This is a genomic window from Micromonospora sp. NPDC004704, from assembly GCF_053601675.1.
The window spans coordinates 228,339-286,009 of sequence record NZ_JBSGCD010000001.1; the positions used below are offsets into that span (position 1 = coordinate 228,339).

A 57,671-nucleotide genomic window follows, 5' to 3' on the forward strand; every position below is an offset into this window, starting at 1 on the left:
AGTCCTCGATGCGGTGAAGCTTGTCGTTCTCCACCCGGAACCCCTGGACGGCGCCGGCGCCGCCGGCGTTGAGGACGTAGACCAGGTCCTCGTGTACGGCGATGCTGACCGGCAGGAGGCCGCCCGACCAGCTCACGTCGAGAAGTTCGAGCTTGTCGCCGTCGACGAGGAAGACGCTGACGGTGTTGCTGCCGGCGTTGACGGCGAACAGCCGGCCGTCGGAGTAGATCAGCGATCCCTGCGAGGCGAGCGCGTCGACCGGCGGGCCGATGGTGGCGCCGCCGAGGCCGCCGGTCTGGTACTCGCCGGCCATGGTGAGTACGCCGTCGTCGCCACGGTCGTACACCTGGATCGTGTTGCCGAGGGGCTTGTTCGTCTGGACGAAGACCGCGCCGTCCACGCCGTCTTTCCCGTGGTGGCCGGCGCCGTCCCAGCGCGAGCCGTCCCAGGCCGGGCCGTCGTCGCGGGCGGAGTACGCGGGCGCGGAAGCGGCGAGACCACCGGCCAGCGCGCTGAGTACGACCGCAGCAAGAATCCGCTTTCGGAGCATGAGTCATCCCTCTAACGCTCGAAACGTGAATAGGAAGGTTTTTCCCGTTTAGAGGCTATAGCGGGTTATGGGCCCCTCAGCGCGGCTTCCCCGAAAGGGTGAAGAACGCGTTGTATCGACGCCTTGTGCCTGGAGTACTGCTTCCGCGTCTCCGGCGGGCTCGTCCACGTTCCCGCCCGAGGGTTCGGCGCGGCGGTACGGCGGTGGTCCGTCGTTCCGCCGCCCGAGTCTCCTGGCAGACGGCGGCCATACTGGAACCACACCCGACGCGCAGCGTCGCCTCCTCTCATCGGGGTTCCGGATGCCACGTGACGACGCACAGGAAAAGTCCGACGCCGAGAAGACTCCCGCCAAGGCCACCAAGGCCACCAAGTCGGAGAAGGAGGACGAGCGGAAGTCCGCGCCCGACGACAGGTGGTGGGTGATGACCCGGGAACGCGATGAGTGATCAGGGCAAGGCGTACGCCGCGTTCGTGGAGAGCGAGCTCAAGTGCGAGCGTGACCGGCGGGTCCACCTCGACAACCGGGGAGCGGCGCTCGTCACCACCTCGTCGAGCCTGGTCGCGCTTCTCGCCGCGGTTGTCGCGTTCTTCCGGGTCGGCACCAACCTGACCTTTCCGAACTCGGCGCTGCCCACCCTGATCGTCGCGATCGCCGCGCTGGCGCTCGTCGCCGCCTCCGGCATCATCGCGAGTTGGAACCACACCTACCACGCGCCGAGCGTCGGCAGTCTCGGCGCCGCGGTGAAGGAGCGATGGGCGACCGACGAGGAGACCGACGCCCGCAACTACGTGGCACAGATGCAGATCGAGATCATCTCGAGTCTGCGGCGCAGCAACGCGTCGAAGGCGGGATGGATCAGGCGGGGCCTCGTCGGGCAGACGATCGCCCTGCTGGGGCTGGGGATCGTGGTGTGCCAGATGCTCATCGCCACGGTGTAGACCGGGCCGCCGGATCGGCCGGCGCGCCCGGTCATGACGAGGCGCCCCGCCGGAGCAGGGGCCCTACCCGCCCACGTGGATGAACGGCATCCAGCTGCTGGGATACCCGGGCGCGTCGTCGCGCATGGAGCGAACCGCCCGGTGCAGCGCCCGGGGCGCATCGTCGGCGTTGCCGTCGCCCAGCGAGGGATAGAAACGACGGGTCAGTTCGCCGGAAGCGGCATCACCGACCGACCAGAGGGCCCCGATGACATGACGCCACCCGTTGTGGTGCATGGCCGACGCCAGTGTGATCGCCTCGTCCAGGTGGCCGACACCGCCGGTGGCCGTCTTGCAGGCGGCAAGAAAGGCAAGATCCCCGGCGTGATCTCCCGTACTCATGTCCGGGACCGACACCCGACCGTTCTCCTGCCAGTCGTACGGCACCAGCCCGCCGGCCAGCGGCTCGCGCAGATCCTGGGTGCCGTGGCAACTGGCGTGGAACCACCGATGCTCCTCGAGACCGGCCAGGATCGCCGCCCGTGTCGCTGCCCCGCCCGAGAGGACGGTGAGGTCGTCGGCGTCGAACAGGTCACGCAGGAAGTCCGCCTCGATCTCGGCACTCGACAACTCCCCGCGGCCCGGGGTGCGGGGAAGCGAGACCGCCAGTAGCTGACGGTCGGCACCCCTCGCCCGTGACGTACGGTGCGACGCCCGCAGGGTGGGCGCATAGGAGGAGACGACCCGGTCCAGCACGCTGTCGTCGCCACTGCGGTGGTGGCCTGCGGCGTGTAACGGCAACAGGGTGAGCGCGCCGGTGGGGGACCACCACACCCGGGGCAGTCCGACATCGGACGCGGTATCGCCGGTTCCCGTGCCCCGTTCCGCCGTTGGCGCAGGCGGGTCGCCGACGCAGGCATCCAACACCGGCTTTGCGATCGTGTCCCAGAGCCAGGCCAGGGTCCCGGTGATCGCGGCATCCAGCGCCTGCTGGTCGCGGTCCGCCGCGTACCGTTGCAGCGCGGTGAGGTAGTCGTCGGCCGACCGGGTGACCTCCGCCGAGGTCAATGACGGGAGCGCGACCAGCTCGACGCCATGTCGGGAGACAACCAGCGCGTCACAGCGCCACTCGCAGACGTTCACGATCACTATTCGGTCCGTCGCGCCGGCCGGCAGTAGGGACGCGAGCGTTGGTCGACGCAGGAAGGTGCTCGCCCCGGGAAGCGAAGCCAGGCCCCGTACCCGCGAGGTCAGGTCTTCGAAGCGCAGAGCGGCCCGCATCCGCTCGTCGCGGTCCCGGCTCCGGGCCGTTGACTCGCTGCCCGCCGGCGGGGATTCCGTGCGCTCGGCGGCCGCGGGACGGTCGAGGACCGCACGGCACTCGAGGAGATCGTCGGCGAGGTCGGGTGCGGCGGCCCGGAGTTCCCCGAGGTCACCTCGCAGCTCGAGCAGCCGCGACCAGTAGATGCCGCGTCCCGCTTCGAGCAGGGTGACCGCCTCGTCCAGGCTCCCCGCCGCGATGGCACTCGCACACGCCTCCCGGCCGAGGGCCGAGCCGTGCGCCCGCACCATCTTCAGCTGGTCGCGCCGCCCGAGGCCCGGCCACGCGAGCAACGGAAGGATCGCGATCGCCTTCGCGTAGGCGTCGAGGGCGGCCGCAACCCCGTCGACCTGGGCCACCGCCCGCGCCCACTGGCGGGCGGCCGAGAGTTTGACCAGCGAGTCCGCGTTGGGTGAGTCGGCGGCGGCGGACCAGGCAGCGACCGCGTCCACGAAATCCGACCGATTCCGGGTACGGCCGAAGCCGACCCATTTCGTCTGCGCGAGATTGGCCTGGTGGACTGCGTGGTCGGGGTGGTCCCCGGTGGTGGTGCCGACAGCCGCCAGGCCGAGCCGCAGAGCCTCGCGGAGATCCTCGTCGTCACCGTGGCGATCGAAACGGGTCCGCAGGATCACGCCGAGATCGGACTGGTGGTTCCCGTGATCAGGGTGGTCTTCGGGGGTTGCGCCGAGGGCGGCCCGGCCGCCCTCCACGGCGGTTTCGAGGTCGACGTCGCTCCCGGTTCGGCCGAACCTGACCAGAGCGATGTTGGCCAGGTTCGCGCCGTGCCTGCCCAACTCCGGTCCTGCCGACGAGGACACCGCCTGACGTGCGGCCGTCAGCGCCGCGCTCAGGTCGTCGGACTCTGCGGGGCCGTCGACGGTACCGAACGCTGCCCCGCGATTCTCCGCGTGGAGATCGGCCCGGGCACGATGCGCGAGCGCGAGGTTGCTGAGCCGTCTGCCCATGTCGGGGCTGTCGGCGGCGGTCAGAGCCACCGCTCGCGCAGCCGTCCGGACCGCGTCGTCGATGTCCTCTCTCGCGCCGTGGCGGTCGAAGCGTTCGCGCAACGCGAGGCTCAGATTCGACAGGTACATGGGGCGCCGGGAATGTTCCGGACCCACACCTTCGACCGCGGCACGACCCAGCGTGACCGCCCCGTGGAGGTCGTCGGGCGTGCCACGGATCTCGAACCGGGTGCGCAGCCGGTTGCCCAGATGGGATGAGTACATCGCCCGCGACGAGTTGCCGAGAGGCTCGGCGGCCAGCGCGTCGTTACCCAGGCTGATCGCCCTCTCCAGGTCTGCGACCCGGCCCTCGTGACTGAATCGCGTCCAGAGGACGTATCCGAGGTTGGAGAAGACGACATGCCGCGAAACATCACCGGGGTTGACGGCGGCCACCGCCTGCTCGCCGAGGTCGACGGCCTTCGTCAGGTCCCGGGCCGAGTGTTCCTTCTCGAATCGGGCACAGAGTAGGGCGCTGTGGTTGGAGAGGAGCCGGGACAGGTCGCTGTCGTCCCGTCGTTCCCTGATCGCACCCTCCGCGAGCAGGATGGCCTCGCCGCGGTCCTGGAACCGCCCGGTCCAGTCGTGTCTGGTACGCAGGCTCACGCTGAGGTTGAACATCGCGGACGACAGTGCCTCGGCAGGTACGTCCAGCGCGTCCCGTCCGACGTCGATCGAACGGTCGAGGGCATCGCGGTCACCGGTCATCTCGGCCAGGGTGCGCAACGCGACGCCGAGGTAGTTGAGGCAGAGGGCATGGATCGGCTCGCCTTCCGGCAATGCCGCGACCATCGCCTCGAAGAGGGCGACCGCGCCGTCCACCTCCGGTCTCACCTCACTCCGCACGCCCCGCTGCAGCAGGGTGGTCGCCATGCTCATGTACTTCGAAAGGTCGCCCAGTACGAGCTGCGGCCGCAGCCCGATCGGTACCAGGGACGGGTGAATGTCGAACAGTTGGGCGAAGATGCTCATCGCCAGCTCATGCTCGGCCGTTCCCTGGCCCGGGGGCAGCGCCAGGGAACGGTAGTGGCAGACGAGTGCGATCACCTGTGCCGCATCCATCGGCAGGCCGCCATCCGCCCCCGAGACGGCGCTTTGCAGAGCGTCCATCTCGTCCACGACTTCGGCACCGAGAACCGCGGTCCGCTCACCGCCTTCAAATGCCCTTACCCGCCGACCGAGTGAACTGATCAACTTTTGCGGAGAGGACATGATTCCTCCGTCGCCTTGAAGAAGGGACTCGGGTGGGACCGCCAAGAGTACCCGCAGTGAGGCGCCCGAGCAGCAGCGAATTGCTCCGGGTCGATCGGGCACGAAGTGCTGGTCAGCCCCTGCCGCAGGCCTTGTCCACCGCGACCTTGGTGTCGACAAGCGCGTTCGCGCCCCCGCTCGTGCCCTCCTGCGCGGCCAGGCTCTGCAGCGAGTCGGCGTACGCCTCGATCGCCTGGCGGACCCCACCACCCTCTGCCTGCTCCGCCAGGACCGTGATCTCCCGGTGCCAGCTCTCGAAGTGAAGACGTCGCAGCCGGGGCAGATCGGCGTACGCGACGCGGTCACCGACGTAGGCCGCCTCCATCGCGTCGGAGTACGCCTTCCCCTCGGGCGTCTCGTTGGCAAGGTGGCGATCGTTGGTCGCGGTGAACTCGGTGCAGATCTGTGCCGAGATGTCCGATGCCTCCCTGTTACCCGCCGACTCCCCGCCACAACCCGAGGCGACAAGGACAACCAGCGCAAGCGCCGCGAACCCGACCATCCGTCGCACCGATTCCCCCAACTGTTGCCTGCCCCGTGTCCACCATGGACGCGCGTCAGATCCTATGCGCAACCTGCGACCGAAAGCGCGGGCGTCATCCGAGACGCGGGCCAAACACAGGCGGACTAAGCCGGTCGGTTTCCCTGGTCACCGAGCCGGGTACCAACATGCCAGGGACCGATCAGGGTCTCGGGGCACGGTGATCACCACCGGCTTTCACCGACTGGAAGGGACGGCGAGGAAGATGGCGGCGACCATGGCGCTGACGCTCTCCGGCGACATCCACGCCGCCTCGCACGCCCGTAGCCTCACCGACCTTCTGCTGAGCAGGCTCGGCGTGACCGGACAGTACCGCGCCGACCTCAGCCTCATGGTCAGCGAGGCGTGCACCAACGCCGTCTCGCACGCCCGTCAGCCCGGCGACATCGAGGTGCTCATCTCCGTCCGGCAAGATGAGTGTGTCATCGACGTCGGTAACAGCGACGGCAGCTTCGACGATGTCCAGCTGCACGCCGACCTTCCCGACCCCCGTGCCGAGGGAGGACGTGGCCTGCCCATCATCACCGCTCTGGCCGACGCCGTCCGGACCGTGCACGAACGATCCGGCTGGGTGGTGCTCCGCATGGTCAAGCGCATCGTCCGGAAGCCGGATCAAACCTGAGCCGTCGCGGGGGTACCGAGGTGGTCGGCGGATCGCCCGCACCGTGGCGTGCGGGTGGAGGAGCAGCCGTGGTCCCGCGCCGACGAGCCTGCGCGGGACCACGAGTACGGATGAACGGTCAGCTCGCGCAGACGGCGTACGCGCGTACCTTCCAGTTGCCGCTGAAGCCGTTCTCGTCCTCGACGGCGCGTACGGTCACCGTCGTCGACGAGGTGGGCCGCAGTTCGGTCAGGCGTACCTGGCCCTCGCCACCGACGATCTCACCGCCGACCCCGTGCACCTGCTTGCCCGCCGGGCAGGTGGCGGTGACCGACCGGCTGACGGCCGAGCTGAGAACGCTGTCGACGATCATGCGCTGCTCACCGGCCAACGGGTCGGCGCAGAAGACGGCGACGTCCAGCGACCAGTTGCCGGCGAAGTTGTTGCCGGCCTCGACGCCCGCCACCGTGACGCTGGTCTGGTTGATGCGCACGTCCTCCAGGAGTACGTCGCTCGCCCCGGAGCCGAGCGCGAGGGCGGCGCCACCGCCACCGATCGCGCGCTTGCCCACCGGGCAGGACAACTCCCGGAACTTCGGGTTGACGGAGTCGATCACGGAGTGCCCGGTGACCACCTGAAGGCCCTTGGGCGTCGGGGCGCAGAGCGCGCTGGCGGTGACCGCCCAGTTACCGGGGACGCCGTTCGCGTCCTCGCGGCCGGTCACCGAGTAGAGGTTGGCGTCCACCAGCGGCAGCATGATGTCCATGCCGACCTGACCGAGGCCCGATCCGGTGATCGCGCCGCCGCCGCCGATGACACTGGTGCCCGCCGGGCAGACCGCGTTCTGCGTCTTGGCGACGCTGTTGCTCGGCCCGAAGGTTGTCCTGACCACCAGGCCCGGGACTGCGGCCACCGGCCCGACGAGGGCCACCTGCCCGAGCGTGACGGCGCTCAGCGCGGTCGCACCCACGGCGACCATCCGACGTGCCCACCGGCTGCGGTTCGATCCTTCTCGCATGGTTCTCTCCTCGGTTCGTTCGATTCCTGGAACTGACTGGTTGTTGGTGTTCGCGGGTGAACGGCCCTGCGGTCAGGGCGTGACCTGTTGGATCTCGACCGGTACGGAATCCACGCCGACCAGCCCGGTCGAGTCGAAGACCTCCAGCCACACCGACCACGTGGTGGTGCTGCTCCCGCTGTTCAGCAGGCCCAGCTCCGCGGTGAGGCCCGCGCAGCTCTTCGGCACGACCTTGTCGTCGAGCGGGGCGCCGGTGGGCACCGCACTGCCCTGGCACAGCACCTTCTTGGCACCGCCGTCGCCGTACGCGGTCCACCGGTAGCGGGTCCCGGCGACCGCACCGTCCTCGGCGTCCGTACCGGCTCCGACGAGGGCGACCGACTTCGGCCCGCCGTCGATCGTGGTCAGCTTCAGCGCCGATGCCGGCTGGACGACCGTGGCGGTCGGCCGGGACAGCCCGGCCGGCACGGCCGTGACCGTGAAGGCACGCTGCGCGCTGGCGCCGCCCGCCGTGAACGTCACGGTGTACGCCCCCGGAGTGACCGTGCCCGCCGGCAGCAGATTCTGGTGTCCGGTCTTCTGGAACACCACCGTGTTGCCCCGGCGGACCGTCCAGGACGCCTCCCCGTCGGGGACCGGTCCGAAGGCGTCGGGGTCGACGGAGGTACCGACCAGGCTGATCGACTGGCCGGCGGCGAGCGTCAGCCCCGCCGGCGGCGAGATGATGGCCACCGTCGTCGGGCTGTCCACCACCGTGATGGTGACCGCCGCCGACCCGGTACGCCCCAGGCTGTCGGTGGCGCTCGCCGTGATGACGTGGGTACCCGCCGACAGCGACGGCACGACCGTGATCGAGTCGTCGCCCAGCTCACCGTCGATGCTGCTGGTCCAGGTGAGCGGAATCTCCTTGCCGAGGAAGTCGGTGGCCGTACCCCACAGGTCCACCGTCTGGTTCACGCCGAACTGCTGCTTGGTCTTCGGCGTGCTGATGCTCACCGAGGGCTTACCGACCGTGACATTCAGGGCCTTGGCGACGGCGGCCAGGGCGTCGATCCGGCGCTGGCTCCCGGTCACCTTCGCACCGAGCCCGCCGACGTGGGCGGTGCTGTTGAGAATGTCGCGCACCTCCCCGGCGGTCAGGCTCGGGTCGGCCGCCATCACCAGGGCGGCGACCCCGCCAACGAACGGCGCCGCGACGCTGGTGCCGCAGGTGGACTTCGTCGCATTGTTGGCCGGCTTGCCGGGATCGACGAGGCCCTGGACGCACATCGGGCCGTAGATCTCCACCGAGGTGGTGAGGTCACTGGTGCCGAAATTCGATCCGCCCGACACCGTCGCGTCCGAGTTCATACCGCCCACACAGAGGACATGGGTGCTCTCGCACGGCACCCAGAGCGTGTCGGCGTCGATGTTCGTACCGTTGTTGCCGGCGGCGGCGACGATCAGCGCCCCGGTGTCCCGGACGTGCTCCATCCGCCGGTCGGTCCAGGTACGGGCCCACGCCTTGCCGAGGTGCACATCGCGGGTGAAGCTGAGGTTGACCACGTCCGGGTGGGTGGCCTCGGCGGCCTTCTCCAACCGGCGCAGGACCGTCCAGTAGTCGATGCCGTTGCGGACGGCGACCAGTTCCTCGACCACCGGCCCGGCCGGTCCGGCGGTGCCGTAGTCGTTGTCGACCCGGCCCATTCCGGCGAGCGTCACCTCGGTGCCGTGCCACGGGCAGGGCGTGCCGTTCGTGCAGTCGTTGGTGTTGGTCGCGCCCCACTCGGCCTTGTGCAGGGACACCTTGCTCGGGAAGTCGGCGTTGGACTGGAAACCGCCGTCGAGCACCAGGTACTTGACCTGCTTGGTCAGCTTGCCCTTGGACTCGAGCAGTTGCCAGGCCGGCGCGACCCCGGTGTCCATTGCACCGCCGGCACGCATGAACGACCAGTCGAAGACGTTCTTCCCGATGCCGGGAGCCTCGAACACCTCGCCGTCGACGATCCCGGACGGCTCCACCAGCCAGTCGAGAACCAACTCGGTGCCCGCCCGCCACTCGGCCGCGGCCAGGGCGAGCAGCCGCAGCGCCCGCTCGTCGCCGACCCGGTACGTCCCGGCCTGACGCGGCTCGGCGGCGAGCAGGTCACCGACCAGTCCCGCCGGGTCGGCACGGTCGGCGTCCACCCGTACCAGATGGTCCTGCCCCTGCCCGTCCGGCGCGAACGAGTCGAGCACCTGGCCACCCCAGCGAGTGAGGAAGGCGTCCAGTTCGGCCTGGTCGGCCACCCGCACCATCACCTCGTCGAGCACCAGGCCCGCCGGGGAACCGTCCGGTCCGGCGACCATCCCGATCTCCCGGTCGGTGCCGAGCCGGCCGACCGGGTCGATCGACAGCCGTGGTGCGGACAATCCCTGGTCGACCCGGAATGCCAGTGGTTCCGCACGGGTGGCGGCCGGGCCGTCGGGAGCCGGTGCCGCGGCGGCGTCCACCCCGGTGCCTGTGACGAGCCCGCCGGCGAGTACCGCCACCGCGGCGGTGACCAGGAACCGGCGCGGGCCGGTGACCGGTCGGCGGGTGGAACGGGTCAAAGTCATGAGTGTCTCCTCGGTGTCGGTGGTGCGGTGACACCGGTAGGAGCGCGGGCGGGTCGGCATGCCAACAGAAAGACCCCGGAAAACTTTTCCTTCGTTCTACTGGACCCGTTGACGAGCAGTGGGGGACACAGATGGACACGGCCGTACCGGACGACAGGACGCTCGTCGAGGCGATGAGCCGAGGCGACCGGGCCGGCCTGGAAGGCATGTACCGGCGGTACGCCGACCGGCTCTACACGTACGCCCGGGTGATGGTGCGTGAGCCGGAAACCGCCTCCGACGTTGTCCACGACGCGTTCCTCAAAGCCAGCCAACGCATCGGGCAACTCCGCGACCCCGACCGGCTGCGCCCCTGGCTGTACGCGATCGTCCGCACCGAATGCCTCCGGCAGTTGCGGGAGCGGTCCCGCTCCTCACCGCTGGAGGAGGCGGGTGAGCCGGTGGCCGACACCCTTGACCCGGGCACCGGCGTCAACGCCGAGCAGGTACGCGACCTCGTACACACCGCGGCCGCCGCTCTCAACCCCGGCGACCGCGAGGTGGTCCACCTGGCGATCCGTCACGACCTGTCCGCCGTCGAGATCGGTGCGGCACTCGGGGTACCCGTCAACCACGCGCACGCCCGGCTGTCCCGGGCTCGATCTCAGCTCGAACGGGCACTCGGCGCGCTGCTCGTCGCGCGCAGCGGTGGGCGTGACTGCCCGGAGCTAGCCGACGTACTGGACGGGTGGCAGGGCCGGCTCACCCCGACCCTGCGCAAGCGGGTCTCCCGCCATGTCGACGGCTGCACCGTGTGCGGGATGCTCCGGAGCGAGCAACTCAACCCGGCGGTGTTGCTGTCCGCGTACACGGCACCGGTGTTCCTCGTCGCCGCCGACACGGTGTGGGCAAGACTGGTCGAGGTCGAGGTCGAGGTCGAGGTCGAGGTCGAGGTCGAGGTCGAGGTCGAGGTCGAGGCGACCGATGGCCGGGCCGACGGGCCCGGCGACGATGCGGCCGGCGGCTCGGTCGACGCGACCGACGCCCGAGCCGAGGTGGCCCGCGACGGTGCGACTGACGGCCGACCTGATGTGCCCCGCGACGACGCGACCGGCGGCCGGGCCGAGGTCGAGCCGTCTGCCGATCCGGCACCAGCGTCGTCGGCGTCCCCGGAGCCCGCCGGCCCGGCGGACGGCGGGTCGGCTTCCGGGCCGAGCGCAGCGTCGGGGGACGGGTCGATCGCAGGGTCGGGGGACGGATCCACCGCAGAGGTGGGTGACGGGCCCGCTGCAGGCAGCAGCGGGGCGGTGCCGCGTGCGGCGGCGCATCCCGTCCGTCCGACATCGGCGGCGGCGACCCGTGACCGGCGCCGCCGGCGGTTGGCCGCGACCGCCGGGCTGCTTCTGCTCCTCGTCGTGACCGGCGTCTGGGCCCTGGCGCCCGGTCAACCGGCCCCCGAAGGAGTGGCGGCGACATCCGGCGCATCGGCCGGCGGGCCGGCGGCGCCAGCTCCCACCGCCACCACCACCGGCCCCGTGGGCCGGCTGGTACCGACGACCGGACCGGTCGACGCCGGCGGCTTGTCCGCCGGCCCGGTTACTCCCGGTGATGCGGACCAGGCTGGCCCAACCACTGACCCGGGCGCTGCGGCCACCCCGGGCACTGCCGCCAACCCGGGCTCGGCAGCCGGCCCGCCCCCGGCGGGCGCACCCGGCGCACCGGCCGCGTCGCCGACCGCTCCGCCGCCAACCGCGCCCCGGCCGACCGCCGCACCGCAGTTGGCCATGCCGTTCACGGTGACGGCGAGCGCGCGTGTGCGCTGCGGTTCGGACACCTACAGCCTGGCCGTGCGGGCCACCGGCAGCGCTGCGATCGTCGAGGCGAAGGTGCGTTGGACGCCCGCCGGAGGTGCGACGTCGAGTCGGGACATGTCGGTGGACGGATCGTCCGCGCAGGTGACCGTGGGGGGCCTGCGCGCGTCGGCGCTGACCTGGTCGGTGAGGGTGACCGCCGCCGACGGCCGTACGGCACAGAGTCCGTCGTACCAGGTCACCGACCCGTGCGTCCGGCCGGGCTGAACGGGTCGGCGCCCACAGGCCCGTACGGGCACGTGCCGGGCCTCAGGGTTACGGGCGGAATGGCGTAGTGCGCCGACCGAGACGGACCGCTGGACGGTCACGACCGGCCGAGCCGGACAAGAGCCGCTGCCGTCAGTGCCTCGATCCCGGTGGGCACGGCAAGCGGGGCATACGGCGCGAACCGCGGCGAGTGGTTGCCAGGGATTTGTGCGATCTTGGCAGCGGCGTCGCCGGGGTACTCAGGACGGTTGAGTATTCGTCATCACGTACCGGACTCGCGGGCTCCCTATCGTGGCTGCGTGGTGATGACATTCCTGCGTCGTTGGACGTTGCGGTTCGCAAGCTTCGCGCTGACCTGGCTCTACACGCTGTACCGGATCCATCCGGCGGTGTGGCGGCTCACGGCGCGTCGGTACCGCCCGTACATGGGTCGTTTTGCCCGACTGCACGCGTGGATGACCTGCCAGTTCGCCGCGATCGACGTGCCCGCGTACGGCGACTTCCTGCGCCGTAACCAGTGGCGGTTCCGGTGGTTCGACCTGTCGTCGTACCCGCCGACCGACAAGGAGTCGTACGTGAAGGCGTACCCGGAGGCGCGGCGCTGCCGGAACGGTGAGATCGAGATTGCCGGCAGTGTGGTGGACGAGTCGTCGGGCTCGTCCGGTCAGCCGTTCAACTGGATTCGCAGCCGTCGTGAGTTGCGTTCGGTCCACAAGAACCTGGCGGGCTACGCGACGATGGTGTTTCCCTCGAAACGGCGCTTCGTCATCAACGCGTATTCGATGGGGGCGTGGGCCACCGGCACCAACACCGGCATCGCCATGTCCAGGATCGCGATGGTGAAGAACACCGGGCCGGACCTGCAGAAGATCGTGGACACCCTGCTGTACTTCGGGTCCGGCTTCGACTACGTCGTCACCGCGTACCCGCCGTTTCTGAAGCACCTGCGCGACAAGCTCGACGCCGAGGACTTCCCCTGGGTCGAATACCGGATCAGCGGACTGGTCGGCGGTGAGGGGATGACCGAGGCGCTGCGCGACTACCTGGAGGAGCGCTTCCTCAAGGTGCGTTCCGGTTACGGAGCCAGTGACCTCACCATTGGCATTGCCGGGGAGACCGACTTCAGCGTCTGGGTCCGTCGGCGGCTGCGTACCGACCCTGCCCTGCGGACCAGCCTGCTCGGTGCCGACGAGTACCGCCTGCCGATGGTCTTCCAGTACAACCCGCTCGAGACGTACCTGGAGACCACACCCGAACACGAGGTGCTCTGCACGATCAACTCCACGGCCGTGCTCAATCCCCGGGTCCGGTACAACATCGGCGACGAAGGCCGGCTGGTTTCGTATCCGGACGTGCTCGCCGCGATCGCGGACCCGGACGCGCGGGCCGAGGCCGGGCGCGCCTGGCAGGTCGACCGGATGCGGTTGCCGTTGCTTTTCCTGTTCGGTCGCAGGGACAGCACGATCTCGTACATGGGCGCCAACATCTATCCGCAGGACGTCGAGTACGGCCTCTACCGTGGCAACTCCCGGGCGCACCTGCTGCAGAGCTTCTGCCTGCAGTTGACCGAGCAGGTGAGCCTGGAGAGCCGGCCGGTCATCAACCTGCAACTGCGCGAGCACCTGACGCTCGGCCCCGACGAGCGGCGGGCCCTGGTCGACACCTGCCGCCACGGGGTCCTGCGCCACCTCGCCGAGGTCAGCCGGGACTTCGCGGAATCCCTGGCCGAGGACCCGGCCGCCGCGGACCTGCGGGTGGAGGTCCACGACTACGGCAGCGGCCCGTTCGCCGGCACCGATTCCAAGATCAAGAATGTCTATCTGGTGAAGGGCGGGACCGCATGAGGACCTCCGACTTCTCCGCCGCGCCCCCGGTCGGCCAGGCCACCGCCATGTTCGTCGGCGCCACCCGCTACCGGGGGCCGCGCTCGATCGTCACGCTCACCCGTACCTGGTTCAAGATGGTGCGGCAGCTGAGACGGATGGACGGGTACCGGTGGCACACCGTGTACTACCGGTTCCCGTTCACGCTCGGGACCGTCGCATTCTTCAGCGACCGGGACGCGCTGTTGAAATTCGCCCGCAGCCGCCACCACCGCGAGCTGATGTGCTGGGTGACCGACCACGGCATGACAAACGCGACCGGCGGCTACATCCGCCTGTACAACGCCGAGCCCGAGGGCTACACCAACGGCGTCTGGCGGGCCGAGGCCGACGGCATGGCACACATCCCGACCTTCACCCCGCTGTCGACCGAGAACACCGGTCCGCCGGTGCACCGCGGATGAGACTGATCCCTGTCCGGTCGCGGGCGGAGCTGACGGCGTTCGTGGACTTCCCACTCCGGCTCCACCCGGTCGACCGGTACGTGCCCCTGCTCTCGTCGGTGATCGCGACACACGGCCGAACCGCCCAACTGTTCCTGGTCCGCGACCGACACGGCACGGTGGTCGGACGAACCAGCATGCACCGCAGTGCGACCTTCGACGCCAAGGTGGGTCCACGCCAACTGTTCGGTCACACCGAGTTCGTCGACGACGACTCGGTCTTCACCGCCATCGTCGACGCGGTCGAGGTCAGGGCCGATGGCCGGCCGCTGTTCGGGCCGGTGGCGCTGCTGCCGAACCAGACCGGAGGAGTGATCACGTCCGGCTTCGCCGACCGAGGATTCGTGGACTCCGCGTGGAACCCCGCCTACTACCCCGCCACGTACGAGCGGCACGGGTTCCAGCGCCGGTTCGAGGCCGACACCTGGCTCGTCGACCTCGACCGTCCGGACGCCGGAACAGCCGGCCATGACCACGGGTTCGCCTTCGACGACGACCGGATCGCCACCGAGAAGCTGGTCATCCGGTACGGCTCGCGGCGGCACCTCCGCAGCCAACTGCCGATCCTGCGGCAGCTGCTCAACAGCAGCTTCGCGCGGCTCGGCTACTACACCGACATTTCCGCCGAACAGCTGGCGCAGCAGACCGACGGTCTCGCGTACCTGCTCGACGAGGGTCTGCTGCTCTGGCTGGAGAAGGCCGGCCGGCCGGTCGCGTTTGTCGTGACGGTCCCGGACATCTCCGAGTTCGTCATGGCGGTCGGCGGTCGGCTCGGCGTACTCAACCAGCTTCGTCTGCTGTGTACCCGCAACCGGTACCGGCGCGACGCGGTGCTCATCATCAAGGGCACCGTCCCCGACGAGCAGGGGAGGGGGTACCTGACGCTGCTGTCCCGGGAACTGCACCGCAACCTCGCCCTCGGCCGGTACCGGACGCTGCGCAGCACCTTCGTCGAACGGGAGAACCTCGCCTCGGCCGCCCAGTACCGGCGGGCCGGCGGTCGGCCGCTGCACGGGTACACGTTCTACGAGAGGGGGGTCGCGACGTGACGTGGGTCGAGCGGTTGCGGACACACGAAGCGATCTGTCGCCGGGCGCCGAGCGCCCACAACACCCAGCCGTGGCGGCCGGAATATCACGCCGACGAGATCGTCATCGGGTTCGACCCGGCCCGCTCGCTGCCCGACTCCGACCCGACCGGACGGGACCTCGCCCTCGCCCTGGGCGCGTTCGTCGAGACATGCCTCATCGTCTCCGCGGCACTCGACCTTCCCGTCGTGGCGGCAGCCGGTCCGCGCCTGATCCCCGCCGCACACGTGTACGCGACCCCGTTCACGATCGCCGACATCGAGAGCCGCCGGGTCGCCCGCGGTCCGTACGCGCCCGGTCATCTCGACCCGGTCGTGATCGCCGACCTCGGACCCCGCATCGTCCACGTTCCCACCGGGGATCTCGCGTCCGACCTGGCGGTTGCCGACCGGTGGCTGTTCGGCACCCCCGCCGTCGCGGTCGAGCTGCGCGACTGGCTGCGCCTCGACCCACACCACCCTCGGTACCACCTTGACGGGCTCACCGACCAGGCTCTCGTCCTGTCCCGGTACGAAGCGCGGTTCCTGGGCGCGGCGCTGCGCGCGTACCCGGTCACCCGGCGTCTGGGTCTCCCGGCGCTGCTCGCCGCCACCGGCCGCGGCCTGCTGCGGTACGAGGGCAGCCTCCTGGTCCTCCTCGCGGACGACGACGATCACATCACCGCAGGTCGGCGTCTCCTGCGTACCTGGTTGGCGCTCGCCCGGCACGGTCTGGCGGTCCACCCACTCAGCCAACTCATCGATTGTCCGGCGACCGCGGGCAGGCTCGCCGAACGGGTGGGCGGCAAGCCGCTCGCGGTGTTCCGAGTCGGCCGACCCCTGGCCGAGCCGGTCCGTTCGGCCCGACGTTAGCCACCGCACCGATTCCCCGTGCCGGGTCGGGCCCGCGGTCGCGGGCCTTCGCGGTCACCGCTGTTGCCGGACCAGATCGAGGAAGTCCCGCACCAGGGCCTGCCGCTGGGGACGCCAGGTCGCCCAGTACCGGATCTTCGGCAGGCCGCGGATCGGCACCGCGCACAGGCCGGCGGGTAGCTGTACGCACCCGTTGACGATCGTGGCGCCGATGCCGAGGGTCGACATGTGCACCAGCAGGTCCCAGCCGTCGACCTCGGCGGCGACCTGCCAGGAGACGCCGGCGTCGAGCAGGGCGCGGTCCAGGGCCCGCCGGTGCGGCCGCCCGTCCGGGGGGACGACAAGGTCCAGTCCGTCGAGGTCGGTGAGCCTGATCTGGCTCCGGGCGGCGAGCGGATGCCGTTCGTCGACCACGAGCACCTGCGGGTACGCGGCGATCTGGGTCGCTTCGAGCCGGCGCGGAGGGGCGTCGTGTCCGACGACGGCCAGGTCGGCCCGGCCGGAGGAGACGGCCGCGAGGGCGGTATCCCGGTCGGCGGTGACGACCTGCACGCGGCGGCCCTGCCGAGCGACGCACCGGATCGGCTCGGCGACCACCCAGCGCAGCGCCCCCCGCCCGGCCGCGATGGTCAGTGTGGCCGGGGAATCCTGGTGGAGTTCACGCAGGAACTCGTCGGCCCGCCGACGCGAGTCCAGGGCGAAGGCGGCGAGGCGTTCACCGGCTGCGGTGAGCACCAGACGGCGACCGTCCCGCTCGTAGAGTTCGACGCCGAGCGCGGCGGCCAGCTTCCTGATCTTCACGTGCAGGGAGGGCTGGCTGATGTGCAGCGCCGCCGCCGCGACCGTGAAGTTGCTGTGCTCGGCGAAGACCGCGAACGAACGCAGCGCGTCGGGTTCGAGCAGGTCCCGTCCGGTCATAGTGCAGGACTATAGAGCGGTGCCCGAACAATAGTTCCCCACCGGCCGCCGGGCCCGCACCCTGGCAGCATGAATGAGATCAGGACACAAGCCGAACCCCGGCTCGGCATCGACATCGGCCGCGTCATCATCGACGGAACCGCCCACCCGGGCGGCGGGGACACCGCCTTCTTCAGCGGCGACGAGGCGACCATGCTGGCAACACCGGAGATGCCCGACGCGATCGCGGTCATTGCCCGCCTCGTCATCCGGTTCCACGGCCGGGTGTGGCTGGTCTCCAAATGCGGCCCACGTGTACAGGACCGCACCCTGCGGTGGCTCGCCGGCCACGACTTCTACCGGCGCACCGGGCTGGCACCCGACCGGGTGCGGTTCTGCCGCAGGCGTACGGACAAACGGGTCCACTGCCTCGAACTCGCCCTCACCCATTTTGTCGACGACCATCCCGAGGTACACGCCGCGATCCACGGTGCCGTCGTCCACCAGTACTTCTTCGGGCCCCAGCGTCGGCCGGTGCCCGGCTACGGGCAGCCCACGCCCACCTGGGCCGACGTCGAACGACTTGTCGACCGCTCACTCCAACCGGGACAACCACCCGCTCCTCGGCGTGAGTTGGTGTGACGTCGGCTGGCCGAGCTACACCGCGCACCCCGCGTCGATCGCGCTCGGCGCCGCCGTGCACCGACCGGGGAGATCGACCTGCCGCTCAGTCCGGCAGCTCGGCCAGCAGGAGTCGGAGTGCGCCGGAGGCGTCGGTTTCGTCGTGGGCTCGGCGGTCGCGCATCCGCACCACGTACCGATCGGGGGTGATTGCCGGATCGACCACGGGAAGGTCGTGGTCGAAGGGCCACTCCGGGCTTCTGCTGAAGCACAGGGTCCAATGGCTGGTGTACGGCCTCAGCACGCGCAGCCGCGGCTCGTGGAATGCCAGTGCGAGAAATGCCCGCAGCCGGGTTCCGACGGGGTCCGCACAATGGTTTTCGTACAGCCGCAGCCAGCTCGACTCCCGGTGGTCGCCGCGTTCTCGTGCCTCGGCGAGGGCCACCGAGCCCAGGAACGGCCACGCTGCTGCGACCTGCCCCGGCCGCGCCCCGGACAGCCACAGCGATGCCGCGTCGGCCGCCGTCCCCAGATCTGCGGCGTAGCCCTGTAGGAGAGTGAACCCGCTGATGCGGAGCGCGAGGCGGAACCGTCGCTCCCAGGGGCTCAGTAGCAGGTCCGCGTGCAACTCGCCGTTCTTCACCGTCGCGGTGCGATGGGGGTTTGGGCTCTCCCTCGGACCCACCCGCAACGGTATGTGCTTCCCTTCGAACTCGGTCTGCCAGGCGACGATCGTGTCACCCATCGCGACAACCTCCGGATACCAGCGCGCCGCATCGCCCCAGACAACCCGTGCGTCAGCCATCGCTCCATGATGCATACACACGATCGCGCCAGCCACCGTCACCGACCCATCAGCAGCGTCCAAGGATTCTCCGATCTGCTGGCACGGAGGGGTGGTGTTCGTGGTAGCAGGCCGGTCCCGGGGTGGTCGGTGCGGAACTTGAACAGCGCCGACGTGCTGACGTCGGTGTCGACCAGGTCGAGATGACCGAGGTCGTACCGGTCGAGGACGGGAAGCACGGCGTCGGTGACGGGTGTCCCGCGCAGGCTCAGTGACCTGAGCCCGGCAACGCCGTCGAGCAACTCCACAACTTGCTGGTCATCACCCTCGGTGAGATGGACGCCTAGGCGATCGAGATAAGTGGGCATTCGTGTGGGGCCGGCGATGGTTGAAGCGACGAGGCTTATGTCCCGTGCGTACGGGCCGAAGGTGCCGTCCAACCACAGTGTTTCGTGCGCGGTGAGGCTGATGGAGGTCACGGCCGGAGCCACCTCGGCGATCGCGTCGTGACCCCATGGACGTGGCGCCAGGTTCGTGATCGTCAGATCCGTGAGCGTGTCCAGGTGATCGTCGGTGGTGCTGAGGTGGAACCTGCCGGGGGCTGTCAGGGCCAGGCGCAGTAACCGAAGCGCCGGGAACCGGGCGAGCGCCGACATGGTGCCGAGTGCGCACGCGTGGTGTTCGAAGACCTCGACATGCGGCAGGTCCGGTACGGCGCGCAGTCCATCGCCGTCGAACGCATCGGTGTTCAGCTCGAACGACCACACGTTGCCGGAGACATCTGCCAGATGCGCGAGATCGGTGCTGTCCCAGCACTCCGTACGCGTGTGAATGCTGAACGGGGTCTCGTCGTACGAGGGCGGAAGCGCCGGACCCACGACGTGGAACGGCGGCATCCCCTCCCCGGCGTGGTAGAGCTTTGTGTCGTCGTCTGTGAATCGTCCGCAGCAGACGAGTTCGACAACCGTGTCGGTGCCCGTCTCACCAACCACCGCGACGTTGATCCACTCAGGCACCCAACCGTCACGCCACAGCTCCGCCACGGCGCCCGCTGCGTCGCACCTGCGCAGCGCGGCCGCGCGACCTGCGGCGCTGTCCGCCGGAAACCTCAGGTCGCCGGACAGCGGACCGTCCCCGTCGTAGGACTGGTTGAGCCGTATTCGGAACACCAACCGGGCCGGCAGGTCCTCGGAGATCATCGGGCGCGCGAACGCATACGCCGACTCGGCCGATGCGGCCAACCGCGCGGCGAACAGATCCCGATCCACACGAACAACCTACCGACCGGCGCTGCTGTGAGCTCGACGCCCAATCGCCGACACGACCTTGCCCCGGGCGGCGTACATCACCGGCGCGAACTACCCGGTCGACGGTGGCGCGAGCGCCTGGTAGCAGGTGCGGGCGCCGGGGTTCGGGTCGGTGCGCGGGGCGGAGAGGCTCTGTTACGTTCCGCGCCATGGTTCCCGTGTGGCGGATCGCGAACTACCACCGAGCGGCGGCGCCGGTAACCGAGCTGGTCACCAAGTTCGGCGGTCAGCCCACCTGGCTCGGGGAGCCGCAATGGCCGCTCAGCGCCGCCTGGCGTACGCCGATGCGGTTCGTGTGCCAGATCGTGCTGGAGCCCGCACTCGTCGGCGACGGTCCGGGACGGGTCGCCTACGTCTTCCTCACCCATGGCGACCACGGAAGCGACGGTGAGGAGTACGACCCGGACGTCATCCTCGCCGACGGAGGCGAGAACGCGGTGGTTGTCCAGCCCGGTGCCTTCGTCGGGCCAACCATCCCGCTGACCAGCGGCCCGACGCTCTACCACGAGGACGGGTCGCCGGCGGAGTACACGGTCGACCTGGTCCGCGACGAGGATCCCGAACCCGTCTCGTCCGACGAGTACCTGAAGCTGCCGGCCGAACAACGGGACCGCCACTTCCACGCCGTCGACCACGACAAGATCGGGGGTACGGCGCTGCCGCTCGACCGGCATGACCTGCCCGGGGGTGGTTCCTGGCGGCTTCTGCTGCGCCTGGCGACGAACTGGACGCCGTTCCACCTCAATCTCGGCGCCGCGCCGGTGCTGCTCGCCTTCCTCTCGACCGACGGTCGTGCAGGCCGCCTACTCGTCGAGGACTCGTAGTGTCACCGTGCGCGCCGCCCGGCGTACCCGGAAAAAGCGGGTGGTGGGTCGGCGCCGGGGCCGACCCACCACCCGTCACACGACGGCGCCGGTCACAGCTTCGCGCAGTCGCCGCTCTTCGAACCGTTCACCTTGTTCGGCGCACCGAAGTCCGTCACCGGCGCGCTGTTGCCCGAGCAGCTCACCGAACCGTTGAAGCGGTTGCCGACGAACAGCGGACCGTAGGCTCCGGCGAGCCGGCTGTACCGCTCGTTCGCCGAGACCTGCGTGTTGCCGGAGAACGCGAGCGCGCCGTTGAACGTGGTACCGGCGATGGTCACGTCACGGGTGGTCCCCGTGATCTGGGCCGCGCCGTTCAGGCTGGAGCCGAACATCTGCACCGCCTGGGCGCCCGCAGACACCAGATTTCCGTTGATCGAACTGTCCCGGACGACCAGCGAAGCCCCGGCGCGTACGGTCACCGAGCCGTTCACCTGGGCGTTGGTCAGGCAGGTCACGCCCTGCTCGACCGCCACCCGCGTCTGGCGGCCGGTCAGCGTCGTGGTGCACGTCGGCGAGGATCCCGGCAGTACGGTGGCCCGGTAGCTCTGGGCCGCGCCGATGTTGCCGGCCGGGTCGATCGCCCGGTGCTCCACCAGGTGGGTACCGAAGCCCGGCACGAACCCGCCGCTCGGGTGGTCGTCCGGCAGGGTCTGCTCGAACGTGGCCCGGGACAGGCCACCCGTACCGAGGTTGCCGTAGGTCAGCGCCTTCACGCTCGTACCGGAGTGGCGGAACTGGAACGGCGACTCCGGCATCGGCTGCTCCGGGAACCCGAAGTAGTTGAACCAGCCGTCGTTGTCCAGGCGGAGCTGGCCGACGACGTACCGCTTCTCGTCGTAACCGGTCTGGTCGTCGCGCGGGTCCAGCCGCATGTCCCAGCCGTCGAAGTACACCGGGTGTTCGATCGCGCCGGGCAGCGTGGTCAGCGGGGTCGACAGCGTACGCGGCGCGGTCGGCAACGCGTTGTCGACGGTCCACTCGGCCCGGTCGGAGACGCCCGGGGCGGCCGGGTCGGTCACCGTCGCGACCAGCTTGTGCGTACCGGGCGCCAGCCTCAGCACACCGAGGTCGACGGTCCGGCTGTTGTACGGGTTCGGTACCGCCTTCCCGTCGACCGACCAGGCCACGTCGAGTACCCGGTCGGTCGGGTGGTTCGTCTCCACGAAGACGACCTCGTCACCGGCGACCGGCTGGGTGGCGATCGTCGCGGAGGTGATCTCGGCGGCGGGGGCGGACGGGGTCACCGTCTCCTCGCCCAGCACCCACTGACGGGTCTGCACGAACCGAGGCCCGTTGTAGCCCGAGTCGGAGGCGGTGTTGTTGGTCGACGGGTTGCGTACCCAGTCGGTTCCGTCCGGTCCCACCGGGTCGCGTACCTCGACGTGCACGACCGTGCCCGTGGGCAGGTTCAGGTTGCCCAGGTCGAGGCTGCGGCTGTTGTGGGTGTCGAGCACGGTGCCGTTCGGGCCGCCGACGCGCCAGGTCACCTGAAGCTCGTGGTAGCGCGGCTGTCCGGTCTCGACCCACAGCACCCCGTCGCGGGCGACGGTACCGAGCGGGGTCTGCCGGACGTTCATCTGGCCGGCGTTACGCATGCCGGTGATCCGGGCGACCATGTTCTCCCGGCCGATCTGGTCCAGGTCGAACCCGATCCACCGCATCATCGAGTGCTCGCTCGGGCGGCGCTGACCGCACGGGTACGAGCCACCGCCCTCGTGCAGCCCGATCGTCCCGCCGGAGAGGCTTTCCTCACCGAGCCAGCGGAACCACTTGTGCTGGTCGGCGATCATCTTCTGCTCGTCGGTGTACGTGGTGTGGTGGAAGCTGCCCGGCTCGTTGCCGGTGTAGCAGTTGCGGACCACGTCCCGGGAGCTGTACGGGTACTCGTCGGCCAGCGTGCCGAGCGAGTGACCCAGCTCGTGCAGCGAGATCAGCGGTCCCTGCGGCGAACCACCGGAGGTCGTCGCGTTCGTTCCGCCGATGCCGCCGTAGGTGAACGTGTTGAAGATGGCCAGCGACTGCACGTTCTGCGACGTACGCGGGATGCCGAGCACCGGAGCCACGTACGTGTCCATGATCCGGTTGTACGCCTGGTTGCCGGTCTCGCAGGGGTTCACCCCCGGCGGGTAGTAGGCGGCGAAGCTCTGGCAGTTCACCGGCGCCCCGCCGTACACGGTGCCCCGCGACAGCGGGTCCCGGCAGCCGTCCTGGTAGATCATGCGCAGCGCGGTGTTCTTCGCGTCGATCGGACCCTCGCGCTCGCCCGTGTCCCGGATCGTTCCGTCCGGGTTGCGGACCCGCCCGTCCGGGTCGCACCGGACGCCGTAGTCGATGGAGGCGAGTTCGACGGCGTAGACGTTGATGTAGTCGCGGTAGGTCCGGAACGGCTCGGTGGCCCACATGACCGCCAGGTTGCGGTCCACGTCCGCGAAGAACAGGCTCTGCTGGTCCGCCTGGTAGCCGTCACCCATGATGATCAGGTTGAGGCGCTCGCTGGTAGGACCGGTGACCTGGATCGGATGGACCTTCGGTTCCGGTAGCGGTCCCGGCGCCTGCGCCGCCAGCGACGCCGGAACGGGGCCGGCGACCAGCAGACCGGCCGCCAGACCCACCACCGCGAGAGTTGCTCTCCACCGTCTCACAAGCTTCACCTCACCTCTCAGGTGCCGGTACGCGTCCGGCACTCGACCGCGTCGGGCGCGGATCATGGGTGTTCAGACCAGGAAAGGGTGCCGGGGGTGGCCGGCCCGTCCGCCCAGGGCCCCGATCTGCGCTGCGATTCCCCGACATCGATCCAAGGTCGATCGACGGTATCCGCCGGCCTCGATCGGCAGCACCGGACACCTGACGGAAGATCGGCGGACACGATCCGTCCAACGTCGCAACGGCACGATGACGCTGTTCGCGTACGTCGACACGGTGGTCCGGGTCGGGAGGACCCGCCTAGCGTGAGGGCATGCAGAAGCGGACGATCCTGGTTGTCGGCTACGACGGGGCGGAGTTGATCGACATCGCCTGCGTCACCTCCAGCCTCGACATCGCCAACCGCATCGGGGCCGACCCGCCGTACCGGGTGGTTCTCGCCTCGCCCGGCGGACGCGCCATCACCTGCGACTCGGGGCTGCGACTCGAGGCCGAGACGTCCCTGGAGCGGTTCAACGACCAGGTGGACACGCTGCTCGTCTCCGGTGGCCTCGGCCACGAACGGGCCGCCGCGAGCAAGCGCCTGGTCGGTCACGTACGACGTCTGGCCGGGCTGGCCCGCCGGGTCGCCTCGGTCTGCACCGGGTCCACCGTGCTGGCCGAGGCCGGTCTGTTGGCGGACCGCCGCGCCACCACCCACTGGATGTACGCCGAACGGTTCGCCGAACGCTACCCCGACGTGCTGGTCGACCCCGAACCGATCTACGTCCGGGACGGCAACATCGCCACCTCCGGCGGAGTCACGAGCGCGCTCGACCTGACCCTGGCCTTCATCGAGGAGGATCACGGGGTGGCGCTGGCCCGAGGGGTCGCACTCGGCACGGTGGCGTACCTGCAACGCCCCGGCGGGCAGGCCCAGATGAGCATGTTCGTGGCTCGGCGTACCACCGGGGATTTCCTGGTCCGCCGGGTCAGCGACCACACGGTGAGCCATCTCGACGAGGACCTCAGCACCGGGGCGCTGGCCCGGTTGGCCGGGGTCAGCGAGCGACACCTGTCCCGGTTGTTCCTGACCCATCTCGGGCAGACACCCGCGCAGTACGTCCGTCGGGTCCGTACGGAAGCCGCGGCGCAGCTTCTGGTGTCGACCGGACTGCCACTGGCGGCGGTGGCGCGGCGGTGCGGGCTGGGCTCGACCGAGACACTGCGGCAGGCGTTCCTCGACCGGTACGCCGTACCGCCGTCGCGGTACCGACTCGCGCACATGTCGGCGCGGTAGCGGGCCGTACCAGGATTCGGGCACCGCTTCGCAGGGATCCGGACATCGTCGTACCCACGGGGGCGTCTGGGTGCGGTTCGCCGGTCAGGATCGCCACCATGACGGATACGGCGTTGCCGCAGCGGGCGAGGGTGACCGAACGGTGGCCGACCGCGCTGGCGCTCGTGGTCATCGCGGGGGCCATCACGGTGATCGCACTGGTGGACCGCGAGGCGGAGCTGTTCGGCCCCGCCATCGCCACGATGGCGGGGATCTACCTGGTGGCGTACGCGACCGGCCGACCGTGGACGGCATGGCCGGCCTTTGTCGTGTTGAGTGCCGTGGTGTCGGTGCTGCACGTGCTGCGGCGCACGGGGGTGCTGGAGGTCGACCCGGCGGTCGGGATGACGGTCGTACTGCTGCCGCTGTGGTTGTGGACGGTGGTGCGGCGCCGGTTCACCGACGCCGGGGCCTTCTCGGTCCAGACGGCCGGCATGGTCGGGTTCGGCGCGGTCACCCTGGTGTGTGCGGCGGTCGAGCCGCGGCTGGGCATCGTGCTGGCCGGTGCCGGTTTCCTGGCCCACGGTGTCTGGGACGCCTACCACTTCATCGTGGACAGGGTGGTGAACCGGCCGTGGTCGGAGTTCTGCGGGGTGGTGGACATCGCGGTCGGCGCGGCTCTGGTCGTCGTCGCCGCAGGTTGACCCGGCACGGCTGAAGGGTTGTCGGTGGCTGCCGACAGAATGTCGCGCATGCCCACCGTGAAGGATCGCCACGAGACGTGGCGAACGGAACTGCTCACCCCGGTCGCACGGCAGTGCGGGCCCGCCGGCCTGACCGCGAGCTTCGAGGACCTCCCCTCGAAGTGGCGTGACACGCCGGTCCGGACGTTGCGGTGCACGGACACGGACAACTCCTGGGCCGTCCTGGTCACCGTGGTCCGTGGCTACCGCCGGCCGCCGGGCGACTCGGTCAGCGGCAACGAGTTCGGCCGTGACCCGCACACCGGCTACGACCTGGATTCGCCCGGCGACCTGGTGTACGAGCTACAGGTGACCGAGGACGACGGGTTCGACGAGCACGAACTGCTGGCCTTCCGGCTCTTAGGCGACCCGCAGGCCGCCGGGGCGGAAATACTGCGGTGGGCCGGGAAGAAGACGGCGTACTCGGTCAGCCCACCGCTCGAGCGGGCCGAGGTCCGGCAGCGCCGCGAGCGTCGCCGGTTCGACCACCGTCAGACCAGCGCCGCATCGCCCCGGGTACGGATCGGCGTCGTGTTGGACGAGGCCGCAGCCGACCTCGACGCGCTCGACCGGTCCGCGTTGTGCTGGCACTTCCCGCGCGGGAACACCGGTGCCTACCAGCGGTCCGCGGTCGTTGCACTGGCCGGCTACGGCGACCAGCGGCCGCACCTGCGCGGCCGGTGGCTCACCGCCCGGGTCGAGGGTGACGAGTTGCTCGTCGGCACCGACGAGCTGATCCCGGCCAACCAACGGCACCGGTGGGACAGCGCCCGCTGGCTGTGGGACCGCCGGCAGGCGAACACGCCGGCAACGCTGCGCTGGCAGGTTGATCGGGCCGAGCAGGCCGGCGCGGCGGTCGCCGCCGTCCGCCGTGGCGCGTTGCCCGAGGCGCTGACCACCGCCGGGGTGGAGACGGACGAGGAACTCGACGCGTTGCTGACCGGGGTGCCGTACCGGCTCTCCGACGCGGAACTGACCCCGACCTGGGTGGCGAACCTGTACCGGGGTCTCGCCGACCTCGCGCCCTGGCGGCTGGATGCGGCGTACCGGGGTTGGCGTGACGGCCGACAGGCGCAGGGTCTGCCGGTCCGGGACCCGGTTGTCCTGTTCGGGCTCGGGGGAGTCGGCGCGGCCCGCAAACCGAAGCTCGCCCTCGACCACACCGGTGACCTTCCACTGCTGTGCCTGATCCACACCGGCAGCAGTGCGGTGCTGCCGTACGCACACTGGACGGTTCCCGTCGACCTCGACGCCCTGCTGTACGGGTGGCAGCCGAACCTGCCGTACCCGCACTGACACTGACCACGCATCCCTGGGACACCCGGTTCTTCAGACGTTGATGACAACCTTCGCGCGTGCGTGCTCCACCTCGAGGTAGCGGATGGCCTCGGCGGTCTCGCCGATCGGATAGGTCCGGTCGATGGCCGGGGTGACCTTTCCGGATTCGGCGAGTTCCCGGAGCGCGACCAGGTTCTCCCTGCTGGGGGTCGCGGTGGGGACGAGGATCCGGTGCGCAACGAAGCGGGACAGCAGGTGCGCACGGATGAACAGGCCCATCGGACCGACCAGGCTGCCGCCCCGGGACACCCCGCCCCCGGAGAGAACGAGGGTGCCGGTGGGGGTCAGTGCCCGCCGGCAGTCGGTGAGCGACCGGTTGCCGACGAGGTCGAGGACGACGTCGTAGCGGCGGGTACCGTCGGCGAAGTCGTCGCGGGTGTAGTCGACGACGTGATCGGCACCGAGCCTCCTGACCAGCTCGACGTTCCTGGTGCCGCAGACGCCGGTCACGTCGGCGCCGAGCGCCCTGGCGATCTGTACGGCGAACGTGCCCACACCACCCGAGGCCCCGTTGACGAGCACCTGCTGTCCCGGCCGCACCCGTGCCGCGTCGCGCAGGCAGATCAGGGCGGTGTTGCCCGCCAGTGGCACGGCGGCGGCCTGTGCGAACGTCAGGTTGGCCGGTTTCCGTTCCACCAGGTCGTCCCGTACGCACGCGTACTCGGCGAACGCACCGTCGGCCTGACCGAGGTCGCCGTACACCTCGTCACCGAGGCGGAACCGGGTCACCGCCCCGCCCACCGCTTCCACCCGACCCGCGAAGTCCCTGCCCCGGATCCTCGCCCTGGGCCCCGCGAAGCCGAACACCGCGGGCGTCATGAGCCGCGCCACGTACGGGTCACCCCGCATGATGTGCCAGTCGTAGGCGTTGACCGCGGCGGCATGCACCCGGACCAGCACCTCGTTGTCGGCGGCGATCGGCCGGTCGACCTCCCGGAGCCGCAGGACGTCGGAAGAGCCGTACCGGTCCTGGACGATTGCCTTCATCAGATCTCCCTCGTACGCGTCGTCCGACGTGGGACGGGCCGGGCCGTGCCGCCCGTCATGCCTCCACAGGGTGCCGGCACCGGTGGTGGCTCCACCTCCGGTCGTGGGAGGCGCCGCCCCTGCTCCCGTGGCGGTACCGCCGTGCCGGGTGTACTCCGGGTGGAGTAGTCCGGTCGCCTCCTCGGGGTGGCGACGACCGGGGCGCCGGTCGCTACAGTGCCTGCATGACCCCGTCCGGGCAGCGCCCGCCGCCGCGGTCCGCGCCCGGCCTGGCGCTGCTGACCGCGTTGGTCCAGGCCGCGGGCACGGCGACACTGGTACGCGGCCAGCAAGCCGACGTGGGCGTCGTCGGATACACCCTGCTTGTCCTCGGTGGACTGGCGCTGGCCGACCGGCACCGGTTCCCCCGACGCAACTTTGTCATCGTGGCCGTGGCGACCACGGTGTACCTCGTCCTGGACCATCCGCCCCACCTCGCGTTCGTCGCACCGGCGATCGCCGCGTCGGCCGCGATCACCGCCGGGCACCGTTGGCTGGTCTGGTCGGTCGCGCTCGGCGGGTACGCCGTCTGGCTCGGATCAGGCGCCGCCACGATCGACCGGGCGCTGACCGGGGCGGCGATCGTCGTCGGGCTGGGACTGTTCACCGAGCTGGTCACCCCGGCGGTCCGGCTGGTCCAGCAGGCGGCGCGGGAGCAGTGGCGACTGAACGAGGAGCGGCAACGCCGGCAGGCCAGCGAGGAGCGGCTGCGCATCGCCGCCGAGCTGCACGACGTACTCGGCCACCACCTATCCCTGATCAACATCCGGGCCGGCGTCGCCCTGCACCTGATGGCCCGCGAACCCGACCAGGCCCGGGTCGCGCTCGACACCATCCAGCGGACCAGCGCCGAGGCGCTGCGCGAGGTCCAGTCGGTGCTCAACACGCTCTACCCGACCGGCGGGGCCGCGCCGCGCTCCCCGGCGCCGGGACTCGACCGGCTCGCCCACCTCACCGTCGACGCCGGTCTACCGGTCCGAACCGTGGTCAGCGGCGAACCCCGGCCACTGCCGGCCGGAGTGGACCGAGCCGCGTACCGGGTCGTCCAGGAAGCGCTGACCAATGTCCGCCGACACGCGGGTACGGGCGCCGTCGCCACCGTCACCATCGAATACCGGCCGGAGGCACTGGTGATCCAGATCGACGACGACGGTGGGGCGGGGGAGTCGTGCGAGGCCCCGGCCGGCAACGGGATCACCGGCATGCGCGAGCGGGCGGCGGCGCTCGGCGGTGTGCTGACCGCCGGACCCTTACCCGGCGGTTGGCGGGTGCACGCCCACCTGCCCTTCGACCCGGAACCCACGCCGTGATCCGGGTGGTTATCGCCGACGACCAGGCGCTCGTCCGGGCCGGCTTCCGGGCGCTGCTCGACGCCGAGCCGGACATCGAGGTGGTAGGCGAGGCGAGTGACGGTGCGCACGCGGTCCGGCTGGCCCGGCAGGTACGGCCGGATCTGGTGCTGATGGACATCCGGATGCCCGGCGTCGACGGCCTGACCGCGACCCGGGAGATCGCCGGTGACCCGTTGCTCGCCGGGGTTCGGATCGTCGTCCTCACCACGTTCGAGCTGGACGAGTACGTGGGGGAGGCGCTGCGAGCGGGCGCGGCCGGTTTTCTGGTGAAGAGCACCGTACCGGCCGAACTCATCCGAGGCGTTCGGGTGGTGGCGGCCGGCGACGGTCTGCTCTCGCCGAGCGTCACCCGTCGGGTGATCGAACAGTTCGCGGCCAGGACTGCCAGCCCGGCCCCGTCCCGGAAGCTGGCCGAGCTCACCGACCGGGAACGCGAGGTGGTGGCGCTGGTCGGCACCGGCCTCTCCAACGACGAGATCGCCGCCCGGCTGGTGGTGAGCCCGGCCACCGCCAAGACGCACGTCTCCCGGGCGATGGTCAAACTCGGCGCCCGTGACCGCGCGCAGCTTGTCGTCTTCGCCTACGAGGCCGGACTGGTCCGGCCCAACTGGCTCCGCTGACCGCTCCGCCAGCACGCCATGCTCGCCGCCGGAGCCACCACCGGAGCGACGACGGTCGTTGCCGGCCTGGTGGCGGCTACCGCCGGCCCGGCGACGTTGCCGCCGCGACCGCGTTGAGGCAGCGGTCGGCCTGGGCGCGGAAGGCGTCGGCCAGCTCGGCCGGCCCGCTGGTGAGGGTGAAGTCCGCGTCGACCGAGGTGATCATCCAGACCAGGTCCGCGGGGCTGGCGGCCCCCACGTGCAGCCGGCAGGTGTACTCGTCGACGGCCTCGACGACGCCCATTCCCGGCCAGATCCGTTCGGCGACGGCCCCGGCGGGTTCGTGCAGCGTGACCGTTGCCCGGTAGGGCCAGGCCAGTGCCGACAGCCGGCGGGAGAGGTACGCCGCGACGTCGCCGTCGGGCGGTTGCCGGGGCGGGAACCTCGGGCCGGTCGGCGTACCCGGGGTCAGCCGGTCCACCCGGAAGCTGCGCCAGTCGTCGCGCTCGGTGTCCCAGGCGACGAGGTACCAGTGCCGGCCGAAGCTGACCAGACGGTGTGGCTCGACCGTACGGACCGTCTCACCGCCCCGGGGACTGCGGTACGCAAACCGCAGCCGTTCGTTGCGGCGACACGCGTCCGCGATGACCATCAGCGTTTCCGGGCTGACCACCGGGCCAGTGCCAGCGACCCGGACGGTCGCGGTGTGCAGCGTGTTCACCCGGTGCCGCAACCGGGATGGCAGCACCTGCTCCAGCTTGGCCAGGGCACGCAGGGAGCTCTCCTCGACCCCGGCGACCGAACCGCCGGCCGCCGTACGCAGTCCGACCGCCACCGCCACCGCCTCGTTGTCGTCGAGGAGCAGCGGCGGCAGCGACGCACCCGCCCCGAGCTGGTAGCCGGCGGTGCCCTGGGTTGCCCGTACCGGATATCCGAGCTCACGCAGCCGCTCCACGTCACGCCGGACCGTACGCGTGGAGACGTTGAGCCGGTCGGCGAGATCGGTGCCGGACCAGTCGCGACGCGTCTGCAACAACGAGAGAAGTTTGAGCAGTCGGACCGATGTGTCGCGCATGGGTTCAGATTGCCCGATCGTTAGGACCGGAACAGTCCTAACCGCGCCCTAGCTTGTGCCGGTGACCATCACCGAACAGGACATCCGCTCCTTCCGTGTCGACATCCCGCAGGCCCGGCTCGACGACCTCACGGCCCGGCTGGCCAACACCCGCTGGCCGGACGAGGTGCCCGGAGTCGGCTGGAGCCGGGGAGTGCCGCTGGACTACCTGAAGGATCTCGCCGAGTACTGGCGTACCCGGTACGACTGGCGGGCGCAGGAGGCAGCGCTCAACCATCTTCCGCAGTACGTCACCACCGTGGACGGACAGAACATCCACTTCCTGCACGTACGCTCACCCGAGCCCGACGCCACGCCTCTGGTGCTGCTGCACGGCTGGCCCGGGGGATTCGTGGACTTCCTCGACGTCATCGGGCCGCTGTCGGACCCACGTGCCCACGGCGGCGACCCGGTCGACGCCTTCCACCTGGTGATTCCCTCACTACCCGGCTTCGGGTTCTCCACGCCCCTGGCCGGGCCGGGCATGGGCTCGACCAGGATGGCCGAGGTGCTGGTACGCCTCATGTCCCGGCTCGGCTACGAACGCTACGGCGTCCACGGGTACGACACCGGTTCGTGGGTCGGCCCCGCGATGGGTAGGCAGTCCCCGGAGCAGATCATCGGCGTACACGTCAACGCGCTGGTCACCTTTCCGATCGGAACCGATGGTGAGTTGGACGGACTCTCCGAGGTCGAGCAGCGACGCTGGCAGGCGATGCAAAACTTCAACGACGGCTACCTCCAGTGCAACTCCAAGCGTCCCCAGACGGTGGCGTACGGGCTGCACGACTCGCCGGTGGGTCAGCTCGCCTGGATCGTGGAGAAGTTCAAGGAGCTCACCGATCCGGAGGACGGACTGCCCGAGGAGAGCATCGACCGGGACAGGATGCTGACCGACGTGTCGTTGTACTGGTTCACCGGCACGGCCGGGTCGGCAGCGCAGGTCTACTACGAGGAGATGTCCGCCAACGACTGGAGCGACACCACCGACGGGGACGCCACCCGGGACGGAAGCGACGACGCCTGGGCGGCGGGTCAACCCGCGACGGTGCCCACCGCCGTGCTGGTGTCCGGCCACGACGTCACCATCCGCCGTTGGGCTGAGCGGGATCACCACGTGGTGCGCTGGACGGAGCTCGACCGGGGTGGCCACTTCCTCGCCATGGAGGCACCGGACCTCCTGGTCGCGGACGTTCGGGACTTCTTCCGACAGCTGCGCTGAGGCACCCGGGGGTCCGTTACCCGGTCGCGGTGCGTCGGCCGGAATCGTTAAGCTGCCACGCGGTGGGACCTGTAGCGCAGGGGTAGTCGCGCCGCCCTCTCAAGGCGGAGGATGCCGGTTCGAGTCCGGTCGGGTCCCACCACCGCCGCGGTGGTCAGTCGCGCGGAGGTCGACGCGCCGCGCCGCACATCCGGAGGACGCCGGTTGGTTCCGGCTCGTTCCCCGGGCCGGCCATCGGGCCGAGCTTGACCCGGTCGCCGCGGAAGGTGGTCCAGGCAGGAACGGGGAGACGGTGAACGGCGACGAGGTCGAGGCCGCGCTGCGGGTGCTCGGCGAGATCCGGGCGCTCCCCGTCGACGACCCGCGTCGCCAGCGGGTGCAGCGCGCGGTGGACGGACTGCTCAAGGACGCCCAGCGGCAGCGGCGCGCCAACCGTCGCCGGGAGACCGCCGCCGCCGACCGGGCGGTTGTCGCCGCCGCCGCGACCGGCGCGGTGGACCGGCCCGATGCCGTCCCGGTCGCCACCCCGCCCGGTGTCGAGCCAGAGCTGGACGGTGTCGGCCGGACCCGACGGGAACGGCGCTGCTACGCCTGCCGCGACCGATTCCGTACCGTCGATGTCTTCTACCATGCGCTCTGTCCCGCCTGCGCCGATCTGCATCGACGGTTCCGGGACGCCGGCACCGACCTGACCGGCCGGCGTGCGGTGGTGACCGGCGGTCGGGTGAAGATCGGCTACCAGGTGGCGTTGAAACTGCTGCGCGACGGTGCCGCGGTGACGGTGGTGACCCGGTTCCCGGCGGATGCCGCCCGTCGCTACGCGCAGGAGCCGGATGCGGCCGCCTGGCTGACGTCGTTGCGGGTGATCGGCGCGGACCTCCGGGACCCCCGCCAGGTGCTGGACCTGGCCGAGCGGCTGGCCGAGGACGGACGCCGGCTGGACATCCTGGTGAACAACGCCGCCCAGACGGTACGCCGCCCGACGTGGGCGTACCAGCCGCTGGTGGCGGCGGAACTGGCGGCCGGCCGTACGGGAGCGGCGGTCGAGTCGGTGGCCGGATACCGCCCCGGTGCCCCACCTCCCGGCTGGACCGGGGCCCTGGCCGCGGTCGCCGACGTACCCGGTGGGCGGGAGCTGGTATCCGTCACCGACGCCACGGGGGCGCTGGTCGTCCCCGGCGTCGTGAACTCGTGGAACACCAGGATCGGCGAGGTCGACCCGGTGGAGCTGCTGGAGGTGCAGTTGGTCAACGTGGTCGCCCCGTTCCTCCTGGTCGACCGGCTCCGTCCGGCGCTGACCGCACCCGGCACCAGCCCCCGGTACGTGGTGAACGTGACCGGCCGGGAGGGCTGGTTCGGCGAGGACGGCCCCGGCCCCGACCGCCACCCGCACACCTCGGTCAGCAAGGCGGCCCTGAACATGCTGACCCGGGTCGGCGCGACCGACCTGGCCCGGCACCGGGTCTACATGTGCGGTGTCGACACCGGCTGGATCACCGACGAGAACCCGACCGTGATCAGGGCGCGTCGGGCGGCCGGCGGATGGCGACCCCCACTGGACGTGGTTGACGCGGCGGCCCGGATCTACCACCCGATCATCAGTGGCGAGGCCGGCGCGCCGATGCACGGGGTGCTGCTCAAGAACTACGCCGTCGTGCCGTGGTAACCGACCGGGTCGGCGGCGCCGGCCCGGATCGACCTACGCCGTCCGGTACTGCAACGGCACGCCAGGAAAGCTCTGAACGTAGAGCACGAGGATGGCCCCACAGAACCTCTCCGTGGGGCCATCCGGTGTGCTTGGTGTTCGGGGCTTCTCAGACTCCCTGCTGATTCCTCAGCGAACCTGTACGAACACCGGGTTGGAGTAGAACCACAGGTCGTCCCAGGGGTTCTCCTTGCCGTCGGCGAGGGGCTCGGCCTCGTCGGTGTTGGTGCCGCGGACGCGGGCGTACATGTCGCCCTCGACGTCGCGCAGGGTGTACCGGATGACGTGGTCGCGGCCCTGCTGGCGCCAGTCGCGGGGGCCGAACCGGGCCGCGACCCTGGTGGTCGGGTTGGTGTCGGCGTCGAGGTTGGCGTTCGGGCCGGTGATCTGACCGACGATCAGGTCGACGCGCCGGACCTGCGGGCGGTCACCGTGGGCGTTCTTGCCCTCCAGCGGCCGGAACTTGATCTCGATTTCGACGTCGGTCCGGTTGCGGCGGTTCAGCGTGACGGTCTCGCCCGACGTGGCGTTGCGGCCCTGGCCGGACGCGGTGAGGTCGAGGCTGGTGATCAGGTCACCGGTGGTGACGAAGATCCGGCCGTTGCGCAGGCCGTCCATGATGTCGGCGTAGCCCTGCCGGGCGTGCACGTAGGTCTTGCTGTACTCGCCCGGCCAGAAGTCGGATCCGCCACGGGTCCAGTGCACGTGCGAGTCGGAGGTGGCGGTGATCCACCAGCGGCGGCCCTCGCCGAGCAGGGAGTCCCACAGGCCGCCGAGCCGGGCGGTCATCTGGTCGAAGCCACCGTGGGTCGGGTAGTTGCCGTAGCCACCCCGGGCGCCGCCGTTGAGCGGACCGGCCTGGTGACCGGGTGCGCCCTCGAATCCGACGTAGATCTCCGGTGCGGCGTTGTTGCCGTTGCGGAACTCCCGAGGGGTGTCCTGCCCGTAGACACCGAGGCCGGTCGCCGAGCGGGACGCGTGGTGGGCGATCACCAGAGGGCGCTGCTCCAGGCCACGGGCGTACTTGAGGAACTCGACCACCTTGGCCTCGGTGTCCCGGCTCGGGTCGGCGGGGAAGGGGTCGTTCTTGGCGAACCGGCTCTCCAGCTCGAACAGCAGCTTCGCCTCGTCGTCGTGACGCGGGATCATCAGGGTGTGGTGGTCCAGGGCCGGGGCGTCGAACTCCATGCCCCAGAACTGCAGCACCTCGGGCACCAGTTTGCGGGAGAGCAGCAGGTCGGGGTACGCCTGCTCCAGGTTCACCTTCGAGTGCGTCGGCCCACCGTGGTCGGTGCACATCGCCCAGGTCAGGCCGAAGTTCTTCGCCATGATCGCGTTGGTGACGATCGGGTACACCGCGTCCGCGCCCTTGGTGAACTTCGGCGGGTTGACCGACGTGTCGAAATTGCCGCTGTACTCCGAGTGGATGTGGTGGTCACCGGCACGCCACGCCCGGCCACCGGATTCTCCGCCGCCCTGCTTGTCGTCCTTGCCCTCGGCGTCGTTGTTGGCGAACGCCGCGCTGTTCCCGATCAGGGGGCTTGCTGCGGCCAAGGTCGCGCCGACGCCGGCGTACTTGACCAGTCGACGCCGGGACAGCTGCGAACGTTCGGTGTCTTCGATATCCTTGCCGTTCAAGGCGGAACCTCTCCTCGATACTGCGGTGGCCGTGTCAACCGCCGAGCATCGAAGGACGGGCTGAAGATCCGGTGAACGCAGGCCGGGCCGGGCACGAACAACAAACCCCGGCACGCTGAAGATCAATTTCGGTGAGCGCCCGCTATCCGATCGGGTACGCGGTCCGGTTCGCCCCGGATCGCGGTACGTCGGCCGGGTCCTGCACGCTGTTCCGCCGGAGCAGCAGCGGCTCGGCGACCAGGGCGATCAGCGCGACGACGGTCAGCACCGCACCGACCAGGAAGGTCGCCCGTACACCGGCGGCGGACAGGATGACACCGCCGAGCAGCGCACCGGCCGCGATCCCGACGTTGAACGCGGCGGAGTTCGCCGCGAACCCGATCTCGGTCCGGCCCGGGGCCACGTGCAGGATCCGCGACTGGGTGGCCATGAAGACCGGCGCGGTGGTACAGCCCAGCACCGCCACCAGCGCAACGACCGCCGCCTGGCTCTCCGCGAAGAGGTACAGCCCGAGCAGCGCCGCCGCCTGCCCCGCGACGGTCAGCACGAGCACGCCCCGGGGGAGCCGGTCGAGCAGGGGACCGGCGGCGGTCACGCCGACGACGCCCGCCAGGCCGAAGACGAACAACATGGTGGTCACCTCCGGGTCGGTGAAGCCGGTGACCCGGGTGAGGAACTCCACCACGTACGTGAAACCGAGGAACACGCCGGTCACCGACAGGACGGTGGTGACCAGCACCAGCGCGAACAGTCGGGCGTCCGGCGCGGAACCGTACGCGCCGTGGCTCTCCTCGGGACGGGTCGTCGGCAGCAGCAGGGCGATCACCACCAGCGCGACGAGCGCGAACGCGCTCACCACCAGGAACGGGAGCTGCCACCGGCTCTGTTGGGCCAGCCAGGTCCCGGCCGGTACGCCGAGCACCGTGGCCAGCGAGCCCCCGACCGACGTCACCGCGATCACCCGCCCCCGTACCGCGGGCGAGAACAGGCCGACCGCCACGGGTGCCATCACCGCCCAGAAGAGGGCCTGGGCCAGGGCGGTCACCACCCGGGCGGCCAGCAGGACCCCGTAGGACGGGGCCAGCACCGACACCAGGGTCGACAGGACCAGCACGGCGAGCAGGCCGGAGAGGACGTGCCGCCGTGGCATCCGACGGGTCACCTGGGCGAGCGGCAGCGAAACCACCGCCACGGTCAGGCCGTACCCGGTGACCAGGTATCCGACCGACGGCAGCGACACGTCGAGATCCGCGGCGATCAGGCGGAGCAGCCCGATCGGCAGGTTCTCGGTGGTGTTGAAGGCGAAGGCGGACAGGGCGAGCGCCAGGAGGACCAGCACCCTGCGCGAGGTGTCGGTTCGCATGATCGGCGATCTCCCGTCCTGTCAGGAGTCCCACGGCTACCGGGGCACCGGCTTCCGTGCCACGTGGGCGTGACCGTGACGCTACCGGAGCCGGGCGGGCCCTTGATCAACGAACTGTTCACGTCGACATTCCCTTCTGATCACTGGGCCAGGCCCGGGGGTTCTCGCAAGCGCGGCAGAGTCTCGGCCGCTCGCGTCTCCGGCGCGGAGCACCCCATGAACAAGGAGAAACCTCGCCATGACGCTCCAACTGGGCGTGGGTCGGAGACGCGTGCGCGTGCTCTGGTCCGTGATGGCCGTCGTACTCGTCGCCGGGTCTGCAACGGCGTTCGGTCAGTCGTTCGCGGGTGCGAAGGAAACCCCGCCGCCGGCGGTCGGTAGCGCACCGACGCTCAACCTGAACAACGGGCAGACGCTCGAAGGCACGGTCACCGTCACCGCCCAACCCACCACCGAGAACGACTCGGTGGCCAGCATCGCGGTCGACGGCACGCGGATCGACGCCGAGCAGACCGCAGGCACCGCCCACTTCGGCTTCGACATGGGCGGCAACGGCACCGAGGCCCGCTACCACAACTACCTCACCGTGAACGACCACACGGCCGAGGCGGACCGGATCTACTTTCCCGACATCCCCGGCGGACGGGCCGGCGGCCTGGACTTCCCCGGCGAGTGGCTGCATTCCGGGGTGAACACCCTCACCGTCCACGCGGGCTGGAACTGGGTCGACTCGACCAACACCGCCGCGGTCGGCTACGAGGTGCTGCCGTACGGCGAAGGGGGCCGCTGCCCCAACTACGACGACTTCCCGCTGAGCAGCCTCAGCCTCAGCCTGCTCGGCGTTGTCGCCGACGGCGAGCAGAACCTGTTCAGCTACACCCTCGGCGACGGCACCTGTGGCAGTTCGAGTCGCCCGCTGACGCAGGACCTGACGTTCGTCGTCTCCGGCGACCCCGGCAGCACGGCCGGTCTGAGCGCCGACCTCGACACCGCCACCCTCGGCAACGGCAGGCACACCGTCAGCGCGACCACCCGGTCGGGCGCGACGGCGAGCGTCGCCGTCGAGGTCAACAACGCCTCGCCCGGTGCGGCGAAGCTGACCCCCGCCGACGGTGCCCTCGTCCGCGGTACGCGGCCGGTGATCGCCGCGTTGCCGAACGGCAGCAAGGAGAGCGTCGAGTCGTTGGCCATCGACGACCGGGCGGCCCAGAACCCCGAGACCCTCGCCGCGGGGACCGCGACCCTCGGTCTCACCGTCGAGGCCGGCAACTCGGTCGAGGCGCGGTACCACAACTTCGTACTCGTCAACGGCAACCGGGTCGACCTCGGCGGCGACTACGGCGTCGGCGGCGCGGAGAACGTCAGCCTCGGCTTCCCCACCCGGTTCCTGCACCCGGGTGACAACGTGATCGAGGTCAGGACCGGCGACTACAACGGCACCGCCAACGGCGCGACCTGCGCGAACCACGACGACTTCAAAATCACCCGGGGTACGGCGAGTCTGCGGTTGAGTACGGCGGGCACGGTCACGACCGGCACCACGTACCTCGTGACGACCAGCGGTGGGACCGTGACGAAGACGGCGACGACCGACGCCTCGCTCTCGCTGGGCGACGGGACCTGCGGCGCCAGCAGGGACGCCGAGTTCCACTTCACGATCGCGGGCGCGCCGACCGCGCGGACCATCGACACCCTCGGCAGCGGCGGCAACGCGCGGCTGAAGGTGTTCATCGGCGGCAACGGCACCGACAACGGTTACGACAACGAGGTGTTGATCAACGGCATCCCGCTGGACCTCGGGGTCTGGGAGAAGGAGGTCGCCGACCTCACCTTCCCGAACGAGTGGCTGGTGCCCGGCGTCAACGTACTGGAGTTCGTCGCCGGCAGCGACCACGGCAGCGCCAAGCCGGGCGGCTGCGACAACTACGACGACTTCACCCTGGGCGACTTCCAGCTCACCCCGGTCGACGCGAAGGCGACCCAGCTGACCAGGCAGGTCGCGGGGACCACCGTCACGATCGGCTCGGCCAGCTACCCGGCCGGTTCACCGGTGACCGTGTTCATCGGCGACGGTACCTGCGGCAGCAGCTACAACCCGGCCCTGGACAAGACGATCCTGTTCGACGTCACCGCGCCGGACGGCTCCGCGCTCCGGGCGCTGGGCAAGCGGGCGGACGTCGACACGACCGCGATCGCGGACGGCGCGCACACGATCAAGGCGGTCGTCGGCGACAAGACCTCGACCCGGCAGTTCACCATCGACAACACCGCACCGGTGATCGAGAACAGCGTGCCGGCCGAGGGGCAGCGGCTGACCTCCACCGTTGCGCTCAACCTCGCCATCTCCGACGCGACCGGTGTTGCCGGCACGCCCACGATGACCCTGGACGGCACCGCGGTGCAGCAGGGTGACCAGATCGGTCACGGTCTGCCCGCCGGCAACCACACCATCGCGGTGACGGCGACCGACACGCTCGGCAACACCGCCGTCCGCGAGGTGCACTTCACCAGCGCGAGCATCCCGGACGTACCGACCGAGCTCAACGCGGCCGTCACCGGCTCCGCCTCGCCGTCGGCCGCGCTCTCGGCCAGGATCCCGGGCCAGGAGGGCGTCTCGCTCACCGCCACGTTCACCAAGGCGGACGTCGCGACCCCGTCCACGGGCTACCAGGGCGAGGCCGCCGGGGTACCGACCACACTCGACGTCCAGCACGACAAGCTCGTCGACGTCGGCTCCCTGCGCCCGCTCGACGGGCGGACGATCGACACCCCTTCCGGTCGGGACGTGGTGTTCCAGCGCTACGACGTGCCGCTCGGGGCCTCGAAGGAGGTACCGACGCTGCGCTGGGAGGGCACCATCGACCCGCAGCGGGTGGTGGCGCTGCGCGCCTGGGACCCGGCGGCCAAGAAGTGGGTCGTCCTGACCAGCTCCCGTGGCCAGGCCGAACACAACACGGTCCTCACCGCCCCGCTGGGCAGGGAGTACCGCGACGGCGCCACCGTCCATGTGCTGGTCACCGGCGAGGACCCGTTCGCCGATGATCTGTCCCCGCGCGACTCGTCCGCGCAGAACGACAAGGACCGCTTCGAGGACCCGGACTCGTACGACTTTTCGATCACCCACTTCACCGACACCCAGTACCTCACCGAGGGTGCGGCGGGTGGCACGTACGACGACTGGGACGGCAAGGCCGAGCCTTCGGACGTGGCGACGGCGGAGGAGCAGGCGCTCTGGGCGGCGACGTACCGCGACGAGATGCAGTGGATCGCCGACAACGCGGACGAGCGCAAGATCGCGTACGCCGCGCACACCGGCGACGTCATCGAAAACGACTACTACGACCCGCTGGCCACCAAGCCGGACGGCTCGCTCCAGCGGCCCGGCCTGAACGCCGAGGTTGACAAGGAACTCGCGCTCGCGTCGAGCTACCAGAAGATCCTCGACGACAACGGGGTCGTGAACCAGGTCATCGCGGGCAACCACGACAACCAGCTGGGTGCCGAGACGGGACCCGACTCCCGGTTCAGCAGGACCTTCGGAGCCGACCGCTACTACCAGGTCGCGAAGTCCTGGCCGGCCGGCACCGAATACCACGCGTGGGACGAGGTGACCAACCCCGACGGCACCGTCACGCCCGGCCGGGACAACCAGAACAACTACACGCTGTTCTCCTCCGGTGGCCTGGACTTCGTTGCCGTTGGTCTGTCGTACGGGGTGACGCCGCAGGAGGCCAAGTGGGCCGACTCGATCTTCAAGCGGTACAAGGACCGCAACGGGATCCTGCTGTCCCACGACTACCTGAAGCCGTCGACCAACCCCGACGGCCGGGGAGCGGACTTCTCCGCGCCGGACGGCTCGCCGCTCTACAAGCAGGTGGTCGAGAACAACCCGAACGTCTTCCTGGTCCTCGCCGGACACGAGCACGGCGTCGGCACCAACCTGAAGACCAACGTCGGGGTGACCGTGGCGCACGACGTGGTCGAGCTGCTGGCGGACTACCAGTTCTACACGGTGCCCGCCGGTGAACTCTGGCCCAAGCTGGTCGACGCGGCCGGCAACATCGACATCAACGGCGACGGCACCCCGGACCACAAGTCCACCGACCGCCTGCAGTTCGGTGCGAGCTTCCTGCGTCTGCTCCAGTTCGACGTCGACCGCGCCGAGATGCGCATCGACACGTACTCGCCGTTCCTCAACAACTTCGGGGCGACCGAGTACGACATCCGCCAGGACGGCAGCCAGACCAAGCCCCGGTACAACGGCGCCGAGGACAACCTGACCCTGCCGGTCGACCTCACCACCCGCAAGACGTCGTTCTCCACCGACTCGCTGGCGGTGTACGTACCGTCCGGTCTGATCGGGACCGCCGGGGTGACCGCGAACGGCACCGCGACGGTGACCTGGGCGGGCCTCGTGCCGGCCACGTCGTACGCCTGGATCGTCTCCGCACAGAGCGCGGACGGCGGCGTTGCCGTGGCCCAGCCGGCCGTGTTCCGTACCGTCAAGGGGGAGCCGACGGTGACCGCGACCTCGTCCGCGACGGCCTGGGGCACGGCGGCGACGGTGACGGTCAAGGTCACGGCCGGCACCGCGCCGGTCTCCGGCACGGTGGAACTGCGCGAGGGCACCACGATGCGCGGCTCGGCCACACTGTCCGGAAACACCGCGACGTTCACCCTCCCGGCGGGCCTCGCGGGCGGCAACCACACCCTCACCGCGTCCTACTCCGGCAACGAGTACCTCAACCCGGCCCGGGGCACCGTCACCGTGACGGTGAACCTGCCGGCGGCGTGGAACGTGTCGACGGTCTACAACAACGGGGACCGGGTCGGTTACCAGGGCAGGGTCTACCTGGCCTCCTGGTACTCCCGGAACCAGCAGCCGGGCGACCCGAACGGGCCGTGGCAGGAACTGGGCATGACCGAGGACGGCGCCGCGGTCTGGACCGCATCACGGATCTTCAACACCGGCGACACCGTGATGCACAACGGTAAGAAGTTCCGTGCCCGCTGGTACACCCGCAACCAGGCGCCCGGTGACCCGAACGGCCCGTGGGAGGAGATCGCACCGCCGTCGCCGGACAACAAACCGGCGGCCTGGACGCCCACGACCGTCTACAACACCGGTAACCGGGTCTCGTACCAGGGCCACGTGTACGAGGCGAAGTGGTACACCCGCAACCAGACACCGGGTGACGCCAACGGCCCGTGGAAGTTGGTCAGCTAGCACAACGGCGTACGCCGGCCCGGGACCCGAACGTGGTCCCGGGCCGGCTACCGGTCGCCGACCGATCGCCGCTGGTCTGCCCGCCCCGCGGCTGAACTCTGTGATGCCAACCACCGGATTGGCTCCGTTTGGGCAGCAATGGTTCGTTCCACGTTAAGCTGGTCGACCGGTGGCCGAGATGTTCCCGGCCACCCGAAGAACCGATGCGCCGAGTTCCTGACCCGCCACAAGCGTGGACATCGTGCGGATCGCCACGCTGACCGTGAACCGGGTAGCCGACGGGCTGGAACGGCCCTCCCCCCACGCGGTGCAGCTCACGTTCGTCGGAGGGTGTGGAGCATGCGCGCGTACCTGGCAGGCACCGATCGGATCGAGGCACCCGGCGAGGCGCCGGCGCTCACTCCCGTCGACCAGCCCCAGGCCGAGGTCAACGCCGTCGACCCGCTCGAGGAGCTGGACTTCGTACCTCCCGTACCCGCCGACACGCACGGCCCCGCCGACACGCACGCCGGGTCGCCGGCGGTGTACCCCGCACAGGCTGCCCCGCCCGTCCGCACCCTGCTGGACATCCTCGTCCGGACCGCGCACCGGCACCCGGCCGCGCCGGCCCTCGACGACGGGGCCACGCTCCTCAGCTACCGGGCTCTCGAATCCCGGGTCGACGAGGTGCGCCGACAACTCGTCGCGGCGGGCATCGGGGTGGGGGACCGGGTCGGTGTGCGCGTACCGTCCGGCACCGTCGACCTGTACGTCTCGATCCTCGCCGTACTGGCCGCCGGTGCCGCGTACCTGCCGGTGGACGCCGACGACCCGGACGAGCGGGCCGAACTGGTGTTCGCCGAGGCGGAGGTCTGTGCCGTACTCGGACCGGACCGGACGCTGGTGTCCCGGCAGACGCCGCACGGGACGCCGGGCCGCCCCGGTCCCGACGACGACGCGTGGATCATCTTCACCTCCGGCTCCACCGGCCGCCCCAAGGGTGTCGCTGTCACCCACCGCTCCGCCGCCGCGTTTGTCGACGCCGAGGCGAGGCTCTTCCTGGTCGACGAGCCGATCGGGCCCGGCGACCGGGTACTCGCCGGCCTGTCGGTGGCGTTCGACGCGTCCTGCGAGGAGATGTGGCTGGCCTGGCGGTACGGCGCCTGCCTCGTGCCCGCCCCCCGCTCGCTGGTCCGTACCGGAATTGATCTCGGGCCCTGGTTGGTCGAGCAGCGGATCACCATCGTGTCCACGGTCCCGACGCTCGCCACCCTGTGGCCGGCCGAGGCCCTCGACGAGGTGCGGCTGCTCATCTTCGGCGGTGAGGCCTGCCCGCCAGAGCTCGCCGCGCGGCTGGCCGTCGACGGCCGCGAGGTGTGGAACACGTACGGCCCGACCGAGGCCACGGTCGTGGCCTGCGCCGCCCGGCTGACCGGCGACGGCCCGGTACGCATCGGGTTGCCGCTCGACGGCTGGGACCTGGCGGTCGTGGACGTCCGGGGCGACGTGGTCCCGATGGGCGAGGTCGGCGAGCTGGTCATCGGCGGCGTCGGGCTGGCCCGCTACCTGGACGCGGCCAAGGACGCGGAGAAGTTCCCGCCGCTGCCCGCACTGGACTGGTCGCGGGCGTACCGCAGCGGCGACCTGGTCCGCGCCGAACCCGAGGGGCTGCTGTTCGTCGGCCGGGCCGACGAGCAGGTCAAGCTGGGCGGGCGCCGGATCGAGCTGGGCGAGGTCGACGCGGCGCTCCAGGCGCTGCCGGGGGTCGCCGCCGCGGCGGCGGCGGTACGCACCGCCCGGCACGGCAACCAGCTCCTGGTCGGGTACGTCGTTCCGAACGCGGATGACGGGTTCGACCGGGCGGTGGCGGTGCAGCGGCTGCAGACGGCTCTGCCGGCCGCGCTGGTTCCGCTGATCGCCGTGGTCGACGGCCTGCCCACCCGCACGTCGGGCAAGGTGGACCGGGCGGCTCTGCCGTGGCCGTTGCCCGGACTGGACACCGCCGACGTCGTCCACCGGATGGACGGGACCGAAGCGTGGCTGGCCGAATGCTGGGAGGAGATCCTCGGCGTCGCGCCGGCCGGCCCGGACGACAACTTCTTCGCCTCCGGCGGCTCCAGCCTCAGCGCGGCACAGCTGCTCACCCTGCTGCGCGACCGGTACCCGGGCGCATCGGTCAACGACGTGTACCAGCACCCGGTGCTGAGCGCGCTGGCGCGCACGCTCGACGGGTTCGAGACGGTGAAGGAAACCACGACCCGCGTCGTGCGCCCGACCCCACGGCGTACCGGTCTCGCGCAGACCGCCCTGATGCTGCCGTTCCTCGGCGTTGTCGGGCTGCGCTGGGTCGTCGCCCTCGCCGCGATCAACAACGTGCTGGCCCTGTTCGGCTCGTACCCGTGGGCACCCACCGTGTCCTGGTGGTGGGTGCTGCTCGGCTGGCTGCTGGTGATCAGTCCGCCCGGCCGGATCGCGATCGCGGCCGGCGGCGCCCGCCTCCTGCTGCGCGGTCTGCGGCCGGGGAGTTACCCGCGTGGTGGTCGGGTCCACCTGCGTTTGTGGGCGGCCGAGCGGCTGGCGGCATCGAGCGGTGCGACCAGCCTCGCCGGTGTCTGGATCACCTACTACGGACGCGCGCTCGGCGCCCGGATCGCCAACGAGGTCGACCTGCACTCCCTGCCGCCGGTGACCGGCATGCTCCAACTCGGGCAGGGCGCCGCGGTCGAGCCGGAGGTGGACCTCTCCGGTCACTGGGTCGACGGCGACGTCGTCCACGTCGGCCGGATCCGGATCGACGCCGGTGCGACGGTCGGCGCCCGCAGCACGCTGATGCCCGGCGCCCGGATCGGCAAACGGGCCGAGGTCGCACCCGGGTCGTGCGTGACGGGTTCGGTGCCCGCCGCGCAGCGGTGGGCCGGGGTTCCGGCGAGCCGGTCGGGCAAGGCCGCCCGCCGCTGGCCGCAGCAGCGTCCCGGCCGGGTCCGCGGGTGGGCCATGGCGTACGGGCTGAGTTCACTCGTCCTCAACTTCCTCCCCGCGATCGCGGCGGTACCGGGACTGCTCGTCCTCGGCTGGTTCCTGCACGGCAGCACCACCCTGCAGACCGCCCTCGTCCGGACACTCACCGGCGTGCCGCTCGCCACGGTGGCGGCGATGACCGCGTACGCGCTGCTCATCCTGATCCTCGTACGCGCGCTGAGCATCGGCCTGCGCGCCGGCCACCACCCCGTGCACGGGCGGGTGGCGTGGCAGGCGTGGGCGACCGAGCGACTGATGGACCTGGCCCGGGTCGGCCTGTTCCCGCTGTACGCGAGCCTGTTCACACCGGTCTGGCTGCGAGCCCTGGGGATGCGGGTCGGGCGTGGGGTCGAGGCGTCGACCGTGCTCGCGTTGCCCGCGATGACCACGGTCGGCGACGGCGCGTTCCTCGCCGACGACACCCTGGTCGCCTCGTACGAGCTCGGCGGTGGTTGGTTGCGGATCGGGGCCGCCCGGGTCGGCAAGCGGGCCTTCCTCGGCAACTCCGGCATGACCGCGCCGGGCCGTGCCGTACCGAAGCGCGGGTTGGTCGGGGTGCTGTCCGCGACGCCGAAGCGGGCCAAGGCGGGCAGTTCGTACCTCGGCATGCCGCCGATGAAACTGCCGCGGGCGGCGGAGCAGGGCGACCAGAGCCGGACGTTCGACCCACCGGCGCGGCTGAAGGTCGCGCGGGCCGCCGTCGAGCTGTGCCGCGTCGTACCGGTCATGGTCGCGGCCGGGCTCGCCGTTGTCACCCTCGCCGCGTTCGAGGCGATCGCCGCCGGGTACGGGTACGTCGCCGCGCTGGCCGCCGGTGGTGTGCTGCTGCTCGCCGCCGGCATCGTCGCCTGTGTCGTCGCCGCCCTGGCGAAGTGGTTGCTGGTCGGCGCGTTCCGGGTCCGGGAGCGCCCGCTGTGGAGTTCCTTCGTGTGGCGCAACGAGCTCGCCGACACCTTCGTCGAGGTTCTCGCCGTACCGTGGCTCGCCGGTGCGATCGGCGGCACCCCGCTGATGAACCTGTGGCTGCGCGGCCTCGGCGCGCAGATCGGGCGCGGTGTGTGGTGCGAGACCTACTGGCTGCCGGAGACCGACCTGATCCGGATCGGCGACGGCGCCACCGTCAACCGCGGCTGTGTCGTGCAGACCCACCTGTTCCATGATCGGATAATGCGCATGGACCGGGTGATCCTCAGTGCGGGCTCGACGCTCGGCCCGCACGGGATCGTGCTGCCCGGCGTGACGGTGGGGGAGCACGCCACCATCGGGCCGGCGTCACTTGTCATGCGCGGCGAGACCCTGCCCGGCGGGGGCCGCTGGCTGGGCAACCCGATCGCCGCCTGGCCGTCGGAAAGGGCACGCCGAGGGTGAACACGAAGGGGGTCCCGTCGGGCTCCGTGGGCGGTACGCCGGCGGACCCGTACCTTCCCGGGCACGGGAACGCCGGCTACCGGACCACGCACTACGACCTCGACCTGGAGTACCGGACCGGTTCCGGTCGGCTCTCCGGCCGGGCGAAGATCTCCGCGACCGCCGACCGGGCCCGGACGGAGTTCAGCCTCGACCTGGGCATGTTCCGGGTGGACCGGGTTCTGGTCGACGGCGCGGCGGCGAGCTACAGCCATCGGGCCGGCAAACTGCGGGTCCGCCCGACGACGCCGTTGCCCGCCGGGACGCCGTTCACGGTCACGGTGCGGTACGCCGGGGTCCCCCGACCCATCCCGAGCCGGTGGGGTGACCTCGGCTGGGAACGACTCAACGACGGTGCGCTGGTCGCGAGCCAACCGACGGGGGCGCCGTCCTGGTTCCCGTGCAACGACCACCCGGCCGACAAGGCCACCTACCGGATCGCGGTCACCACCCAGTCGCGGTACGCGGTGATCGCCAACGGCACCCTCGTCTCGCACGAGGCCGGCGCCAACACCACCACCTGGGTGTACGAGCAGCTCGCGCCGATGTCCAGCTACCTCGCCACCGTCCAGATCGGACGCTACCGCCCGATCGACCTGGCGGTCGGTCCGGTGCCCCAGCGGGCCGCCGTGCCGCCACGGCTGTTCGCCGCGGCGCAGCACGACCTGGGCCGGCAGCCGGAGATGATGACGGCGTTCGAGTGCGTCTTCGGCCCGTACCCGTTCGGCGAGTACGCCGTCGTCGTGGTCGACGAGGCACTGGAGGTGCCGGTCGAGGCGCACGGGCTGTCCATCTTCGGCTCGAACCACGTGGACGGGCGGCGGGGATCCGAGCGGCTCGTCGCCCACGAGTTGGCGCACCAGTGGTTCGGCAACAGCCTGACCGTGGCCGACTGGCGCCACATCTGGCTCAACGAGGGGTTCGCGAAGTACGCCGAGTGGTTGTGGTCGGAGCTGTCCGGCGGCGAACCGGCCCGCGCTCACGCCGTCCGGTCCCGGGCCATGGTGTCGGCACTGCGCCAGGACCTGCGGCTGGCCGACCCGGGGGCGCGGCGGATCTTCGACGACCGGGTGTACCAGCGCGGTGCGCTCGCCCTGCACGCCCTGCGCGAGGTCGTCGGTGACGGGCCGTTCTTCACCCTGTTGCGGGAGTGGACGCAGGTCCACCGGCACGGCACGGTGACCACGGAGGCGTTCACCGCGTTGGCCCAGCGCCACACGTCCCGGCCACTCGACGGGCTGTTCGCCGCCTGGCTGTACGAACCGGCCCTGCCGCCGTCCTGACCGCGCGTCCCCGGTGCGTTCCCCGGCAGCGTCGGTGTTCCGGTCCACGGGGAACCCCTACCCGACGGGGGTCATGGCGGCGCCGACACGTTTGTCCCTGGTGTTGGTCAGGAAGGTGGTCGCCGGCAGCCGGCCGTCCGGTGACCTCGGCGCCACCGCCGATGCCGGGTCGGTGGTGAGCAGCGCGGCGTCGCTCCACCCGTCCTGGTCCCAGGAGTTGTCCGCCGCGTCCACCCCGTTGCCGAGGGTGGATTCGCGGCCGTTCCCGACGGCCAGGTTCTGGCGCAGGAGCGAGGTCGATCGCTCGAAGGCGAAGCCGGTCTTCCCGTTCCGGAAGGCCGTGTTGCCGCGCACCGTCAGGGCGCCGGTGTTGCCGCTCTCGGTGAACCCGTACCCGGCGTTGTCCCAGGCCGCGCTGCCGGTGATGGCATGGTCGACCGGACCGGGTCGGGTGCCTCCGCCGAGTTTGAACCCGTAGCCGTCGCCGTCGAACGGGGCGATGCCCCACCGGTTCACGCCGTTGCCGAACGACCAGGTGTGCTCGATCGTGACCGGGCTGGTGAACTCGTGCAGTCCCAGGCCGTCGTCGGCGTTCTCGTACAGCCGGCAGTTGCGCACCACGTTGCCGGTGCCGGAGCCGTACTCGATGCCCAGGCCGTCGGCGTACTCGCCGTTCGTCGGGTTGTCGTGGTTGCCGAAGAAGTCGCTGTCGACGACCAGGTTGCCGGTGGTGTCCCGGTCACGCAGCATGAGCCCGGTCTGGCCGTTGTCGTGCAGCGACACCGCGCGGAAGACGTTGTACGAGCACGATCGGCACACGTACGCGTGCTCGGGCGCGCCCCGTACCTCCAGACCCTGCACGGTCCAGTAACTCGCCCGCTGGGTGACGTACGACGCGCCGGCCGGGATGCCGGAGGCGTCGATGACCGGGATCTCGTCCCGGTAGTTGCTCAGCACGATCCGCTGGTCCGTCGTACCACTCGTGGTGATCTCGACCGATCGGGTCGGGCGGTACGTCCCGCCGCGCAGCGCGATGGTCTGGCCCGGCCGGACCACCGCCGTCGCCTTGCCGAGCGTGGCGAAGGGTCGATCCAGATCGCCGGGGTTCGTGTCGCTGCCGTCCGGCGCGACGTAGTACGAGGCGGTCGTGACGCCGTCGAAGCCGCCCACCGGTGGTGCGTTCGGGGCTGCCGGGGTGGCCGGATCCGGAGTCGGCGCGCCCACCGACCCGCCGCCGGTCGCTTCCGCCGACGGAATCGCGAGGTCGGGACCGCCGTCCTGATAAGGCGGGTAGGACACGGCGTAGACAAAAACCGTGGTTGTCGCGACCGCCACGACTCCGCCGACCGGCAGGAGGTGCGCCATCAGGTACCTGACGGCCCGCTGGACCAGGTCCCAGGCGCCACCCCAGACGGGCGCGACCGCCCCGCCGACGGTGGCCGAGACGCCGGCGGATCCGGCCAGCCCGGCGAGCATGGGCGCCAGGTTCGCGCCCGCGAGCAGGTGTTCGGCCGGGATGAGCTCCCGCTCGTGGGCGAGGCAGACCTCGCACCGCCGCACGTGCCGGCCGAGGTGCTTCAGCCAGCGCGGGTCGGACGGTCCGCCGAGCTTCGCCGCCGCCACGGTCAGCGCGGGGCATCGCGGGATCGCGTGCCAGGCCCGCAGGAGCGTACGGGCGAGGACGAGCTGCGCCTTCACCCGCTGGACGCGTACCGCCGCGTGGCCGGTGGTGAGGCCGAGTTCGTCGGCGAGGTCGGCCCGGGTGAGCATGCCGGCCGCCTCCCGCCACCACAGCCGCAGGACGCGCTGGTCCTCGGTGGTCAGCCAACGGGCGGCCTCGTGGGTCTCACGGCGTTCGCCGGACAGGTGGAGCCGGAACATGGTCGAGTCGACGAAGTCGCCGGCCGGGTCCGGCCACTGCGAAACGTCGCCGACCAGCGGCCCCAGCGCGGTCGCTACCCGGATCGAACGGCCCCGGTCCTGCATCTGGCGGTAGGCGATCGAGATGACCCAGGCCCGGAAGCACTCCGGATCCTTGAGTCCGGCGATTCCCCGTACGACGCGGAGCATGGTCTCCTGGACCACGTCGTCGACGTCGGAACTGCCGTGCAGTGCCTTGCCCACCACGTTGTAGACCAGCGGCATGGCCTCGGCCACCAGGGCTGCCAGGGCGTCCTCGTCGCCGGTGCGCGCCGCGCTGACGAGGGCGGGATCGACCGCCGTCCGCATGCCGACCACCTTCCTTCGTACCTGATCGCAATATTTACATGGATCGTGCTCTGAGTCGGTGCGGCTGCCGGCACGTGGATCAGGGCTGAGCGTGGCCTGCCTTCGTTGACGCGCGACCCGACCCCCGGATAACAGCAATCGGGGGTTGGCCACGCAGGGCGCGAAGATTTCCGACGTGATCTAGCAAGGACTCCAGGAACGCGCTTTCCTGAGGGAGTTCCCGACGCCACCGATCCGGTGGCGACTGCCCTCGGGTGCGCAGCGCCGTGCGCCACACGTGTGTGGACCCCACCCCACTCCACGCCACCCGTCCCAACCCTGGAGGTTCGTCATGTTCCCTCGTCCCTCGGTCCGCCGACGATGGGGTCGGTGGTCGCTGGTCACCGGCGCGGTCGCGGCGTTGATCGCCGGCACCATCGGCTTCAGCCACACGGCGCAGGCCGCCACCGTGTTCGGCGACAACTTCGAGGACGGCAACACCAGCGACTGGTCCAAGTCGGGCGGTACCTGGGCGGTCGTCGCAGACGGTTCCCAGGCGGTGCGGCAGTCCAACGCCGGCAGTGAGAACGCCCGGCTGTTCAACGGCTCGACCAGTTGGACGGCGTACACCGTGCAGGCCCGGGTCAAGCCGCTGAGCCTCGCCTCGGGCGGCCACGTCGGGCTGCTCGCCCGGGCCAGCGGGTCCACGACGTTCTACCGGCTGGCGCTGCTGCCCGGCAACCAGGTGCAACTGCAGGCGGTGAAGGGCAGCACGGTGACCGTCATCGGCGGCGTCTCCCGTACGGTCGCCACCGGCACCTGGTACACCCTCGCGATCGAGGTCAACGGCACCACCGTACGGGCGACCGTGGACGGGACCCAGATCGCGCAGGGGTCCAGTTCGGTCTCCGCCACCGGCCGGATCGGCCTGCAGACGGTGTACGCCACCGCCACGTACGACGACGTCTCCGTCACCACCTCGGGGACCACCCCGCCGACGGCGAACCCGACGACGACGCCGAACAACCCGCCCACCACCTCGGCACCGCCGCCCACGACGACCTGGCCGACGCCGACCGGCAACGCGCCGGTCAACAACGGCACCATCCAGGTGACCGGCACCTTCGACGGCGGGATGCGTCGCTACTGCTGCATCGGTGACGGGGGCCAGGGCGAGAGCCAGGATCCGGTCTTCAAACTCGCCGCCGGCGCCACCATCCAGAACGTCATCCTCGGTGCGCCCGCCGGTGACGGCATCCACTGTGAGGGCAACTGCACCATCCGCAACGTCTGGTGGGAGGACGTGGGCGAGGACGCCGCCACCTTCCGCGGCGGCACCACGTACAACGTCATCGGTGGCGGCGCCCGAGCGGCGTCGGACAAGGTGTTCCAGCACAACGGCTCCGGAACGGTGCACATCACCGGCTTCTACGCCGAGAACATCGGCAAGCTCTACCGCGGCTGCGGCAACTGCTCCACGTCGTACCAACGTCACGTGGTCATGGACAACGTGACGGTGCGCAACGCCGACGCCGTCGCCGGTATCAACACCAACTGGGGTGACACGGCGCGCTTCACCCGGATCACCATCTACGGCGACGCCACCGTCTGCCAGAAGTACCGCGGCGTGTCCAGCGGCAACGAACCCGTCCTGATCGGCGAGGGCGCGGACGGCGTCAACTGCATCTACAGCAGTTCCGACATCACCTACCGCTAGCCGAAGCCCGGCTGGTGGCGGTCGCCCGTCCTCTCCTTCCCGGCGACCGGCCACCGCCACCAGCCGGCCCGTGGACCAGCCGCGGCGCCAGGAATCGCCTTTCTGCGGCCGTGTGCCGATGGCCCGTACCGTTCGGAGGTTTTGGAATGGATCGACAGGACGTTCCGCGATCACGACGCCGGCGCTGGCAGTGGGTTGCCGGCGCGGTGGCCCTCTTCAGCGTGGCGGCGGCGATGTTCGGCCAACTGGCCTTCGCCGCCACGTTGTTCAGCGACAACTTCGAGGACGGCAACGCCGACGGATGGTCGAAGTCCGGCGGGACCTGGGCGGTGGTGACCGACGGGTCCCGGGCGTTGCAGCAGAGCAACGTCGGCAGCGCGAACGCCCGCGAGTTCAGCGGATCGACGAGCTGGGCGGCGTACACCGTCACCGCTCGGGTCAAGCCCACCGCGTACGGATCGGGCGGTCTGGTCGGGCTCCTGGCCCGGGCCAAGAGCTCGACCACCTTCTACCGGCTGGCGTTGCTGCCCGGCAACCGGGTCCAGCTCCAAGTGGTCAACAGCGGTACGGTGACCGTCCTCGCCGACGCCACCCGCACCGTCTCGACCGGAACCTGGTACACCCTGGGGTTGACGGTGTCCGGCAGCAACATCACCGCCACCGTGGACGGTGCGGTGGTCGGCTCGGGCACCAGCGGTGTCGCGGCCACCGGTCGGATAGGGGTGCAGACCCTCTACGCGACCGCGTCCTTCGACGACGTGACGGTCGGGGACACCGGTACGACAAATCCGACCCCCACCACGGCCGGCCCGACTCCCACCAGTACCCCGACCTCGGCACCGCCGACGAGTCAGCCGCCAACGAACTCCCTGATCGTGGCTCCGAACGGCAGCGATGCCAATCCCGGCACCGTCGCCGCGCCACTGGCGACCCTGGGCCGGGCGGTCAGCCTGGCCACCCCGGGCACCACGATCGCGCTGCGCGGCGGCACCTACCAGTTCAGTACCAACGTCCAGATCATGAAGGACGGAACCGCCGCCAACCCGTACACCATCACCAGCTACAACGGTGAGAAGGTCATCCTGGACGGGGAGAACCTCCCGCACACCCCCGCGCCACTCAACGGCAGCATCCCGAACGCCGAACGCGGCGTGCTGCACATGGAAGCCGACTACTGGCGGATCCGCGACCTGGAGATCGTTCACGGGCCGTACGCCATCTTCTGCCGCGACTGCAACAACAACGTCTTCGATCGCCTGGTCACCCGGGACAACTACGAGTCGGGTCTGCAGATCCAGGGCGCCGCGAGCAACAACCAGGTGCTCAACCTCGACAGTTACGGCAACCGTGATCCGCGCAAGAACGGGGAGAGCGCCGACGGCCTGGCGATCAAGGAAGGCGGCGGCAGCGGCAACGTCGTACGCGGTGCCCGGCTGTGGAACAACGTCGATGACGGCTTCGACGCCTGGCTGTTCACCTCACCCATCCTGATCGAGAACTCCGTCGCCTGGGGCAACGGTGTGGACCGGTGGGGCTTCCCCGACTTCGCCGGCGACGGCAACGGCTTCAAGATGGGCGGCGGCGACCCCGATCCGCCGGCCAACCACGCCATCCGCAACAGCATCGCGTTCGACAACGCCCAGGGCGGCTTCATCGACAACGGCAACCCCGGTTCCATCCGGGTCGAACGCAACACCGCCTGGCGCAACGGCGACGGTGGCTTCAAGTTCGCGAACTCCACCTCGGTCCTCACCGCCAACCTGGCCGTCGCCAACGGGGCCGGTGTCTCCCTCGGCTCGTCGACCGGCAGCGGCAACTCCTGGGACATCAAGAGCACCTGGAGCGCGGCCGACCTCGCCAGTACCGATCCCGCCACCATCACCGGACCACGTAACCCCGACGGCAGCATCCGCACCTCCTCCTTCCTCCGCCCGATTGCCTACCCCAACCTCGGCGCACAGATCTGAACCCGGGTGCCCGTCGGTGCAGGCGTCCACCGCCCGGCGAGCCACCCGGCTTCTCGAACCACCACCCAGCTTCTCGAACCACCACCCAGCCTCGAATACGAAGGTGAGACAAGATGAGACGACCAGTCGCACTGCGACTCCAGGCGGCGCTGGCCACGGCGGCCGTCGGGGCCGCGATCGTGGTTGCCCTGCCGACACCCCAGGCATCGGCCGCGGCCGGCAGCGCCACCGGCTACGCCACGCAGAACGGTGGGACCACCGGCGGCGCGGGCGGACAGACGGTGCGGGCCACCACGGGGACCGCGATCCATGCGGCCCTGTGCGGTCGGGCCAGTAGCAGCACCCCGATCATCATCGAGGTGACCGGGACGATCAACCACGGCAACACCACCAAGGTGTCGGGCGACAGCTGCAACACCGCCGCCGGCGTGATCGAACTCAAGCAGATCAGCAACGTCACGATCATCGGGGTGGGCAGCGGAGCCGTCTTCGACCAGTTGGGCATCCACATCCGCGACTCCAGCAACATCATCATCCGGAACGTGACCGTACGGAACGTCAAGAAGTCGGGCTCGCCCACGTCCAACGGTGGTGACGCGATCGGGATGGAGAGCACCGTCCGCAACGTCTGGGTCGACCACGCCACCCTGGAGGCCTCGGGCGGGGAGTCGGAGGGTTTCGACGGCCTGTTCGACATGAAGGACGACACCCAGTACGTGACCCTGTCCTACAGCATCCTGCGCAACTCCGGCCGTGGTGGGCTGATCGGGTCCAGTGAGAGCGACCGCGGGAATGGTTTCATCACCCTCCACCACAACCTGTACGAGAACATCGACTCCCGTACGCCGTTGTTGCGTGGCGGCATCGCGCACATCTACAACAACTCGTACGTGAGCCTGCACGAGTCCGGCATCAACTCCCGGGCCGGGGCGCGGGCCAAGGTGGAGAACAACCACTTCAGGAACTCCAAGGACGTCCTGGGTACCTTCTACACCGACGAGGCGGGCTACTGGCAGGTCGCCGGCAACATCTTCGACAACGTGACCTGGTCCAGCCCCGGCAGCGACAACAACCCCGCCGGCCCCAACCCGCAGTCGAACACCACCGTCAGCATCCCGTACTCCTACAGCCTCGACGGGGCGAACTGCGTGCCGGACATCGTCCGCCAGACGGCGGGTGCCAACACGGGTCTGCAGGAATCGAACGGCAACTGCTCACCGCAGACACCGTCGCCGACACCGACCCGCCCCACCCCCACGCCGACCACTCCCACCACGACGCCGCCGACTCCGACTCCGACCGCGCCGACTCCGACGCCGCCCAGCGGGATGAACCTCAGCATCGGGGCGGGCTCCGACGGCTCCAGCAAGGCCAGTGGCACCGGCTACGGCGACGTACGCGACGGCAACCTGGGCACCTACTGGTCACCGGCCGGCTCGACCGGCGACATCTCGATCAAGTGGGGTTCGGCCACCACGGTGTCCCGAATCAACATCCGGGAGGCGTCGGGCGCCGTGGGTTACATCGGGTCATGGCAGGTCATCAACCACGGCACCGGTGCCGTCCTGACCTCCGGCAGCGGTGCGGGCGTCATCACCTTCCCCTCGACCTCCCTCAGCAAGATCACCTTCAGGATCACCAGCTCGACCGGCACACCGAGGGTCGCCGAGTTCGAGACCTACGCCGGGTAGCGGCACGGTCCCGGCGCCCGTCCGGGATCACCTTTCCCCTGCACCCACCGGGCGGCATCCCCGCCATGGCGACCGCTACGGATCATCCGGGAGGGGTGGGAGCCGTCGGATCGGACGGCTCCCACCCCTCGGTCCCGACCGTCGCCGATCGCGTGATTTCGGGCCGTGCCAGAAGGCTCGCCGCCTAGGATTTCTGTCGTGACCTACCTCGGCAGCGGTGATCCCACCCGGCGACGGACTGACTACCGCCCGACCTGGCTCAACGAGCTGGCCGACGACGTGACGATGGAGGGTGCGGTGCTCAACGGCGTCGTACGCGGCGCCGACGCCGTGCGTACGCTGTTGGCCCATGCCCGGACCCTGTACGAATACCAGGAGTTCGTGTTCGTCGGGGACTACGGGACGAATGGTTTCGTCGAGGACTACTCGTCCCGGATCCAGGGCCAGCCCATCGGCAACATCGCCGTGATCTACCGGAATGAACGGGGACAGGTCCAGCGCCTGGTCATGAACCATCGGCCGCTGCCGGCCGTACTGCTGTTCAGTCGCCTGATGGGTGAACATTTCGAGGGCACCCCCTATGCCGAGTTCTTCGCGTCCTCCTCGGCGGGCAGCCCGTAACACATCGACCGGAACCTGAGCACCCTGGACGCCGTCCGGCGGATCGCCGCGCAGCACCGGGCCACTCCCGGTCAGGTGGCTCTGGCATGGCTGCTCGCCAAGGCGCCGGACGTGGTCCCGATCCCTGGCACCCGCCGGGTGACCTACCTCGAGGAGAACACCGCCGCCGCCGACCTGACGCTGACCCCGGACGAGGTGGCGACCCTGGACGTCATCAGGGTGACGGGTGACCGGGAGGGTGCCTCGGCCAGGGAGGCCAAGAACTGGTTCGACGGTCTCACCCCGCCGCTGAAGGCCTGAACCGTCACCGTCACCCCACGTGCCGTACGCGCGGAGGACCGCCCTCTCAGTGGCGCGGTCCTCCGGCGGCGGCCCCGTTCAGCCCTGCGGGTTGAACGGAATCCCGGCGGGCATGGACACGTTCAGCAGGTACTCGAACGAGCCGTCCTTGATCTTGATGGTCGCGGAGCCGAAGTTGGCGTTCATCAACCTGTCCCGCAACTGGGTGCTGGGCCACCCGTTCCAGTCCACGACGGGCGGATAGCGCCAGTTGTGGTAGTGATTCTCCGGCGGGTCGTCGCTGGCGTTGGCGAGCCGGAAGAAGTGCGTCGACGCGCCGTCCTTGTGGTAGACGACCTTCGGGTGCGACCCGTCGAAACGTACCTGTGAGCGGGGGTAGGTCCGCTGGCTGCTGTGCTGGGTGGTGGTCACGTACTCGACCTGGTTGGACGCCTGGTTGACCCAGGAGATGACGTGCTCCCAGTCGTGCCGGTGGCCACCGAGGCCGCTGCCGTGCACGGCCTGGTCCTTCTCGAAGTAGCTGGCGTAGACGATCGCGCACCAGCCGTTGTTGCACTTCGAGCGGGCGTACGTCTGCGAGTTGTCCAGATCGGACTGGTCCCGGCAACTGCCGTTGATGGCCCCGGTGGTGTTCAGACCGGGGTTGGTCGTGCCGTCCGGACTGATGGCCGCGACGGCGTAACACCCGTCGCCGTCGTAGTCGTAGGCGGGCGAGAACGACGCCTCGTACCCTCCGGCGTTCGCGGGCAGGTTCTGCAACGGATCGGCGAAGGCCGGAGCTGCGGGGATCAGGATCCCGAGGGCGGCCACTGCGGCCAGGATTCGTTGCAGGGGACGACGGTGACGGCTGACGAACGTGCCGGGTGACCGGGCCGCAGAGGACCTGGGTGCGGCAGGTGACGGGGGTGACACGGGTTCCATTCCTCGCCTCTCCTGGAATCGACGCGCTCCGGCCGGTTCACCCGCCGACGCGTGATCACCTGTATTTCACAGAGTGGGCCTGGGGTCAATGTCCAGATAAGAGAAGAAAGCATGAACTGCGAGCGTAGGCCTTTCTGCGGCCACGGGGTCGGCCGGCCGGGCATCGTACGCCGACCGGCCGACAACCGCGATCAATGCGTCTCCGTTGTCTCCTTCCGCGTCTCCGGTCGGCCCGTCATCACCTGACGGTTGCCTTGGCGAGCTTGGCGGCCTGCTTGGTGACCCGGCTGTGCTCGGCTGATCTGACGTCGTAGATCGTGGTCGCGACGTCGCGCGGCGCTCCCTTACGCAACGTGATCGCCTGCCCCCGTAGCCGGCGGATGGTGTCCTCGGCCCTCTTGCGGAGGTTGTCCTTCGTTCCCCAGTCCTCGTTCGCGAGCGCGCTCGCCGCGTCCTCCAGTGCCTGTACGGCCTTGGCCCGTGCGTCGGGGTCGGCGAGATCATCCTGGATGAGTCCGGCGGCGTCGTTGAGGGAGTCGCCGTCGAAGTTCTTGCTCTTCGGCCCGCCGGAACGCTCGCCGTGACCGCTGCGGTCGCCCGCGTCGAGGGTGGCGAACGGCAGCAGGTTGCGGAAGCTGAGGAAGGCGGTGGCCGCCCCGGCCACGTCGGTGGCGCTGAGCACCGCCGCCGCCTGGGTGAAGATGTCCAGCAACTGGCCACCCTCCAGTTGGTCGGCGGGCAGCAGCCG

41 protein-coding genes and 1 tRNA gene (2 of these 42 cut by a window edge) are annotated in these 57,671 nt (G+C 70.3%); 26 read left to right on the forward strand and 16 right to left on the reverse strand.

Features of this window, described 5'->3' with window-relative positions; genetic code table 11:
• Nucleotides 1–550, reverse strand: partial view of a lactonase family protein gene (locus tag ACWEFB_RS01040; protein ID WP_452280990.1) — the 5' portion only. Its footprint begins 635 nt before the window's first position; 550 of the gene's 1,185 nt are visible here — the first part of the coding sequence; its start codon is at nucleotides 548–550; its stop codon lies off the left edge, out of view.
• Nucleotides 551–851: 301 nt separating this feature from the next.
• On the opposite strand from ACWEFB_RS01040, the gene ACWEFB_RS01045 reads away from it, so the two are divergent.
• Entirely contained in the window at nucleotides 852–998 is a 147-nt protein-coding gene (locus ACWEFB_RS01045; protein ID WP_452280992.1) for a hypothetical protein, read from the forward strand.
• Complete coding sequence (locus tag ACWEFB_RS01050; RefSeq protein ID WP_452280994.1) at nucleotides 991–1,491, forward strand: hypothetical protein; 501 nt, start codon at nucleotides 991–993, stop codon at nucleotides 1,489–1,491. The genes ACWEFB_RS01045 and ACWEFB_RS01050 overlap by 8 nt, the downstream gene beginning before the upstream one ends.
• A gap of 63 nt (nucleotides 1,492–1,554) precedes the next feature.
• On the opposite strand, the gene ACWEFB_RS01055 is transcribed toward ACWEFB_RS01050, so the two are convergent.
• Nucleotides 1,555–4,908: a CHAT domain-containing protein gene (locus ACWEFB_RS01055; protein WP_452280996.1), complete on the reverse strand. Its 3,354-nt coding sequence runs from the start codon at nucleotides 4,906–4,908 to the stop codon at nucleotides 1,555–1,557.
• A 214-nt stretch (nucleotides 4,909–5,122) separates the two neighbouring features.
• Nucleotides 5,123–5,551 carry a hypothetical protein gene (locus ACWEFB_RS01060; protein ID WP_452280998.1) on the reverse strand — a complete coding sequence of 143 codons (429 nt, stop codon included), beginning with the start codon at nucleotides 5,549–5,551 and terminating at the stop codon, nucleotides 5,123–5,125.
• A 199-nt stretch (nucleotides 5,552–5,750) separates the two neighbouring features.
• Between ACWEFB_RS01060 and ACWEFB_RS01065 the strand changes: the two genes are divergently transcribed.
• Entirely contained in the window at nucleotides 5,751–6,212 is a 462-nt protein-coding gene (locus ACWEFB_RS01065; protein WP_452281000.1) for an ATP-binding protein, read from the forward strand.
• 118 nt (nucleotides 6,213–6,330) lie between these two features.
• Here the strand turns inward: ACWEFB_RS01065 and ACWEFB_RS01070 are convergent, their stop codons facing one another.
• Both ACWEFB_RS01070 and ACWEFB_RS01075 read right to left on the reverse strand, forming a co-directional pair.
• Complete coding sequence (locus tag ACWEFB_RS01070) at nucleotides 6,331–7,209, reverse strand: hypothetical protein (RefSeq protein ID WP_452281002.1); 879 nt, start codon at nucleotides 7,207–7,209, stop codon at nucleotides 6,331–6,333.
• Between the two features lie 72 nt (nucleotides 7,210–7,281).
• Nucleotides 7,282–9,786, reverse strand: a complete 2,505-nt coding sequence (locus ACWEFB_RS01075) for a S8 family serine peptidase (RefSeq protein WP_452281004.1) — start codon at nucleotides 9,784–9,786, stop codon at nucleotides 7,282–7,284.
• 131 nt (nucleotides 9,787–9,917) lie between these two features.
• On the opposite strand from ACWEFB_RS01075, the gene ACWEFB_RS01080 reads away from it, so the two are divergent.
• From ACWEFB_RS01080 to ACWEFB_RS01100, 5 genes are all read left to right on the forward strand, one after another.
• Complete coding sequence (locus ACWEFB_RS01080) at nucleotides 9,918–11,843, forward strand: RNA polymerase sigma factor (RefSeq protein ID WP_452281006.1); 1,926 nt, start codon at nucleotides 9,918–9,920, stop codon at nucleotides 11,841–11,843.
• Between the two features lie 305 nt (nucleotides 11,844–12,148).
• A complete protein-coding gene (locus ACWEFB_RS01085) occupies nucleotides 12,149–13,687 on the forward strand; it encodes a phenylacetate--CoA ligase family protein (RefSeq protein ID WP_452281398.1) in 1,539 nt (512 codons plus the stop codon).
• Nucleotides 13,684–14,130 carry a DUF4188 domain-containing protein gene (locus ACWEFB_RS01090; protein WP_452281008.1) on the forward strand — a complete coding sequence of 149 codons (447 nt, stop codon included), beginning with the start codon at nucleotides 13,684–13,686 and terminating at the stop codon, nucleotides 14,128–14,130. The genes ACWEFB_RS01085 and ACWEFB_RS01090 overlap by 4 nt, the downstream gene beginning before the upstream one ends.
• Entirely contained in the window at nucleotides 14,127–15,218 is a 1,092-nt protein-coding gene (locus ACWEFB_RS01095) for a hypothetical protein (RefSeq protein ID WP_452281010.1), read from the forward strand. Before ACWEFB_RS01090 ends, ACWEFB_RS01095 begins: the two co-directional genes overlap by 4 nt.
• Nucleotides 15,215–16,108 (forward strand): hypothetical protein, encoded by an 894-nt coding sequence (locus ACWEFB_RS01100; RefSeq protein WP_452281012.1) that lies wholly within the window; start codon nucleotides 15,215–15,217, stop codon nucleotides 16,106–16,108. Before ACWEFB_RS01095 ends, ACWEFB_RS01100 begins: the two co-directional genes overlap by 4 nt.
• A gap of 54 nt (nucleotides 16,109–16,162) precedes the next feature.
• On the opposite strand, the gene ACWEFB_RS01105 is transcribed toward ACWEFB_RS01100, so the two are convergent.
• On the reverse strand, nucleotides 16,163–17,026 hold the full coding sequence (locus ACWEFB_RS01105; protein WP_452281014.1) for a LysR family transcriptional regulator: 864 nt from the start codon (nucleotides 17,024–17,026) through the stop codon (nucleotides 16,163–16,165).
• A 69-nt stretch (nucleotides 17,027–17,095) separates the two neighbouring features.
• On the opposite strand from ACWEFB_RS01105, the gene ACWEFB_RS01110 reads away from it, so the two are divergent.
• Nucleotides 17,096–17,647, forward strand: coding sequence for a hypothetical protein (locus ACWEFB_RS01110; protein ID WP_452281016.1), 552 nt, complete (start codon nucleotides 17,096–17,098; stop codon nucleotides 17,645–17,647).
• A gap of 85 nt (nucleotides 17,648–17,732) precedes the next feature.
• Here the strand turns inward: ACWEFB_RS01110 and ACWEFB_RS01115 are convergent, their stop codons facing one another.
• The gene (locus ACWEFB_RS01115; RefSeq protein ID WP_452281018.1) at nucleotides 17,733–18,431 is read right to left on the reverse strand and encodes a DUF6193 family natural product biosynthesis protein; all 699 of its coding nucleotides are present in this window, start codon (nucleotides 18,429–18,431) and stop codon (nucleotides 17,733–17,735) included.
• A 38-nt stretch (nucleotides 18,432–18,469) separates the two neighbouring features.
• Nucleotides 18,470–19,678, reverse strand: a complete 1,209-nt coding sequence (locus tag ACWEFB_RS01120; protein WP_452281020.1) for a hypothetical protein — start codon at nucleotides 19,676–19,678, stop codon at nucleotides 18,470–18,472.
• A 188-nt stretch (nucleotides 19,679–19,866) separates the two neighbouring features.
• Between ACWEFB_RS01120 and ACWEFB_RS01125 the strand changes: the two genes are divergently transcribed.
• A complete protein-coding gene (locus ACWEFB_RS01125) occupies nucleotides 19,867–20,541 on the forward strand; it encodes a hypothetical protein (protein WP_452281022.1) in 675 nt (224 codons plus the stop codon).
• A gap of 92 nt (nucleotides 20,542–20,633) precedes the next feature.
• Here ACWEFB_RS01125 and ACWEFB_RS01130 read toward each other — a convergent pair whose 3' ends face one another.
• Nucleotides 20,634–23,195 (reverse strand): M64 family metallopeptidase, encoded by a 2,562-nt coding sequence (locus ACWEFB_RS01130; RefSeq protein WP_452281024.1) that lies wholly within the window; start codon nucleotides 23,193–23,195, stop codon nucleotides 20,634–20,636.
• A 344-nt stretch (nucleotides 23,196–23,539) separates the two neighbouring features.
• Here ACWEFB_RS01130 and ACWEFB_RS01135 point away from each other — a divergent pair, with 344 nt between their 5' ends.
• From ACWEFB_RS01135 to ACWEFB_RS01145, 3 genes are all read left to right on the forward strand, one after another.
• Nucleotides 23,540–24,505, forward strand: coding sequence for a GlxA family transcriptional regulator (locus tag ACWEFB_RS01135; protein WP_452281026.1), 966 nt, complete (start codon nucleotides 23,540–23,542; stop codon nucleotides 24,503–24,505).
• A gap of 98 nt (nucleotides 24,506–24,603) precedes the next feature.
• On the forward strand, nucleotides 24,604–25,188 hold the full coding sequence (locus ACWEFB_RS01140; protein ID WP_452281028.1) for a hypothetical protein: 585 nt from the start codon (nucleotides 24,604–24,606) through the stop codon (nucleotides 25,186–25,188).
• A gap of 48 nt (nucleotides 25,189–25,236) precedes the next feature.
• Nucleotides 25,237–26,523 carry a hypothetical protein gene (locus ACWEFB_RS01145; RefSeq protein WP_452281030.1) on the forward strand — a complete coding sequence of 429 codons (1,287 nt, stop codon included), beginning with the start codon at nucleotides 25,237–25,239 and terminating at the stop codon, nucleotides 26,521–26,523.
• 33 nt (nucleotides 26,524–26,556) lie between these two features.
• Here the strand turns inward: ACWEFB_RS01145 and ACWEFB_RS01150 are convergent, their stop codons facing one another.
• Nucleotides 26,557–27,552 (reverse strand): NAD(P)-dependent alcohol dehydrogenase, encoded by a 996-nt coding sequence (locus ACWEFB_RS01150; RefSeq protein WP_452281032.1) that lies wholly within the window; start codon nucleotides 27,550–27,552, stop codon nucleotides 26,557–26,559.
• Nucleotides 27,553–27,776: 224 nt separating this feature from the next.
• Between ACWEFB_RS01150 and ACWEFB_RS01155 the strand changes: the two genes are divergently transcribed.
• Both ACWEFB_RS01155 and ACWEFB_RS01160 read left to right on the forward strand, forming a co-directional pair.
• Complete coding sequence (locus ACWEFB_RS01155; RefSeq protein ID WP_452281034.1) at nucleotides 27,777–28,901, forward strand: sensor histidine kinase; 1,125 nt, start codon at nucleotides 27,777–27,779, stop codon at nucleotides 28,899–28,901.
• A complete protein-coding gene (locus tag ACWEFB_RS01160; protein ID WP_452281036.1) occupies nucleotides 28,898–29,563 on the forward strand; it encodes a response regulator transcription factor in 666 nt (221 codons plus the stop codon). The genes ACWEFB_RS01155 and ACWEFB_RS01160 overlap by 4 nt, the downstream gene beginning before the upstream one ends.
• Before the next feature lie 76 nt (nucleotides 29,564–29,639).
• On the opposite strand, the gene ACWEFB_RS01165 is transcribed toward ACWEFB_RS01160, so the two are convergent.
• Nucleotides 29,640–30,617, reverse strand: a complete 978-nt coding sequence (locus ACWEFB_RS01165) for a helix-turn-helix transcriptional regulator (RefSeq protein ID WP_452281038.1) — start codon at nucleotides 30,615–30,617, stop codon at nucleotides 29,640–29,642.
• 82 nt (nucleotides 30,618–30,699) lie between these two features.
• Between ACWEFB_RS01165 and ACWEFB_RS01170 the strand changes: the two genes are divergently transcribed.
• The 3 genes from ACWEFB_RS01170 (at nucleotide 30,700) to ACWEFB_RS01180 (ending at nucleotide 33,544) form a co-directional block, all read left to right on the forward strand.
• Entirely contained in the window at nucleotides 30,700–31,878 is a 1,179-nt protein-coding gene (locus tag ACWEFB_RS01170) for an epoxide hydrolase family protein (protein WP_452281400.1), read from the forward strand.
• A gap of 65 nt (nucleotides 31,879–31,943) precedes the next feature.
• A tRNA-Glu gene (locus ACWEFB_RS01175) sits at nucleotides 31,944–32,016 on the forward strand.
• 154 nt (nucleotides 32,017–32,170) lie between these two features.
• Nucleotides 32,171–33,544 (forward strand): SDR family NAD(P)-dependent oxidoreductase, encoded by a 1,374-nt coding sequence (locus ACWEFB_RS01180; RefSeq protein ID WP_452281040.1) that lies wholly within the window; start codon nucleotides 32,171–32,173, stop codon nucleotides 33,542–33,544.
• 168 nt (nucleotides 33,545–33,712) lie between these two features.
• Here the strand turns inward: ACWEFB_RS01180 and ACWEFB_RS01185 are convergent, their stop codons facing one another.
• Both ACWEFB_RS01185 and ACWEFB_RS01190 read right to left on the reverse strand, forming a co-directional pair.
• On the reverse strand, nucleotides 33,713–35,221 hold the full coding sequence (locus tag ACWEFB_RS01185; protein WP_452281042.1) for a phosphoesterase: 1,509 nt from the start codon (nucleotides 35,219–35,221) through the stop codon (nucleotides 33,713–33,715).
• 142 nt (nucleotides 35,222–35,363) lie between these two features.
• Nucleotides 35,364–36,584 (reverse strand): MFS transporter, encoded by a 1,221-nt coding sequence (locus ACWEFB_RS01190; protein ID WP_452281044.1) that lies wholly within the window; start codon nucleotides 36,582–36,584, stop codon nucleotides 35,364–35,366.
• Between the two features lie 238 nt (nucleotides 36,585–36,822).
• On the opposite strand from ACWEFB_RS01190, the gene ACWEFB_RS01195 reads away from it, so the two are divergent.
• From ACWEFB_RS01195 to ACWEFB_RS01205, 3 genes are all read left to right on the forward strand, one after another.
• Nucleotides 36,823–41,811 carry a carbohydrate-binding protein gene (locus tag ACWEFB_RS01195; protein WP_452281046.1) on the forward strand — a complete coding sequence of 1,663 codons (4,989 nt, stop codon included), beginning with the start codon at nucleotides 36,823–36,825 and terminating at the stop codon, nucleotides 41,809–41,811.
• 339 nt (nucleotides 41,812–42,150) lie between these two features.
• Nucleotides 42,151–46,176, forward strand: a complete 4,026-nt coding sequence (locus tag ACWEFB_RS01200; protein WP_452281048.1) for a Pls/PosA family non-ribosomal peptide synthetase — start codon at nucleotides 42,151–42,153, stop codon at nucleotides 46,174–46,176.
• Between the two features lie 26 nt (nucleotides 46,177–46,202).
• The gene (locus tag ACWEFB_RS01205; RefSeq protein ID WP_452281050.1) at nucleotides 46,203–47,498 is read left to right on the forward strand and encodes a M1 family metallopeptidase; all 1,296 of its coding nucleotides are present in this window, start codon (nucleotides 46,203–46,205) and stop codon (nucleotides 47,496–47,498) included.
• Between the two features lie 57 nt (nucleotides 47,499–47,555).
• Here ACWEFB_RS01205 and ACWEFB_RS01210 read toward each other — a convergent pair whose 3' ends face one another.
• On the reverse strand, nucleotides 47,556–49,727 hold the full coding sequence (locus ACWEFB_RS01210) for a sigma-70 family RNA polymerase sigma factor (RefSeq protein ID WP_452281052.1): 2,172 nt from the start codon (nucleotides 49,725–49,727) through the stop codon (nucleotides 47,556–47,558).
• A gap of 331 nt (nucleotides 49,728–50,058) precedes the next feature.
• Here ACWEFB_RS01210 and ACWEFB_RS01215 point away from each other — a divergent pair, with 331 nt between their 5' ends.
• From ACWEFB_RS01215 to ACWEFB_RS01235, 5 genes are all read left to right on the forward strand, one after another.
• Nucleotides 50,059–51,423 carry a pectate lyase gene (locus ACWEFB_RS01215; protein WP_326558472.1) on the forward strand — a complete coding sequence of 455 codons (1,365 nt, stop codon included), beginning with the start codon at nucleotides 50,059–50,061 and terminating at the stop codon, nucleotides 51,421–51,423.
• A 146-nt stretch (nucleotides 51,424–51,569) separates the two neighbouring features.
• On the forward strand, nucleotides 51,570–53,390 hold the full coding sequence (locus ACWEFB_RS01220) for a right-handed parallel beta-helix repeat-containing protein (RefSeq protein WP_452281054.1): 1,821 nt from the start codon (nucleotides 51,570–51,572) through the stop codon (nucleotides 53,388–53,390).
• A gap of 113 nt (nucleotides 53,391–53,503) precedes the next feature.
• Nucleotides 53,504–55,081: a pectate lyase family protein gene (locus ACWEFB_RS01225; protein ID WP_452281056.1), complete on the forward strand. Its 1,578-nt coding sequence runs from the start codon at nucleotides 53,504–53,506 to the stop codon at nucleotides 55,079–55,081.
• Between the two features lie 198 nt (nucleotides 55,082–55,279).
• Nucleotides 55,280–55,702 (forward strand): hypothetical protein, encoded by a 423-nt coding sequence (locus ACWEFB_RS01230; protein ID WP_452281058.1) that lies wholly within the window; start codon nucleotides 55,280–55,282, stop codon nucleotides 55,700–55,702.
• 15 nt (nucleotides 55,703–55,717) lie between these two features.
• Nucleotides 55,718–56,002 (forward strand): aldo/keto reductase, encoded by a 285-nt coding sequence (locus tag ACWEFB_RS01235; RefSeq protein ID WP_452281402.1) that lies wholly within the window; start codon nucleotides 55,718–55,720, stop codon nucleotides 56,000–56,002.
• Between the two features lie 78 nt (nucleotides 56,003–56,080).
• On the opposite strand, the gene ACWEFB_RS01240 is transcribed toward ACWEFB_RS01235, so the two are convergent.
• Together ACWEFB_RS01240 and ACWEFB_RS01245 are read right to left on the reverse strand one after the other, a co-directional pair.
• On the reverse strand, nucleotides 56,081–56,812 hold the full coding sequence (locus ACWEFB_RS01240) for an NPP1 family protein (RefSeq protein ID WP_452281060.1): 732 nt from the start codon (nucleotides 56,810–56,812) through the stop codon (nucleotides 56,081–56,083).
• A gap of 349 nt (nucleotides 56,813–57,161) precedes the next feature.
• Nucleotides 57,162–57,671 carry the 3' end of a hypothetical protein gene (locus tag ACWEFB_RS01245; protein ID WP_452281062.1) on the reverse strand. 1,959 nt of this gene lie beyond the right edge of the window, so only the last 510 of its 2,469 coding nucleotides appear in the window; the start codon falls outside the window, past its right edge; its stop codon occupies nucleotides 57,162–57,164.

What these genes read in the sequence shown, in the direction of transcription:
- ACWEFB_RS01105 (WP_452281014.1), bottom strand. Translation starts at nt 17,026, where the DNA reads ATGACCGGACGGGACCTGCTCGAACCCGACGCGCTGCGTTCGTTCGCG.
- ACWEFB_RS01115 (WP_452281018.1), bottom strand. Translation starts at nt 18,431, where the DNA reads ATGGCTGACGCACGGGTTGTCTGGGGCGATGCGGCGCGCTGGTATCCG.
- ACWEFB_RS01145 (WP_452281030.1), top strand. Translation starts at nt 25,237, where the DNA reads ATGCCCACCGTGAAGGATCGCCACGAGACGTGGCGAACGGAACTGCTC.
- ACWEFB_RS01210 (WP_452281052.1), bottom strand. Translation starts at nt 49,727, where the DNA reads ATGCGGACGGCGGTCGATCCCGCCCTCGTCAGCGCGGCGCGCACCGGC.
- ACWEFB_RS01220 (WP_452281054.1), top strand. Translation starts at nt 51,570, where the DNA reads ATGGATCGACAGGACGTTCCGCGATCACGACGCCGGCGCTGGCAGTGG.
- ACWEFB_RS01225 (WP_452281056.1), top strand. Translation starts at nt 53,504, where the DNA reads ATGAGACGACCAGTCGCACTGCGACTCCAGGCGGCGCTGGCCACGGCG.
- ACWEFB_RS01045 (WP_452280992.1), top strand. Translation starts at nt 852, where the DNA reads ATGCCACGTGACGACGCACAGGAAAAGTCCGACGCCGAGAAGACTCCC.
- ACWEFB_RS01155 (WP_452281034.1), top strand. Translation starts at nt 27,777, where the DNA reads ATGACCCCGTCCGGGCAGCGCCCGCCGCCGCGGTCCGCGCCCGGCCTG.
- ACWEFB_RS01075 (WP_452281004.1), bottom strand. Translation starts at nt 9,786, where the DNA reads ATGACTTTGACCCGTTCCACCCGCCGACCGGTCACCGGCCCGCGCCGG.
- ACWEFB_RS01125 (WP_452281022.1), top strand. Translation starts at nt 19,867, where the DNA reads ATGGTTCCCGTGTGGCGGATCGCGAACTACCACCGAGCGGCGGCGCCG.
- ACWEFB_RS01050 (WP_452280994.1), top strand. Translation starts at nt 991, where the DNA reads ATGAGTGATCAGGGCAAGGCGTACGCCGCGTTCGTGGAGAGCGAGCTC.
- ACWEFB_RS01200 (WP_452281048.1), top strand. Translation starts at nt 42,151, where the DNA reads ATGCGCGCGTACCTGGCAGGCACCGATCGGATCGAGGCACCCGGCGAG.
- ACWEFB_RS01070 (WP_452281002.1), bottom strand. Translation starts at nt 7,209, where the DNA reads ATGCGAGAAGGATCGAACCGCAGCCGGTGGGCACGTCGGATGGTCGCC.
- ACWEFB_RS01135 (WP_452281026.1), top strand. Translation starts at nt 23,540, where the DNA reads ATGCAGAAGCGGACGATCCTGGTTGTCGGCTACGACGGGGCGGAGTTG.
- ACWEFB_RS01085 (WP_452281398.1), top strand. Translation starts at nt 12,149, where the DNA reads ATGACATTCCTGCGTCGTTGGACGTTGCGGTTCGCAAGCTTCGCGCTG.
- ACWEFB_RS01140 (WP_452281028.1), top strand. Translation starts at nt 24,604, where the DNA reads ATGACGGATACGGCGTTGCCGCAGCGGGCGAGGGTGACCGAACGGTGG.
- ACWEFB_RS01110 (WP_452281016.1), top strand. Translation starts at nt 17,096, where the DNA reads ATGAATGAGATCAGGACACAAGCCGAACCCCGGCTCGGCATCGACATC.
- ACWEFB_RS01215 (WP_326558472.1), top strand. Translation starts at nt 50,059, where the DNA reads ATGTTCCCTCGTCCCTCGGTCCGCCGACGATGGGGTCGGTGGTCGCTG.
- ACWEFB_RS01055 (WP_452280996.1), bottom strand. Translation starts at nt 4,908, where the DNA reads ATGGACGCTCTGCAAAGCGCCGTCTCGGGGGCGGATGGCGGCCTGCCG.
- ACWEFB_RS01165 (WP_452281038.1), bottom strand. Translation starts at nt 30,617, where the DNA reads ATGCGCGACACATCGGTCCGACTGCTCAAACTTCTCTCGTTGTTGCAG.
- ACWEFB_RS01150 (WP_452281032.1), bottom strand. Translation starts at nt 27,552, where the DNA reads ATGAAGGCAATCGTCCAGGACCGGTACGGCTCTTCCGACGTCCTGCGG.
- ACWEFB_RS01190 (WP_452281044.1), bottom strand. Translation starts at nt 36,584, where the DNA reads ATGCGAACCGACACCTCGCGCAGGGTGCTGGTCCTCCTGGCGCTCGCC.
- ACWEFB_RS01080 (WP_452281006.1), top strand. Translation starts at nt 9,918, where the DNA reads ATGGACACGGCCGTACCGGACGACAGGACGCTCGTCGAGGCGATGAGC.
- ACWEFB_RS01095 (WP_452281010.1), top strand. Translation starts at nt 14,127, where the DNA reads ATGAGACTGATCCCTGTCCGGTCGCGGGCGGAGCTGACGGCGTTCGTG.
- ACWEFB_RS01060 (WP_452280998.1), bottom strand. Translation starts at nt 5,551, where the DNA reads ATGGTCGGGTTCGCGGCGCTTGCGCTGGTTGTCCTTGTCGCCTCGGGT.
- ACWEFB_RS01195 (WP_452281046.1), top strand. Translation starts at nt 36,823, where the DNA reads ATGACGCTCCAACTGGGCGTGGGTCGGAGACGCGTGCGCGTGCTCTGG.
- ACWEFB_RS01090 (WP_452281008.1), top strand. Translation starts at nt 13,684, where the DNA reads ATGAGGACCTCCGACTTCTCCGCCGCGCCCCCGGTCGGCCAGGCCACC.